Source organism: Arthrobacter sp. TJ-240, from assembly GCF_058269195.1.
In genome coordinates this window covers 1-57,113 of sequence record NZ_JBZCNG010000010.1, presented here as the reverse complement: position 1 = coordinate 57,113, position 57,113 = coordinate 1, and the positions used below count along the sequence as shown (strand labels likewise).

The following is a 57,113-nucleotide window of genomic DNA, read 5'->3' as shown; positions in this document are numbered from 1 at the left end:
GCGCTCTCTCCGGGAGAGAGCGCGTTCGCGGCAGCCATCATGCGCTCGTGCAGGGTCCCCATGGTGGCGCGGACCTCCTCGTCCGTCGCGGCGGTGGGCCAAATCTCGACGGCCCGCCGGTCCGTGGCACTCGGGCGGCGTTCGGCGTGGCCGCTCTTGGTCAGACGGTCGACGAGGACCGTCGTCGCCGCCGTCGAGATGCCGAGCTCGCGCGCGAGTACCGCCGCGGTCAGCGGCGTGCCGGTCTGCCCGGCGCGGAGCAGGAGGCGCAGCGCCGTCATGTCCGACCGCCCGAGATGCATGGAGTCCCTGCTCCGGCCGCGCATGGCGATCTCGGCGGTCCGGTACCGCCGCACGGCGTCGATCAGGTCCTCGAGGCGCTCCGGACCGGGACCGGAGGTCTGCCGGTCCGCTGTCGGAACCGCGGCGGGAGGGACGGGAGGATCGGGCGGCACAGGAATCAGCGTAGTCGAGGGCGGCCACCGGCGTCCCGGGTATGGGGCGGTATCGCAGCGGACGCCGGATGGGGTACCGTCCCGCTGCCGCGCATCAGGGCCGGGAGGCCGACGCCGAGCACTCCGGGCACAGCCCGTGGATCTCGACCGTGTGTGCGGTGTCGGTGAAGCCGTGGTCGGCGGCGACGCGCGCGGCCCACTGCTCGACAGCGGGAGCCTCGATCTCCACGGCCCGGCCGCAGTTCCTGCACAGCAGGTGATGGTGGTGGTGCTCCACGGCGCAGCGACGGTAGACCGCCTCGTTGTCGCCGCTGCGCAGCACGTCCACGAGGCCGTCGTCGGCCATGGACTGCAGGATCCTGTACGTCGTCGCGAGCGAGACCGACTCCCCGCGGTCGTGGAGCACCCGGTGGAGCTCCTGGGTGCTGACGAAATCGTCGAGGTCGTCGAGGGCGGCACTGACCGCACGGCGCTGGCGCGTGACGCGCTGCGCGCCTCCCGTTCCTACCGTGGGCCCTGCCTCGGATGTCGCCTCAGGCGTCATGTTCCAACCTTCCCGAGGGCACCGGACGTGCCCTGGACCAGAGTCAAGATTATCAGCGTGGCCGCGGGTAGTCTGGGCGCATGCTGCTGACCAAGTTCTCGCACTCCTGCGTGCGTCTCGAGCAGGACGGCGCCGTGCTCGTCATCGATCCGGGCTCCTTCTCGGAGGTCGAGGAGGCCCTCGAGGACGCTGCCGCGATCCTCGTCACCCACGAGCACCCCGATCACATCGACCTGGAACGGGTGGTCGCCGTGCTCGCGGCGAACCGTTCCATGCAGCTCTGGGCTCCACCCGGTGCCGCCGATGCCGTCACGCAGGGCCTGGGCGATGCCGCGGGTGACCGGGTCCACGCCGTGGCCGGTGGCGAGGACTTCTCCACCGCGGGCTTCGACGTCCGGACGTTCGGCGGCCAGCACGCGCTGATCCATCCCCTCATCCCCATGATCGCCAACTTGGGGTTCCTCGTCCGGGGGGTCGGGGGAGCAGGGGGCCCCGTCTACCACCCGGGCGACTCCTTCGTCGTCCCCGACGGCATCGACGTCCGGACGCTGCTCGTCCCCGTCCACGCGCCCTGGTCGAAGCTCGCCGAGGTGGTGGACTTCGTGGCCTCCGTGCGTGCGCCGCGCGCGTTCCAGATCCACGACGCATTGTTGAACGAGACCGGGCTCGGCATGGTCGAGGGCCACGTCACCCGGCTCGGTGCGCGCTACGGGACCGTGTTCCGCCATCTGGAGGTCCGCGAGGGCGTCGAGGTCTGACGGGCGCCACCCGGGCGCCCCGGGTCCTTGGTGCGCGGACCGGCGTGTGGTGGACTGGCCTGCATCAGGGCCGGCCGCGGTGATCACCGCGGTCCGGCCGCCCGTCCCGACAGGAGATCTCGATGAAGACTCTGATGGATGTGCAGGAACTGCAGGACCGGATGACCTCCGGCCTGCAGACCATCCTGCTCGACGTGCGCTGGTCCCTGGGCGACCCCCACGGCCACGAGCACTACCGCGCCGCCCACATACCCGGTGCCGTGTATGTGGACATGGAGACCCAGCTCTGTTCCCCCGGCGGTCCGGGCATCGGCCGTCACCCGCTGCCCACGGCCGAGGCGCTGCAGGAGGCCGCCCGCCAGTGGGGCCTGAACGACGGCGACGTCGTGGTCGCCTACGACGACTCGGGGAACCTCGCGGCCGCCCGCCTCTGGTGGCTCCTGCGTGACGCCGGCGTCACGCAGGTCAGCCTGCTCGACGGCGGCCTGACCGCGTGGCGCGCCGCAGGGTTCGACGTCGAGGGCGGGGAGGAGCGCCACTGCGTCGGCACCGTGCACCTCACCCCGGGTCACATGCCGGTCGTCTCGGTCCCGGACCTCCTCGACGCCTCGGTGGTCGACGTCCTGATCGACGCCCGTGCAGGTGAGCGTTTCCGCGGCGAGCAGGAGCCGGTGGATCCGCAGGCCGGCCATATCCCCGGCGCGGTCAGTGCGCCGACGGCGGACAACCTCGCGGCGGACCGGCGCTTCCGCACCGCGGACGAACTCCGGCGCCGCTTCGGGGCCCTCGGCGCCGACCGCGGGCGCGTCGCGGTCTACTGCGGCTCCGGCATCACGGCAGCCCACGAGATCGCCGCCCTGGACATCGCGGGCATCGACGCCTCACTGTTCCCGGGTTCGTGGTCGCAGTGGTCCACGACGCCGGGCCTCCCGGTCGCGACGGGCGCCTGACCCGGCGCGCAGGGGCGGTTCGACGGCGGGCCCGTCACTGGTCCGCCCCGGGTTGCTCGGGTAGCGTCGGGGCATGACCCCAGGACGCCCCGTGCCACCGCCCCTGCGCGGCCGCGTGACACTGCCCGACGCGTCGTCGCACACCGGCGTCCGACCAGCCGCAACCCCAGGAGGCACGATGCCCACGCTGTTCACGAGGATCATCGACGGCGAGATCCCTGGCCGGTTCGTCTGGCAGGACGAGGACGTCGTCGCGTTCCTGACCATCGCCCCGATCACGCCGGGGCACACGCTCGTGGTGCCGCGCCGGGAGATCGGGCACTGGCTCGACGCCGACCCTGACACCCTGGCCACGGTGATGGCGGTGGCGCAGACCGTCGGCCGGGCGCAGGAGAAGGCATTCGGGGCGAAACGCGTGGGGGTCCTGCTCGAGGGCTACGAGGTACCCCACCTCCACGTCCACGTGTGGCCCACGCAGTCGCCGCAGGACTTCGACCTCCGGCGCGTCGACCACGACCCCGACCCGGGAGCGATGGACCGCGCCGCCGACGCCCTGCGCACCGCCCTCCGGGACGCGGGGCACGGCGCCCACGTCCCGGGGTAGACGGGCCGACGGCGGTCCGGCCACCCCTACCGCGTCGCTGCCAGTGCCTCGTTGAGTGCGGTCCGCACGCGCTTCTCGGACACCGAGTACGCCGTCCCGAGGTCCTGCGCGAAGAGGCTGACGCGCAGCTCCTCGATCATCCAGCGCACGCGCCGGAGGGCGGCCGGGCGGTGACGCCCCGCGGCGAGGGACGCCACGGCGTCGTCGTACTCGTCCTCCAGCCGCTGGATCACCGCGGTGGCGAGACCGTCGCGCTGCACGTTCGTGGGCAGCTTCTCCAGCCGGACCTCGATGGCCTTCAGATACCGGGGCAGGTGCGCCAGCTGCGCGTAGCCCGTCGCCGCCACGAACCCGGGGTACACGAGGTGCTCGAGCTGGCTCCGGACGTCGTTCAGGGCCGTGATGAGCGCGAGGCTCGTGGTGCCCTTGAGCTGCTTCTGGATCCGGCGGTTGCTGGACAGCACGCGCTCCACCGTCGCGGTCACCGTGAAGACGGTGTCGATGAGCTCGGCGCGGACGTCCTCGTACAGCCGGTCGAAGGCCTCCTCGGTCCAGGGCAGCTCCTCGGGCACGAGCTTGTCGATCGCCGCGAGCGAGCAGTCCCGGATCAGCTCCGCGACGCTGCCGTGCGGGTTCTGGCTGAAGGTGAGCTTCTCGGTGTTGCTCAGGTGCTCCAGGACGTACTTCGCCGGGCTCGGGATCCGCAGCGCCAGGAGCCGGATGACACCCGCGCGCATGACCGTGGCCTGCTGGCCGGCGTCGGGGAAGACCTTCAGGCCCACGGAGGTGCCCTCGTCCACCAGGGCGGGGAAGCCCGTGATCCGGTGTCCGGCGACGGTGCGGGACACCTCGCGCTCGACGGCGCCGAAGACCCACGCCTTCTCTCCCGTGCGTTCCGCGACGGCCGGCGCCTCGGCGACGGCGATCCCGCCGCGGGAGGCAGGGGCGGCGCCGGTGCGCCCGCCCGTCCGGGGCGCGTCGGCGGCGGGGGCGCCGCGGCCGGCCCGCCCGGAGGCGGGACGTCCCTCGTCGCGTCCGGCGGGGCCCGTGCCAGCGCCGCGGCCGCCCCGACCGGGTCCTCCCGAGGGCCGTGTGCTGCCGGGCGTGGCGCCGAGGGACTGCGCGATGGCACGGCTGACCGCGGGCGCGAGCGACTCCTTGAGCGCCTCGAGGTCGCGGGACTCGTCGAGCACCCGTCCACCGGCGTCGACGATGCGGAACATCATCAGCAGGTGCTGCGGGACGGCCGACCAGTTCCACGAGCCCGGCGGGATGACGTGTCCGCGCAGGCGGCGCAGCGCGAGTTCGAGGGACGCCTCGAGATCGTCCTCGGCGGGGTCGAAGTCGCCGGCGAGCGCGGCGACGGCGGCCCGGGCGACGTCGGGGGCGGGCACAAAGTTCTTCCGCACCTGCTTGGGCAGGGACTTGATGAGCGCGGTGACGAGTTCCACGCGCTGGCCGGGGATCTGCCAGCGGAACGGCTTCGGCTCGAGCTGGTTGAGGAACAGCACCGGGATGGTGACCGTGACGCCGTCGTGCGCCTCGGGGGTCAGGGGCGAGAACTCGTACGTCAGCGGCAGCTCGAAGCCCGCCTGGTGCCAGGTGCTCGGGAACGCCGCCTCGTCGAGTTCCGCCGCGTCCTCACTGAGGAGCTGCTCCGGGTCGAAGTCGAGCAGGTCGGGGTGGTCCTGGCGGGCCTGCTTCCACCAGGAGTCGAAGTGCCGTTCGGAGACGACGTCGGGGCCGATGCGCTGGTCGTAGAACTCGAAGAGCGTCTCGTCGTCGACCCGCAGGTCACGCCGTCGCAGCCGGTTCTCGAGCTCCTCCACCTCGGCGAGGCGGGCCTGGTTGCGGCTGAAGAAGGTGTGGTGCGTCTTCCAGTCGCCCTCCACGAGGGCGTGCCGGATGAACAGTTCGCGGGCCACGTCCCGGTCGATCCGCCCGTAGTTGATGCGGCGCTGGGGCACGATCGGCACACCGTAGAGCGTGACCTTCTCGTAGGCCATGACCGAGCCCATCTTCCTCGACCAGTGCGGCTCGCTGTAGGTGCGCTTCACGAGGTGCGGTGCCACCTGTTCGGCCCACAGGGGGTCGATGCGGGCGACCACCCGGGCCCAGAGCCGAGAGGTCTCCACCAGTTCGGCGGCCATGACCCAGTCGGGCGACTTCTTGAACAGCGCCGACCCCGGGAAGACCGCGAACCGGGTCCCGCGGGCACCGGCGTACTCCCGCTTGCGCTGGTCGTAGAGGCCGATGTTGCTGAGCAGACCGGAGAGCAGGCTGACGTGGATCTGCTCGTGCAGGCCCACGGGGTCCACGGGTCCGGCGGGCAGCGTGATGCCGAGCGGCTTCGCGAGCTGGCGCAGCTGCTGGAAGAGGTCCTGCCACTCCCGGACGCGCAGGTAGTTGATGAACTCGGCCTTGCAGAGCTTCCTGAACTGCGTCGAGGAGAGCTCGTCCTGCTTCTCCTGGAGGTAGCGCCACAGGTTGAGGAAGGCCGTGAAGTCGGAGTTCTCGTCGACGAAGCGCTTGTGCTTCTCCGCCGCCTGCTGCTGCTTCGCCGGCTGGTCGGCCGAGGGCCGCTCGCGGGGGTCCTGGATGGTCAGTGCGGCCGCGAGGACCATGACCTCCTTGACGGCGCCGCGCGAACCGGCCTCGACGATCATGCGTCCCAGCCGGGGGTCCACGGGAAGCTGCGCGAGCTTGCGACCGACGGCGGAGAGCCCGCCGTCGTCCTTCAGCGCGCCGAGCTCACGCAGCAGGGCCACGCCGTCGTTGATGGCCTTGGTCTCGGGAGGTTCCACGAACGGGAACTCCGCGATGTCCTTGGGGCTGCGTGTGACGCCCATGGCCGCCATCTGCAGGATGACCGCGGCGAGGCTCGTGCGGAGGATCTCCGGCTCCGTGAACGGCCGGCGGGACTCGAAATCCTCCTCCGAGTAGAGGCGGATCGCGATGCCGTCGGAGACGCGGCCGCTACGGCCCGACCGCTGGTTCGCAGACGCCTGCGAGACGCGCTCGATCGGCAGGCGCTGCACCTTGGTGCGGTGGGAATAGCGCGAGATGCGTGCCGTCCCCGTGTCGATCACGTACTTGATCCCCGGCACGGTGAGGGACGTCTCGGCGACGTTCGTGGCCAGCACGATGCGGCGGTGGTTGCCCGTGGGGCGGAAGACGCGGTGCTGCTCCTCGAGGGACAGGCGCGCGAACAGCGGGAGCACCTCGGTGCCGCGCAGGCGCGTTGTGGACTGGATCCTCGCCCGGAGCGCGTCCGCGGCGTCGCGGATCTCGCGCTCGCCGGAGAAGAAGACCAGGATGTCACCCGGCGCCTCGAGGGAGAGTTCGTCCACGGCGTCGCAGACGGCATCCAGGGGGTCGCGTTCCTCCTCGAGCTCGCTATCCGCACCGCCGTCGCCGTCGTCGATCCCGCCCGGCAGCTGGTCGAGCGGCCGGTACCGGATCTCCACGGGGTAGGTGCGGCCCGAGACCTCGATGATCGGTGCGGGGGAGGTGTCCGCGACGGCGGCATCGGCGGCGAAGTGCGCGGCGAACCGCTCGGGGTCGATGGTGGCCGAGGTGATGATGACCTTGAGGTCCGGCCGCTCGGGCAGGATCCGCCGGAGGTAGCCGAGGATGAAGTCGATGTTCAGGCTGCGCTCGTGCGCCTCGTCGATGATGATGGTGCTGTACTTGCGCAGCATCCTGTCGTGCTGGATCTCGGCGAGCAGGATGCCGTCGGTCATGAGCTTGATCTTGGTCTTGCGGCCCACCGAGCCGGTGAAGCGGACCTGGTAGCCCACCTCCTCGCCGAGCGGGACCTGCAGTTCCTCGGCGATGCGCTCGGCCACGGTGCGGGCAGCGAGGCGCCGCGGCTGGGTGTGACCGATCAGGCCGCGCTCCGCCAGGCCGAGCTCGAGGCACATCTTGGGGATCTGCGTCGTCTTCCCGGACCCGGTCTCGCCGGCGATGATGGTGACCTGGTTGGCCGCGATCGCGGCCATGATGTCTGCCCGGCGTTCCGAGACTGGAAGGTCCGCGGGGTAGGAGATTGTCAGTGTCATGGTTGCCTGCCAGTCTAGTTGCTCGTGCCGGACCGCAGGCGGGCGTTCACTGAGGGCTGGGCTCCGGCTCGACGGCGTCGTCGGTGCGGGCGGGCACCCCCGCCGATCGGCGCAGGCGGTCGGCCACGACGACGGCGCGCTCGCGCATCTCGGCCGGCTCGAGCACCTCGAAGTCCACGTCCCAGCTCGCCAGATAGGCGAGGGGGAAGTCCAGCGAGTCGAAGCCGGCCCGGAGCAGCGTGGCGTGCTCGCCGTCCGCCTCGAGCGTGCCCGTGTTCGAGGGCACACGCGACTCCAGCTCGTGCAGGGGCGCGTGGAACCTGATGACGGCGTCGTAGGAGTACGGCGAGCGCGTGATGGACTCCTGCACGTAGGCTGCGAGGTCCGTGGCCGGCAGGGGGCGGGGCGTGAAGCGGTCGCGTGCGACGGGGATGCTGTGGCAGCGGTCCACGCGGAAGGTCCGCCAGTCCTCCCGCGACCGGTCGAACGCCACGAGGTACCAGCGCCGTCCCGTGTCCACGAGGCGGTACGGCTCCACGACGCGGCGGGAGGACTCGCCGTCGTGCCGTTCGTAGCGGAAGGCCACGCAGCGGCGCTCGGTGATGGCCGACGAGAAGGCGGTCAGTACCTCGGGGTTCACGGGCGTGCTCGCGGCCGCCATGCGGGTCACCGCGGAACGGAGACCGGAGAAGCGGGGGCGGAGGCGGGCCGGGAGCACCTGCTCCAGTTTCGTGAGGGCACGGACGGACGCCTCGCCGACGCCGGAGACAGGGCTCGCCGTGACCGCCGTGAGGCCGATCGCGACGGCGAGTGCCTCGTCGTCGTCGAGCAGCAGCGGCGGGAGCTGGGCGCCGGCGCCCAGCTGGTAGCCGCCGGCCACGCCGGGCGAGGCATTGATGGGATAGCCCAGCGTGCGCAGCTTGCCGATGTCCCGCCGGACCGTGCGCTCGGTGACATCCATGCGCCGAGCGAGCGCCGGTCCGGTCCACTCACGCCTCAGCTGGAGGAGCGAGAGAAGCTGCAGGAGGCGTGCCGACGTCTCGATCATGGTCCAACGGTACGGCCGACCGCGGACAGGAACGGTCCGTATTGCCACCCGGTCACAGGCGATCCGCGCTGTCGGCCTCCCGGATCCCGTCCGCGGTCAGGTGCGGCCGGTTCCGGGGTCGCGCGGCGCCCGGTCGTGGCTCACCTTCGACAGCGTGAAGATCCCGTAGCGCATCGCACCGGTGCGGTAGGCCAGGATCATGCGCGGGAGGATCAGGAAGGAGATGCGGCTGCGTGCGACGCGACGGGCCTCGCGGTCGACGAGCACGGCCTTCACGAGCCGAGCGGCGCAGATCGTCCAGGTGCGTGCGACGCGGCGGCTGACGTCCTCATAGGCCGTGACCGTGAAGCCGGCCGCCACTGCCATCGCCTCGTAGTCCTCGCGCGTGCCCATCGACGGCAGCCGCCCATCCCGGCAGATCGGCTCGAGCAGGTGGCGTACCTTCCACGCGCGGGCCTCGGTCTCGGCGAGCCAGGCGCAGATGACGAAGCGGCCGCCGGGGACCAGCACGCGGTGCGCCTCCGCGAAGAACCCGGGCTTGTCGACCATGTGTTCGCTCGACTCGATCGCCCAGGCGGCGTCGGCCGAGGCATCGGGCAGCCCGCTGACGAGCCAATCGCGGACGTGGATGTCGACGCCGGGTACCGCATGCGCGGCGGCGTAGCGGGCCTGTTCGGCTGAGAGGGTGAGACCGGTGACGGCGACCCCGTGTGCGGCCGCGAGCAGCCGTGCGGTGGAGCCGTAGCCGCAGCCGATGTCGACGCACGCCTCGCCCGGGGTGAGGCGCAGCCGTTCGCCGACCGCTCGGCTCAGCGCCTCGACCGCCTGGGTGGACGTCTCGCGACCCGTCGTCCACAGCCCGTGATGGACATGCTCGCCCCACACGCCCCGATAGATCGGGTCGAGGTCGTCGTAGTGGTCCGCGACCGCTGCGGCGTTCTGGGAGATGTCGGGGACGATCACGCCAACACGCTACAACGACGCTCCATGCCCCCGTAAGGGTCCCGCTCGCGAAGAGAAACCCCGGGTCGACCGCGAGAGGGCTCCGGCCTGCCCTGCCGGTCGAGGAGACCTCGCCCTACGCGCGTCCCCTTCCTGCCAGCCAGAGCGCCCAGCAGCAGAACCCCGCCACTCCCACGACCACCACCGGGAGGCTGGAGCCGGCGTCACCCAGCAGCAGTGCGAGCAGGGCCACGGGCTGCGCGAGGAGCTGGATGCGGAGGAAGGACCGCGCGAGCTCTCGCAACGCACCCACACTGATCCACCCGCGGAGGGGGAGGTGGGCGAGCAGGAGGTAGAGCACGAACACTGCGTGGAGCCCGGCGACGAACACCAGGAGCCACGGTGATCCGGCGGGCAGATTCACCGCATACGCGACCACGAGCAGCATCAGGGACAGGAACGCGAGACCGATCGACGGAAGCACCGCCGCACCGACCGCCACCAGGACGGGCACCGCGATCCAGGCGGAGCCCTCCCAGACCACGGTTCCGAGCAGGACGGCCACCAGCGCCGTCGCCCCCCTCACCACGGCCAGCGGGACGAGCCCGCCCCGGTCGGGGACGGCACGGTCCGACGCACCAGGCCGCGCTGCACCAGGCCGCGCTGCAGAACGGTCGGCCGCGCGCGCCGGCAGAGGGAGCTTCATGGGGTCCCGCCGACGGCCGGGGCGACAGGGGTGCCGGAGTCGGGGACGCCGCGGTTCCCGCCCCGCCGTCCGGCCTGCCGGGCCAGCAGCCGGAGACCGGACTCGAGGTCGGGCCCCATCGCGGCGAAGAGGTCCGTACCCCCGGTGGTGGAGGCCGGCATGTCCCGCGCGCGCGGCCCTGGCCCGGACCGCACGTCCGCCGGGGCGCCGACGAACACCGGGATGCCGTCGTCCTGCAGGGCTGCGAGGAGCAGGCGGCGCCGGAGGAGCGTCACCCGCACGGCCTCCGCCTGGGACGCCGTCATCCCTCCCGGCCGCAGCGGGGGCACGCAGTCCACGCCGGCCACGAGGTGGCCCTGCGCATGCCACAGGCGCAGCAGGCGTGCCGGCTCGGCATCGAGGAAGGCGGAGAACACGACGACGACGGTGCCCGGCGGCGGGACCGGATCACGGCGGCGCCGCTTCCGGGGGACCACCGGCGTACCCGCCAGCCGGGTCCGGATCTGCTCCAGGTGCCGGGCCCCGCCCGCGGAGCGCAGGGGGCGGCGGGTGCCGGACAGGTCATGCAGTCCCACCCGGTCCCCGCCGGCCAGGAAGGACGCCGCCACCGTCGCCGCCGCCACCCGCGCCACATGGAGGGACCCCGGACCCGGGCGCCGCGGCCCTGCGGCGAACCAGTCGGCGGTCGACGCCGGAAGGTCGTACGCCTGGTCGACCACGAGGAAGACGGAGGCCTCGGCATCGGCGTAGGACCGCCGCACCATGAGCCGGTCCTGGTCGGTGGAGCGGCGTGCGGTGGCGCGCCAGTCGATCCGCCGCAGCGCATCGCCCGCCTGCAGGGGTGCCACGGACCGCAGTTCCCCGCCCTCGCCCGGTCGCCTCGACACGTGGGTGCCTGCGAGGCCGACGAGGCGGCGGGAGGCAGGCCGCGGGAGAAGAGGACCGATCGGTGGGAGGACGCTGACGCGGACCGGCGGACGGGACACGAAGGGCGAGGAACGCGTGAGGTCCGCGGTGAAGCCGGATGCACCGTAGGACAGCACGTCGCGCTCACCCGAGAACGGTGCCCGGACCAGCAGCGGGCACTCCTCGCCGGCTCTCAGCACGAGCGCATCCGGCGGGCACCCGGGTGCGGCCAGGACGGCCGCGACGAGACCTTCGGAGGACGCGCGGCCGGCCGGCCCCGAGGTGAGCAGCAGTCGCAGCCGGGAACCCTGTCCCTCGGCCCGCCTGTCCGCGGCGATGCCGACGGGTGTCTCCTCCCCGGCGGGCGATGCCGGGCGGCCCGCGAGGGCCAGGAGGGCGAACGGGGCTGCGAGCGCGACGGTGTCCGGCCGGCCTGCGACGAATCCCGCCACCACGCACACCAGCGCCACGATGACCGCCAGGGCCGCACCGGCGGACCGGGTGAGTCCGCCGGCCCTGCTCCCGGCCCCGCCCCTAGCCATGGGGCACGGTCGACGGCGCGGGCACCTCGGCCAGCACGTCGCGCACCACGCGCTCCGCAGCGACCCCCTGCGCCCAGGACGACGGCGTGAGGGTGAGCCGGTGCGCGAGGACCGCCACGGCGCCCTCCTTGATGTCCTCGGGGAGGACGAAGGTGCGCCCGTCGAGGACGGCGAGGGCGCGGCCGAGAAGCACGAGTGCCTGGGACCCGCGCGGCGAGGCGCCCACCTCGACATCGGGGTGGCGGCGCGTCGCCGCGGTGAGGCGCACCGCGTAGTCGATGACGTCGTCGTCCACGCCCACGGACTCCACGGCGGACTGCAGCCGCACCAGCCCGTCGCCCGTGGTCACGTTCGCCACCCGCGTCCCGTCCTGCCGCCGAGCCAGGCGCCGGGCGATGATGTCCTGCTCGCCGCCGGGACCGGGATACCCGAACCGGAGACGGACGAGGAAGCGGTCCAGCTGCGCCTCGGGCAGCGGGTAGGTGCCCTCGAACTCGATCGGGTTCGACGTCGCGAAGACGTGGAACGGCCGCTGCAGCCGCAGGGTGGTGCCCTCCACCGACACCTGCGCCTCCGCCATGGCCTCCAGCAGCGCGGACTGCGTCTTGGGGGAGGTCCTGTTGATCTCGTCGGCAAGGAACAGCCCCGTGAAGATCGGTCCCGGCTTGAACTCGAACTCGCGCGTGGCGGGATTGAAGATGGAGGACCCCGTGACGTCCGAGGGCAGGAGATCGGGCGTGAACTGCAGACGCCGGAAGTCGAGGCCGAGCGCCTGGGCGAGGGTCTTGGCCGCGAGCGTCTTGCCGAGTCCGGGGAGGTCCTCGAAGAGCACGTGGCCGCCGGCGAGGACCGCCGCGAGCGCGAGGCGGAGCGCGCCCTCGGCGCCGACGACGACGGTACCCGTGCGGTGCAGTACCTCCCCGCCCAGCCGGGCGGCGGCCGCGGGAGCGAACGCCCGAGCGGTGTCCGGGACGGTACCCGGGGCGGGAGCGTCGGGATCGATGGTGCTCATGCGGTCTCCTGGGGATGCGGTGCAGGCTGTGCAGGCTGTGCAGGCGGTGCGCCGGGGATGAGGACGAGCGCCGCGAGTTCGTCGACGACGGCGCGGAGCTCGCGGGAGGTGGGCGAGAGGGGGTGGGGCTGCGCGGTGAACGCGCGGAGGGCGTCGCTGCGCGGTGCGTCCGGCCGAGCCGCAGCCACCAGGACCGCGAGCGCGTGCACCTCCAGGACCGCGCGTGCCCCGGGCTCCGCGGACGCCAGCGAGAACTCGAGCGAGTGGAGGTCGGCGAGGCCGTGCACCGGTTCGGGGAGCGGTGGCAGGACGGCACGCGGGACGTCGACCGCCTCGAGGAGCCCGTTGGCGACGCCGGCCGCGACCGCAACCCCGACGAGCATGACGGCATGGCGTGCATCGAGGCCGAAGAACCAGCCCGCCGCGACGGCAAGGACGACCAGTGCGGCGGTGATGACCCACGCCGAGCGCTTCACGGAGCCTCCATCCGGCGGGAGGGCAGGGCGGCCGAGAGTTCCCGGACCGCGGTGAGCGCCTGGTCCCGGTCGTCCTGGCCCAGCGGCGACGCGGTGCCGGTGCCCGCCCGGCCGAACCGGGCGCGCTGGTAGAGGCGCGTCAGCACGGCCAGGGGAGCAGGGGGGAGGTCGAGGGCCGTGGCTGCGGCGGTCGCGAAGTCCGACGTCGTCTGGGCGCGGGTCCTCGCCACGCCCGCCGTCGCGCACAGGCGCTCGAAGTCGAGCCAGCACCGGATGACGACGTCCGAGGTGTCCGCATCCGTGGTCAGGAACGCCTGGGAGGCGTCCGTCCAGGCAGGGAGCGCGTCGGCCGCGAGGGAGGGTGGATCGTGCTGTTGCGGGTCGGTCTGCTCGGACACGCCGTCCTCGGCCTCCCGCTGCGCGCGGAACCGCTGCAGGAAGCGCACCAGCAGGGCGAGCCCCGCCATCACCAGTACCAGCAGTGCCGCGACGGCCCAGTCGCCGGCGATCTCGACGCGCTCGCCGTCGGGCAGGGGTTCCGCGGTGCCGGTGGCGGTCGGTGAGGGCGTGCTCGGCTGTTCCGTCACGGCGGCCGGTGCCTCCACGACGGGGTCCGCCGAGAAGTCGCCGATGAAGCCTGCCGCGAGGACGGCCAGGACCAGCATGATCACGGTCAGGGCGGGGACGACGGGTGCACCGGACGCGCGTCGCGGCCTGAGCTTCGTCGCCACGCGTCCCCTGCCGGTAGGTGCCAGTACGGTCCCCGGGACCGCGTGCTGGAGAGCCTACCAAAAGCAGAACCGCCGCCGGCCTGATGGCCGACGGCGGTGGACTCTGCGTGAGTCGGTGTGCCCTCGATAGGATTCGAACCTACGACCTTCTGCTCCGGAGGCAGACGCTCTATCCCCTGAGCTACGAAGGCAGACACGTGAGTTTCCGTGCCGGTTGGAGACTCGTCGAGCTTAGCAGGTGAGCAGGGTCCGGGAAAACGCGGGGACCCTTCCCGGCCGCGTCAGTAGCCCAGGAAGGCGTCCGTCTTCACCCGGGACACGCCCGCGGAGCGCACCGTGGTGCGGAAGCCGCCGATGAACGCCGGTGATCCCGAGACGAGCACCGTGCGGCTGCCGAGATCCGGCACGGCGGCCAGGAGATCGTCCGCCGAAGGGTCCGCCCCCGCGTACGTCCACGCCCCGGGCAGCGGAGGGACGTCACTCCCGGAAGGCAGGAAGAGCACCACACGGGTGCCGAGCTCTGCCAGCTCGTCGCGGTACGCGATCTCCTGTGCGTCGCGCACCACGTAGACGAGGACGACGTCGCGGGTCTCGCCCCGCGCGGCCAGGTCCCTGAGCTGGCTGATGAACGGGGTCACGCCGATGCCGCCCGCGGCGAGCAGCAGCGGGACGGACGGGTCACGCGGCAGGCAGAAGTCGCCCCCCACGAGGGTGCCGGTGATCCGTGCGTCGCGGGGCAGGTCGAGCAGCGCCTTCTTGAACGAGCTGCCGGATTCGGTGGTGCGCAGCCCGAAGGTGACGTCGTCCTGCTGGGGCGCGGAGGTGATGCTGAAGACCCTCCGGCTGCCGCGGCCGTCCGCGCCGCGGTGCGGCAGGCTCAGCTCCATGTACTGGCCGGCGCGGAACCGCACGGGTTTCGCCGGCGCGAAGACGAGTTCGGTACTGGTCGGCGTGAGCCGCCGCGAGCCCGCGAAGGACAGCCGCACGCCCCGCCGCTGTCCCATGAGGAACGCCACGGCGTTGCCGATGACGAGCGCGAACTCGGGGCCGAGGAACACCGGGCCGACGGAGAGCTGGAGCGCGAACACGACGGCCACGACGGCCGCGAAGAGCCACTGCTGCCGGCGCAGCGGGGGCAGCGTGAGCGGTTCGGTCATCATGAACCCGAGCAGGAACAGGACGGGGTAGGAGGTCAGGACGAGCTGGAGACCGGCCCCGGGCGCCATGCCCCCCTGTACGAGGCCCACCAGGAGGAGCCCGAGCGCCACGACGAGGAAGACCAACCCCATGGACAGCTTCCGCGTGCGGTACAGGAGCAGGGCGGCGCCCACCGCGACGACGGGCAGCATGTACGGGTTGGCGACCCACCAGGCGGCCGCACCGACGCCGAGGAGCGTGGCGACGACGGCGCCGGTCGCCGCCGGGTTGAGGACATGGCGCCCGCGGAAGGCGAGGAGGAACTTCGACGCGCCGGCTGCCGCCCCGGCCACCAGGATGCCCCCGAGCCCGGCGGCGGTGCTCGACGGGAACATGATGAGGAACACGATCAGGCCCGTGATGAGGGAGGACTCGCTGTGCGGTCGGAGCCGCAGGATCAGGGCCATCAGCCGGGTGCCGACGATCGTCCCGCCCACCGCGGCGGCGAGTGTCCCGCCGAGCTCGGCGGGCGTGTAGGCGAGGAGCCCCGCCACCGACAGGACGAACGCCTCGACGGTCAGGACCAGGAGGAGGGTCAGCGTCAGCCGGTACATGGTCGTGCGGCCGAGCAGGCCGTCGAGTACTGCGGTCATGGGAACAGGGCTCCTTGGAGTGCGGCGGACGAGCGGGCGCGACCGTCCGAGTACACGAGGACGTAGTCGAAGTCGAAGGCCGGGGCGAGGTCGGCGGGGTCGGTGACGAACAGGGCCGTGCACAGGCCGTCCGCGGTCATCGCGTCGGAGGCGAGGACCCAGGTGGCGACGACGGTGTCGACGCAGCGGCCCGTCCGGGCGTCGAGGACGTGGTGCAGCCCGTCGCCCCACACGCGGCGGTTGGACGCGGACGCGCACAGGGCGCCCGACCCGAGCCGCACCGTCCCGATGGCCGACGACGGATCGTAGGGGTGCTCCAGGGCGACCGTGATCGTGCCGGCGCCGGTCCGTCGCATGTCGCCGCTCGCATCCACGACCACGTCGTCGTGCCCCTCGGACACGAGGTACTCCAGCATCAGGTCGACGAGCTGTCCCTTGCCCGCGGCGCCGACGTCGAGGAGTGCGGGAGCACTCAGGGCGACGCCGTCCTCCGTCCAGTCCAGGAGGCCCTGCCAGGCGCGGGAGGGCGCCGGTGCCGCGGTGGGCACGAACGAGTACCCGGCGTCGTACCCCAGGGCGGCCAGGCGCTCACCGACCAGCGGCGAGACACCGCCGCCGGTCACGTCGTGGAGGGAGCGCAGCAGCCGGCCGAGCCCGGCGCCGTGGCCCGGCAGCGGCAGGAACCCTCCCGTCGACGCGAGCGCCGTGACACCGGAGTCCTCGCGGAAGCGCGAATAGAGCGCGTCGTACTCCTCGGCGAGGCGCACCAGTGCAGCGCGCTGCCCGGGAAGGAGCACCGCGGCGCTGTCGACGCGCCAGCGGGTGCCGATCGCCTCGAAGGTGAAGGAGTCCGCCACGGGGTGCCCTAGATCTGGGCTTCGCTCTTGATCCTGTCGGTCGCCTCGTTGAAGCCACCGCTGGTGAGGGAGGACCCGGCCACCTTGTCGACCGCGAGGTCGTCGAGCTTCCTGCCCACGATCGCGTCCGAGATGCCGCCCGCGAAGCGCTCCTGGTACATGGTGGTGGTCGGGTTGTCGGGCATGGGCTCCACCTCGACGGCGGTCACGACGTCGGCCTCGAGCGTCATGGTCACGCCCACCTCCTCCGGGCCGGCCGGGGACTGGTAGGAGCCGGTCTCCGTGTAGGTGCCGTCCTCGTATACCTGGCCCGCGGCGTCCGGGCCCGCGGCGTCGCCGGCCTCCGTCGTCGCCGGCACCTCGCCGGCCGGTGCCTCGGTCGCTGCCGGGGTCTCCGCCTGGGACTCCGGGGCGGGAGGCTCGGCCTCGGCGCCGGCGCAGCCCGCTGCCCCGAGGATCGAGGCCGCCGCGAGGGCCGTCAGGACCCGTCGGGGGAGCGGGGACGCTGCCCTGCCGGTCGTCCGAGCGGAGGAAGGGGCGGAGGAAGGGGCGGAGGTCGACGCGAGGAGGGCGTCGGGAAGGCGGACGGTCACTGGGTGCTCCTGGGGTTCGGCGGGACGGGACCGGGCGGGACGCCCCGATACCGGTGCGAAGGTTGAAGCTCGAACTGACGTGCCTGTTCCGTCCAACGTTCCACTCCGTCATTCGTTTCCCCCGGGACATCGGACTGTCGTGTGGATCACAAAGTACCCGCAGCAGTCCTCGCCGTCGCGTCGGCTGCGTCACGCGAATCGGGGCGCCGAGGTGCGCGCCGCTATGCTGGTCTGGTGACTCCCGAAGAACTCTCTGCCGCTATTTCCGCCTGCCTGAGGGCCGCCGTCGAGGACGGTGACCTCCAGCTCGACCTCCCCTCGGAGGTGCGCGTGGAGCGACCGAAGAACCGGGACCACGGGGACTGGGCCACGAACATCGCCCTGCAGCTCGGCAAGAAGGCCGGCATGAACCCGCGCGAGTTCGCCCAGCTGCTCAGCGAGCGCCTCGCGGGCATCGACGGCGTCAAGAGCGTGGACATCGCCGGTCCCGGCTTCCTCAACATCACGCTCGACGCCGGAGCTGCGGGCGAACTGGCGCGCACCATCGTGGACGCCGGCCGAGCCTACGGCACCAATGAGGCGCTCGCCGGCCACACCATCAACATGGAGTTCGTCTCCGCCAATCCGACGGGCCCGCTGCACCTGGCGCACACGCGCTGGGCGGCCCTCGGCGATTCCATCGCCCGCGTCCTGCGTGCCAGCGGCGCGCAGGTGACCACCGAGTACTACATCAACGACGCCGGTACGCAGATGAACAACTTCGCGGACTCCGTCCTCGCGACCATCAAGGGACGCCCGACGCCCGAGGGCGGCTACCCCGGCGAGTACATCGCCGAGCTCGGCCGCGCAGTGCTCGCCGCCCGCCCCGACGTCGCGGACCTCGAGGACGCCGCAGCCCTCCCGATCGTGCGCGCCCTCGCCTACGAGGCGCAGATGGCCGACATCAAGGAGACGCTGGCGGACTTCGGCGTCCACTTCGATGTGTTCTTCTCCGAGTCGGCCCTGCACGACGGCGGTGCGGTCGAGCAGGCGGTCGACCGCCTGCGCGAGCAGGGCCACGTCTTCGACGAGGACGGGGCCGTCTGGCTGCGCACCACCGACTTCGGCGACGACAAGGACCGCGTCCTGATCCGGGCCAACGGGGAACCCACCTACTTCGCCTCCGACGCCGCCTACTACCTCTCGAAGAAGGACCGCGGCTTCTCCGAGAAGATCTACCTGCTCGGCGCGGACCACCACGGCTACATCGGCCGCCTCAAGGCCATCGCGGCCTGCGCCGGCGACGACATGGAGCAGAACATCCAGGTCCTCATCGGGCAGATGGTGTCCGTCAACGGTGCCCGACTGTCCAAGCGCGCCGGCAACATCATCGAACTGCGCGACCTGCTGGACTGGCTCGGCAGGGATGCGCTGCGGTACTCGCTGGGACGCTCGCCGGCGGACTCGGCCATGTCCATCGACCCCGAGCTGCTGCGTAAGAACACCAACGAGAATCCCGTGTTCTACGTCCAGTACGCCCACGCCAGGACCCACGCCGTCGGCCGCAACGCCGTGTCGGCCGGGGTGGACACCAGCACCTTCGACGCCACCTCGCTCGCGCACCCCACCGAAGGCGAGCTGCTGGCCGCCCTCGGCCAGTTCCCCGGCGTCGTCGCGCAGTCCGCGACCTTCCGCGAACCGCACCGCGTGGCCCGCCATCTCGAGGTCATCGCCGGCACCTACCACCGGTGGTACGACGCCTGCCGTGTCGCGCCGCTCGGCGACGCGCCGGTCGAGGACGTGCACCGCTCACGCCTCTGGCTGAACAACGCCACGCAGCAGGTCCTCGCCAACGGACTCGACCTCCTCGGCGTCTCCGCGCCGGAGAGGATGTAGCGGTGACGGGGACGGGATCCGCCGAAGCATCGCCGCTCGCGCCCGAGTGGCTGTCCGTGCCCGCCGAGCCTGCCCGGCTGGACGCGAAACTGTGGGCCGAGGACGTCGGGCGGGGCGCCGACGGCGTCCTGCGCGTCGACGGCGTGTCCGTGACCGACCTCGCCGAGCAGTACGGCACCCCGCTGTTCGTCATGTCGGAGCAGGACTTCCGCACGCGTGCAGCGACGTTCCGCGATGCGTTCGACGAGGCCTTCGCGGACCTGTGCGGGGGAGTGGACGTGTTCTACGCGGGCAAGTCCTTCCTCTGCACCGAGGTGGCCCACTGGGTCCGGGAGGAGGGCCTCGGGCTCGACACCTGCTCGGGCGGCGAGCTCGCCGTCGCGCTCCGCGCCGGGCTGCCCGGCGCGAAGCTCGGACTGCACGGAAACAACAAGTCCGCTGCCGAGATCACCCGGGCCATCGACGCCGGCCTCGGCCGGATCGTCGTCGACAGCATCCAGGAGGTCGCGCTCGTCGGCGACCTCGCCGTGCAGCGCGGCCGCACCGCCAACGTCATGCTCCGCCTCACCCCGGGCGTCCACGCGCACACGCACGAGTTCATCGCCACGGCACACGAAGACCAGAAGTTCGGCCTCTCCCTGACCACCGACCAGGGCCCGGGCCAGGACGGCGGCCAGGAGGGCGACGCCTCGCCGGCCGCCCGCGCCGTCGCGGACGCCCTCGCGCACCCCGGCATCAACCTCCTCGGTGTGCACTGCCACATCGGGTCGCAGATCTTCGAGCCGGAGGGCTTCGAGCTCGCGGCGCAGCGCCTGCTCGGCTTCCTCGCGGGCGTCCGCGACCGGCACGGCGTCGAACTGCCGGAGCTCGATCTCGGCGGCGGCTACGGCATCGCCTACACGGAGGCGGACGAGCCGCGCCCCGCGGCGGAGATCGCGCAGGCCATGGCCGCTGTCGTCGGGACGACCTGCCGGGAGCTGGGGCTGTCCGTACCCCGCATCTCGATCGAGCCGGGCCGGGCGATCGTGGGCCCGAGCACCTTCACCCTCTACACCGCCGGGACCACCAAGACCGTGCGCGTGGATGCCGCGGCCAACGGCTCCGAGGTGGTGCAGGACACCTCCGTTACGCATCCGCGGCGCTATGTGTCGGTGGATGGCGGCATGAGCGACAACCCCCGCCCGGTGCTCTACGGCGCGGATTACTCGGCCGTCCTGGCCTCCCGGACGCCCGAGGCGGCACCCGTGCTCTCGCGCGTGGTTGGCAAACACTGCGAGAGCGGTGACATCGTGGTGCGGGACGTCTACCTCCCCGAGGACACCGGGGCCGGTGACCTCCTCGCCGTCCCGGGCACCGGGGCCTACTGCTGGGTGCTCTCGAGCAACTACAACTACCTGACGCGTCCGCCCGTCGTGGCGGTCGTCGACGGCGTCGCGCGCCTGATCGTGCGCGGCGAGACCGAGGAGGACCTGTTCCGCAGGGACGTCCAGCGCGAGCCCGCCTCGCCAGGCAACGCAGCGCCCGCCACGGATCCAGGAGCCCGCACAGCATGAACTCACCAGAACCCTCCGCGCGACCCCTGCGCGTAGCCCTGCTCGGCTGCGGAAACGTCGGCTCCCAGGTGGCCCGCATCCTGCTCGAGGACGCGGAGAACCTCGGCCGCCGTGCCGGCGCACCGCTCCAGCTCACCGGCGTCGCCGTGCGCAGCCTGGACGCACGACGCGACGTCGACCTGCCGGCGGGGCTCCTCACCACGGACGCCGAGACGCTCGTCGAGGACGCCGACATCGTGATCGAGCTCATGGGAGGGATCGAGCCGGCGAAGTCCCTCATCCTCCGCGCGATCGGTCACGGCGCCACCGTGGTCAGCGGCAACAAGGCGCTCTTCGCGCTGGACGGCCCCGAGCTCTACGAGCAGGCCGACGCCGCGCGCGTGCAGCTGTCCTACGAGGCCGCGGTGGCCGGGGCCATCCCGATCCTCCGACCCATCCGCGACAGCCTCTCCGGGGACCGGATCACGCGCGTGCTCGGGATCGTCAACGGCACCACCAACTACATCCTCGACCAGATGGACTCCACGGGTGCCTCCTTCGCGGACGCGCTGAAGGCCGCGCAGGACCTCGGCTACGCGGAAGCGGACCCGACGGCCGACGTCGAGGGCCACGACGCCGCCGCGAAGGCCGCCATCCTCGCCTCCCTGTCCTTCCACACGCGGTTCGCCCTCCACTCCGTGTACTGCGAGGGCATCACGTCCGTCACCGCCGACGACATCGCGGCCGCCGCCGACGACGGCTACGTCATCAAGCTGCTGGCCATCGCGGAGATGCTCACCGACGAGGCCGGCGAGGCGGGCATCGGCGTCCGCGTGCACCCCACGCTGCTGCCGCGCTCCCACCCGCTGGCCGCGGTCCACGGCGCGTTCAACGCCGTGTTCATCGAGGCGGAGAACGCCGGCGAGCTGATGTTCTACGGCCAGGGTGCAGGGGGCACGCCGACGGCGTCCGCCGTGCTCGGCGACGTGATCAGCGCGGCCCGGCGCATGGTGCTCGGAGGCCCGGGCCGCACCGAGACCACCACGGGCCACGTACCCGCGCTGAGCATCGACACCGTCCGCACGAGTTACTGCATCCGCCTGGAGGTCGCCGACCAGCCCGGCGTCCTCGCGCGCATCGCGCAGATCTTCGCCGAGAACGGCGTCTCCATCGAGACCATGCGCCAGCGCATCCACCAGGGCGGGCACGACGGCGGTACCACCGCCGAACTGCGGATCGTCACCCACCGGGCGCCGGAGGCCTCCCTCGCGGCGACCGTCAAGCAGGTCGCCGCGCTCGAGGTCATCACCGCCGTCTCGTCCGTGCTCCGAGTAGAGGGAATCTGAATGGCCCACCAGTGGCGCGGAGTCATCCGCGAATACGCCGACCGCCTGCCCGTCACCGACGCCACCGAGGTCATCACCCTCGGTGAGGGGGGAACACCCCTCGTGCACGCCAGGCACCTGTCCGAGCTGACGGGATCCGCCGTCTACCTCAAGGTCGAGGGCATGAATCCCACGGGCTCCTTCAAGGACCGGGGCATGACGATGGCGATGACCGCCGCGGTCGCCGCCGGGGCGAAGGCCGTGGTCTGCGCATCGACGGGCAACACCTCCGCGTCCGCCGCGGCCTACGCCACCCAGGCGGGCATCACCTGCGCCGTGCTGGTGCCCGACGGCAAGATCTCCATGGGCAAGCTCAGCCAGGCCATCGCCCACGGTGCGCAGCTCCTCCAGGTCAACGGGAACTTCGACAACTGCCTCGATGTGGCACGGAAGCTCGCCGAGGCGTACCCCGTCTTCCTCGTGAACTCGGTCAACCCCGCCCGGCTCGAGGGCCAGAAGACCGCGGCGTTCGAGGTGGTCGACACCCTCGGCGACGCCCCGGACTACCACCTCATGCCGGTCGGCAACGCCGGGAACATCAGCGCGTACTGGAAGGGCTACAAGGAGTACGCGGCACCCTACGCCTCGATGCACGCCGGCGAGCTCCCCGCCGTCGCCACGCGCACGCCCGTCATGTGGGGCTTCCAGGCCGAGGGCGCAGCCCCGCTCGTCAAGGGTCATCCCGTCACCGAGCCGGACACCATCGCGACCGCGATCCGCATCGGCAACCCCGCGTCCTGGGATCTCGCCGTCGCCGCGCGCGACGAGTCCGGCGGGCTCATCGAGGCCGTGACGGACGAGGAGATCCTCGACGCCCACCGCTGGCTGTCCTCCAGGGAGGGCGTCTTCGTGGAGCCCGCCTCCGCGGCCGGTGTCGCGGGGCTCATCAAGAAGCACGCGGAGGGCCTCGTGCCCGCCGGCAAGACGATCGTCATCACGGTCACGGGCCACGGCCTGAAGGACCCGCAGTGGGCGCTGCGCATGGCGGACGGATCGGACGTCGAGCCCACCAAGGTGGACTTCGACGTCGTCAGCGTGGCCGCCGCCCTCGGGCTCGAGGACTGACATGGCCGGTCTGCACGCCGCACCGGCGCCCGCGGAGGCGCTGGACCTCCCCGCCGTCGAGGCCGGACAGGACGTCCAGGTGCGGGTTCCCGCGACGAGCGCGAACCTCGGCCCCGGCTTCGACTCCCTCGGCCTCGCACTGACGCTGCAGGACACCGTGCGCGTGCGCACGACGACGTCGGGCACCACGGTCGTGCGGGCCTCCGGTGAGGGGGTGGAGGATCTGCCGACCGACGAGCGGCACCTGGTCGCGAAGTCGCTGATCAGCACGCTCCACCACGCCGGACGGCGGGCAGCCGGGCTCGAGCTCGATACCACGAACGTCATCCCGCACGGCCGCGGGATGGGTTCGTCCGCCGCCGCGATCGTGGCCGGGGTCCTCGCCGGCAACGCGCTGCTGCCCGCGGCGGAGCAGCTCGATGCGGCGCACCTGCTGCAGTGGGCGGCGTCCATCGAGGGCCACCCCGACAATGTGGCACCGGCGCTCCAGGGCTCGCTCGCGATCTCCTGGGAGAGCGGCCACGCCTTCCACAGCACGCGCGTGGAGGTGCACCCGGACGTCGTCCCCGTCCTGGCCGTCCCGGACCTCGCCCTCTCCACGGACAGCGCCCGCGCGCTCCTGCCCGCATCGGTGTCCCACCGGAGCGCCGCCGCGAACGCGGGCCGCGCCGCGCTCCTCGTGCATGCGCTCGGGTCCGACCCGTCCCTGCTGTTCGCCGCCACGCAGGACGCGCTGCACCAGGACTACCGCGCACAGGCCATGCTGCCGAGTGCCACGCTGCTGCGCTCGCTCCGGTCCGCCGGCTTCGCGAGCACCATCTCGGGGGCGGGCCCCAGCGTCCTGACCCTCGCCGTCGGGGAGGCCGGGGCCCTTGCTGCGGAGGAAGCGCTCCGCGACCTGCTCGGACAGGGCGACACGCCGGGGATGTGGCGCATCGCCAGGCTCGCCGTGCAGCGGGAAGGTGCTAAAGTGGGAGTGCACCAAGGGTAGGAACCGCCGGGCGTATCACGCGCCCATCGGAACCAGTGTGTTCCAGCAGGCAGCGCGTGCTGGTGAACTGGCCGTCTCTCTGGACCGCCGCGAATCTGCAGGTCCACAGCAGTAGAACATCCTCCGGTGTAGCCTCCGACCTTATCTTTGTGCGTGCGGACCCACCTCCCGCACAACGACATCCTCAGGCTTCCAGCACACCCAGTCTGTGCCGGATCGTATCCGAACCGACTGAACCCCGCCTGCTTCCCATGCGGCACGGGGCAAACCACCGCGGACCACCGATCAGGTGGCCGCCCGACGAGGGGGAAGGATCCTTCGTGACTGAAACCACTGACCTGTTACCAGGTGTGGCCACCCAAGACGCTGAAGCAACCGGCGCAACAACTTCCAAGAGCAGCGGCCTCGCAGGCCTGAAGCTCGCCCAGCTCCAGGCCCTTGCCGGCCAGCTCGGTATCACCGGCGGATCGAGGATGCGCAAGAGCGACCTCGTGTCCGCGATCTCGGACCACCAGCGCGGTTCCGCCGTCGCCGATCGCCAGAAGGCCCCGAGCGTCCGCAGCGAGCGCAGCGCCGACGCCGGGACCCCCGCCGTCGCCGGGACCCCCGCCGCGTCCGACGACCGGCCGCAGGACGACCAGCCCGCGCCGGCCGAGCGCCAGCCGCGGACCCGCAACCGCAACCGCCGCGCAGGCAGCGACGGCGTCGTCTCCGCCCCCGGCCAGGACGACGCCGTCCAGGGCGAGCAGGTCGAGGCCCCGTCCCGCGACGCCGCCGACGACACCTCCGCGGACGAGCAGCAGGACCGCGGCGACCGCGACAACGGCGGACGCAGCCAGCGCAACCGCCGCAACCGCCGCGGCGAGGACCGCTCCGACGCGCAGCAGGTACAGGCCGACGTGAACGGCTCGCAGGGCGAGGCGCAGAACGGCGGCCAGGGCGAGTCCCAGGCCGACGCGCAGTCCGGTCAGCAGGGCGAGGGCCGCAACGACCGCAACGAGCGCCGCACCCGGTCCCGCAACGGACGCGACGACGATCGCTCGAACGGCTCGAACGGCTCGAACGGCTCGAACGGCTCGAATGGGAACAGCGCGAGCAGCGACACCCAGTTCGACAGCGGCCGCAACGGCAGCGAGCGCAGCGACAACCGTGGCAACGGCGGCAACGGGGCGAACGGTGCCAATGATGACGACGGTCGCGGACGCAACCGCCGCAACCGCGCGAACCGCAACGGCGGCGCCGGGGGCAACGGTCCCGAGGACCGCAGCAGCCGGTTCCGCGACCGCAACGACCGGAACGACCGCAACGACCGCAACGAGCGCCGCCGCGGACGCAACCAGCCGGACGTCGACGACGTCGAGGTCACCGAGGACGACGTCCTGCTGCCGGTCGCGGGCATCCTGGACGTCCTCGAGAACTACGCGTTCGTCCGCACCTCCGGCTACCTGCCGGGCCCGAACGACGTGTACGTCTCGCTCGCCCAGGTGAAGAAGCACAACCTGCGCAAGGGCGACGCGGTCGTCGGCGCCATCCGCGCTCCCCGCGAGGGCGAGACCCAGGCCAGTGCCCGCCAGAAGTTCAACGCCCTGGTGCGCGTCACCTCGGTCAACGGCAAGCCCGCCGAGGACCTCAAGGACCGCGTGGAGTTCGCGAAGCTCGTCCCGCTCTACCCCTCCGACCGCCTGCGCCTCGAGACGGACCCGAAGAAGATCGGCCCCCGGGTCATCGACCTGGTGGCCCCGATCGGCAAGGGCCAGCGCGGCCTGATCGTCTCGCCGCCGAAGGCCGGCAAGACGCTCATCCTGCAGGCGATCGCGAACGCCATCACGATCAACAATCCTGAGGTCCACCTCATGATGGTCCTGGTCGACGAGCGTCCCGAAGAAGTCACCGACATGCAGCGGACCGTCAAGGGTGAGGTCATCGCTTCGACCTTCGACCGTCCCGCCGACGACCACACCACGGTCGCCGAGCTCTCCATCGAGCGTGCCAAGCGCCTCGTGGAGATGGGCATGGACGTCGTCGTGCTCCTGGACTCGATGACCCGCCTCGGACGCGCCTACAACCTCGCCGCCCCGGCGTCGGGCCGTATCCTCTCCGGTGGTGTCGACTCGGCAGCGCTCTACCCGCCGAAGCGCTTCTTCGGTGCCGCACGCAACATCGAGAACGGTGGCTCGCTCACCATCCTCGCCACGGCGCTCGTGGAGACCGGTTCCAAGATGGACGAGGTCATCTTCGAGGAGTTCAAGGGGACCGGCAACATGGAGCTGCGCCTCTCGCGCAGCCTCGCCGACAAGCGCATCTTCCCCGCCGTGGACGTCAACGCGTCCGGTACGAGGCGCGAGGAGAACCTGCTCTCGCCCGACGAGGTCAAGATCATGTGGAAGCTGCGCCGCGTGCTGTCGGGTCTGGAGACCCAGCAGGCACTCGAGCTGCTCACCAACAAAATCCGGGAGACGCAGTCCAACGTCGAGTTCCTAATGCAGGTCCAGAAGACCACGCTGGGCTCCAAGGACTCCGACTAGCAACGGCAGCCGTTCGGGACGGGCCGGCCACGTGGCCGGCCCGTCCCGGGCGGCTCCGTCCGTTAACGGGGCGGTCGTCCATGCCCTCTCGACCTTCGTAGACTGGCTGCACAAGCCGAAAGAGGTACACCCGATGTTTGAGTCCATCCAGGGACTGCTCGACGAACACTCCGAGCTGCAGGACCAGCTCGCCGATCCCGCGGTCCACGCTGATCAGGCCCTTGCGCGCAGGCTCGGCCGCCGGTACGCGGAGCTCGGGCGCATCGTCGATGCCCACAACCGCTGGAGCGCGCTCGACGACGATCTCCAGGCGGCCCGCGAGATGGCCTCCGAGGACCCCGAGTTCGCGGCGGAGGTGCCCGTCCTGGAGGAGCAGCTCGCCACGGCGCAGGAGCGGCTCCGCCGGCTGCTGATCCCGCGGGACCCCAACGACAGCCGCAACGTGATCATCGAGGTCAAGGGCGGCGAGGGCGGCGACGAGGCCGCACTGTTCGCCGGCGACCTGCTGCGCATGTATGCGCGCTACGCCGAGTCCCGGGGCTGGAAGACCGAGCTCATCTCGGCCAACGAGTCCGACCTCGGCGGCTACAAGGACGTGCAGATGGCCATCAAGGGGTCCTCGAACGATCCCGCCGAAGGCGTCTACGCCCGGCTCAAGTTCGAGGGCGGCGTGCACCGCGTGCAGCGCGTCCCCGTCACCGAGTCGCAGGGCCGCATCCACACCTCCGCCGCGGGCGTCCTCGTGCTGCCCGAGGTCGACGAGCCGGAGGAGGTCGAGATCAGCCAGAACGACCTCAAGATCGACGTGTACCGGTCCTCGGGCCCCGGCGGGCAGTCGGTCAACACCACCGACTCCGCCGTCCGCATCACGCACCTCCCCACCGGCATCGTGGTGGCGATGCAGAACGAGAAGTCGCAGCTGCAGAACCGCGAGGCCGCCATGCGCGTGCTCCGCTCGCGCATCCTCGCCCACGAGCAGGAGAAGATCGACGCCGCGAACTCCGACATCCGGAAATCGCAGATCCGCACCATGGACCGCTCCGAGCGCATCCGGACCTACAACTACCCGGAGAACCGGATCGCGGACCACCGCACGGGCTACAAGGCGTACAACCTCGACGCCGTGATGAACGGCGACCTGGAACCCGTGGTGCAGTCCGCCATCGAGATGGACGAGCAGGCACGCCTGGACGCCATCGGCGCGGACGAGTAGACGTGGAGGAAGCCCTGCGGGCCGCCGAACGGCAGCTCCGGGACGCCGGCGTGCCCAGCCCCCGCGTCGACGCCGAACTCCTGGCCGCGCACCTGCTGGGCGTGTCGCGCGGCCGGCTGCGCGCCCTGGCCCTCACCGGTGCGGCGGTCCCCGAGGGGTACACGGCCCTCGTGGACGAACGTGCCCGCCGCGTCCCGCTGCAGCACCTCACCGGCAGGGCGTCCTTCCGCCGCATCGAGCTGTCCGTCGGGCCCGGGGTATTCGTCCCGCGGCCCGAGACGGAGACGGTGGCGCAGCTCGTGATCGACCGTGCCTCCGGTCTCGACGCGCCGAGGATCGTGGACCTCGGCACCGGCAGCGGGGCGATCGCCGCGGCCGTCGCGGACGAGGTACCCGGGGCGGACGTGTTCGCCGTCGAACTCAGCGACCTGGCCCTCGCCTGGGCCGGACCCAACCTCGAGCCCTTCGGCGTCCACCTCGTCCAGGGCGACCTCGCGACCGCCCTGCCCGAGCACGACGGCTCGTTCGACGTCGTGGTGTCCAATCCGCCCTACATCCCGGCCGACGCCGTACCGCTGGAACCGGAGGTGGCCGAGCACGATCCGAGCATGGCACTGTACGGCGGGGGAGCGGACGGCATGGACCTGCCGCGTGCCGCCGCCCGCACGGCGGCGCGCCTGCTCAGGCCCGGCGGCTACTTCGTGATGGAGCACGCGGAAGTGCAGGCGCCCTGGATCGCCGCGTTCCTCGGGCGGATCGGCGGCTGGAGCGCGGTGACCACCCACCAGGACCTCGGCGGCAGGGACCGTGCGACCAGCGCGGTGCGTGCGGCCGGGGGACCGACGACGACGGAAGAGGCACCATGACGGAGCGCAGCACGCAGACCGGACCCGCGGCGGGCACGGACAGGGGCACGGACAGGGGCACGTCCACGGACACCGTCGCCGTCGCCGCCGTGACGTACGACCGGCACGAGGAGCTGGCGCAGCTCCTGCGCTCCCTCGCGGCCCAGACCGCGCCGATCGCGCGCGTGGCCCTCGTGGACTCGGGGACGAAGCCCGCCACCGACGTCGTGGACGCGGCCACCGCGGCGGGAGGCGCGATCCACTACCTGCGCTCGGAGGCCAATCTCGGCGGGGCGGGCGGCTTCGCCTTCGCCATCCTCGCGGCTCTCGCGAGCGGCGCCCGCTGGATCTGGCTCATGGACGACGACGGCCATCCCGAGGACGAACACTGCCTGGCCGAACTGCTCCGCGCGGCCCACGAGCACGACCTCGACGTCGTGAGCCCGCTCGTCGCCGCGACGGATGATCCCACACGGCTGTCCTTCAACTTCCGCATCAACGGGCTGCTCACCAACGACCGCGCGACCCTCGAACCGCTCGGCTACCTGCCCGGCATGGTGCACTTCTTCAACGGTGCCCTCATCCGCGCCGAGGTGTTCTCGAAGATCGGGCTGCCGGACATGAAGTACTTCATCCGCGGCGACGAGGTGGACTTCCTGGCGCGTGTGCGAAAGGCCGGCCTCAAGTACGGCACGGTGGCGACCGTCGCCGTCCGGCACCCGGCCACCTGGTCCGAGATGAAGCCGATCTTCGGCGGGTTCATCACGCCGGTCATCCCCGAGGGCGAGTTCAAGCGGTTCTCCTACTTCCGCAACCGCGCGTACAACGCGCGCAAGTACCGCAACCTGCGCTGGTTCGGAGCCGACGTCATCGGCTTCCCCTACTACTTCCTCACCCGGCGCGACCTCCGGGGGCTGCGCGCCTGGTTCGCGGCCTACTCCGCAGGGCTGCGGGGCACCGGCTTCGGGCCTCCGCCGTCGTGATCCGGCACGGCGCTCCCGAACAGGTGTGCCGTCCGGCGCCGATGTGCGCAGGCGCGCCCGGCAGTGGAAAGATGAACCGGTGACCACCAGCTACGACTGCTCCGACCCCGCCCAGCGCCGTGAGGGCCTCGCCGCAGCCCAGCGCGCCGTCTCGCTCAAGCAGTGCGTCGTCCTGCCGACGGACACCGTCTACGGGATCGGCGCTGACGCCTTCTCACCCCAGGCCGTCGCGACGCTGCTCGCCTCCAAGGGTCGGGGCCGGAACATGCCGCCGCCCGTGCTCATCCCGCGGATCCAGACCCTCGACGGGCTCGCCACCGATGTGCACCCGGACGCCCGCGCCCTCGCCGAAGCCTTCTGGCCCGGCGGCCTCACGCTCATCTGCCATGCGCAGCCCTCCCTGACCTGGGATCTCGGCGACACCCTGGGGACCGTCGCGCTGCGCATGCCCGACGACGACATCGCGCTCGAGCTGCTCACCCTGACGGGGCCGCTCGCGGTGTCGTCGGCCAACCGGACGGGGCATCCCGCGGCGACCACCGCGGCCGACGCCGCCGGTCAGCTCGCCGAATCGGTGGCGGTGTACCTGGACGCGGGCCCGCGGACCGCGGCCGACGGGACCGGCTCCACCATCGTCGACGCGACGGGGGAGACCCTCAGGGTGGTCCGCCAGGGCACCATCCCGCTCGAACGACTGCGCGAGGTGGTCCCGGGCGTCGTCGGCCCGGACGGCGCGGACGGCGTGGACGGCGCATCCGCCGATCACGACGCCGGAGCGCCCTCGGCCTGATCGCCGTCAGGCAGGGGCGGAGCCGCCGCGTGCCTGCGCCAGGACCTCCCGTACCCTGGGCGCGGGTACGAGCTCCTGCTCCACGGCCCAGCCGGGCACCTGGTCCTGGCCGAACCACATGAGCTCCACGCGGCGCACGTGGCCGTCGAGGCGTCCGCGGAGGACCGAGGACACTGCGTAGCCTCCTGCGACGGCGGCGCGGCAGAGCGCCGCCGGCAGCACGCGCGGCCGTCCGCCCGCCGCCTCGAGGACGGTGCGGACGGTGAGGCCCTCCCACGGCTGGAGGACGATGCCCGGCACCGCGCCACGGTGCAGTCCCACGGCGAGGACGAGCCCCGACAGGGCGTCCACGGAGGTGATCGGCGACCGCGCCGTGCCGGGGGAGGCCACCGATGCGAGCGGGGAGTGCGCGAGCCGAACGAGGGCCGCGGTCGTCGGGCGGGCCGGGCCCTGCACCGAGGTGGCGCGGACCGTCACCACGGACAGCCAGGGCGCGCCGTCCGCCGCGAGTGCCAGTGCCTGCTCGCCGAGCGCCTTGCTGCGCGAGTAGGCGGAGAACGGGCGCACGGTCCCCGACTCGTCGAGCCTGTCCGTCCTGCCCTGCACCGCCGCGCTGCTGAGGTGGACGAGGCGGCGCGCTCCCGCCGCCGCCGCGGCGCGGGCCAGGACGGCGGGGAGCAGGGCGTTGGCGCCGAGCAGATCCGACCCCTCGGGCGCGGAGGGCGCGGCGAGCCCGGCGGCGTTGACGACGACGTCGTGCCCCTGCATCGCGGCCACCAGGGCGGAGACGTCAGTGCCGACTGCCGCCTCCAGGAGCGCGGCAGGCGTCTGCGCGGTTGCCGCCAGACGCGGGGCGGGGAGCGCCCGGGCGTCGATGCCCGCGGCCCCCAGCGCGCGCAGCACCGAGGAGCCGACGAATCCCGAACCGCCGACCACGAGCCAGGTCATCGCGTCCCGCCGGTGTGCGCACGTGCCAGCGGCGGCTCGGGCTGCCACGCGGGATCGCGCAGGATCGCACGCGCCGCGCGCCAGCCCCGCCAGAGGGCGGGCGCGCCGGACAGGGACCGTTCGACGGCGACGAGGCGCACCAGCTCCTTCCCGGCCGAGAGGAGCGTCCCGAAGCCGAAGCCCACGGGACTGAACCGGCCGTGCAGCCGCAGGTAGCGGGCGAGGTGCCCCCGGTTCCGCATGCCGCAGAAGCGCGAGAGGTCGCTGGAGTCGTTGAGGTGCCGCACGCCCAGGTCCACCTGCCGCTGGGCGCGGGTCTTCCGGAGCACGAAGGCGTCGACGTACGCCACGGGGTACCGCCGGGAGATCAGCCAGCCGTAGGTGAGGTCGTCGCCGTTGAGGAAGAACCGGGCGTCGGGCAGCCCGATCTCGCGGACCACGTCCGCGGCCACGAGCATGCCCTCGAAGCAGCCCACGTTGGTGTGGAAGACCCGGGACCGCGCGAAGACGTCCCCGCGCACCGGCAGATGCACGCCGAGGGACTCGTTGAGGATGTGCTGCCAGAAGAACGGTTCGCCCGCGTGGTCGTACCGGCGCCCGTGGATACACGAGTAGCGGTCCATCCAGGGGCGGAAGGAGGCGAGGGCGTCGGGCAGCACCACGACGTCGTCATCCATCAGCCACAGCCACTCGGCGCCCTCCCCGAGGGCGCGCGACACGCCGGCCGCGAACCCACCGGACCCGCCCACGTTCGCCGGGAGGCGGTGCACGAGGACCGGCACGCGCGGCTCGAGGGCCGCCAGGAGGTCCCGGGTGCCGTCGGTGCTCGCATTGTCGACGACGATCACGCCCGACGGCGCCGGATCCATGGCGTCGATCGACACGAGGAGGTCCCGCAGGTGGTCGGCCCGGTTGAAGGTGGTGATGACGATGAACACGCGCGGCCTGCCGGCGTCGGGGACGTGCAACGTGGTCCTTCCGGGCCGCGCCAGCGCGGTGCGCAACGGGCCTGGCACGGGCGGGACGGCTAGTATTCTCGGGTAACAGCAGTCTATTACACCGTGTTCCAGCACCCGCCGGACCAGCCCCGCCGGACCGGGCACCGGCCGCGCCGGTGCTACCGGAGCATCCCGGCAGCGGCAGACGGATCCGGTGCTGAACACGGTGGCTGCCTGACACCGTTAGGAATCATGGGACTCAACGAAGGCCGCCCGCCGGGCTCCACCGCCGCGGCTCCATCCGGCGACAAGCCTGCGATCTGGCTGTGGTCGCAGTACCTGCTCGACGCCGTCGCCTGGATCGTCGCCATCCTCCTCGCGCTGATCCTGCGCTACGAGCTCCTCGTGAAGGAGGTCAACGTCCCGGGCATCGCCGTGTTCTGCGCCGTGGCCGTCATCGCCCAGCTGGTGGTCGGACTCAGCTTCGCCCTGTACCGCGGCAGGTACAGCTTCGGCAGCTTCCACGAGGCCAAGCTGTTGGTCATCGTGGCCGTGCTCGTCGCCGTCATCCTCGTGCTCACCGGCGTGGCCTTCTTCAGCGTCATCGAGGTGCCGCGCAGTATCGGGATCATCGCGTTCCCCTTCGCGTGCATGTTCCTCGCCGCGACGCGCTACCTGAAGCGCATGTACGTGGAGAGCAAGGCCAAGCCGGGGGAGGACGCCCAGCGGACCCTCATCTACGGCGCCGGCTTCCTCGGCAACTCGCTGGTGATGCGCATGATGCAGGACCCGGAGTCCCCCTACTTCCCGGTGGGGCTCATCGACGACGATCCTGCCAAGAAACACCTCCGGCTGTCCGCCGTCCCCGTCCTCGGGCGGATCGACGACCTCCGGGACATCGCCGCCAGGACGCAGGCGCAGGTCCTCGTCATCGCGTTCGCCGAGGTCGAGGCCGCGCAGGTGCGCCGGGTCTCCGACCTCGTGGCCGGCCTCGGCATCAAGGTGCTCGTCCTCCCGCCGCTGCGCGACATGCTCGGCGCCGCGGGAGCCGCCATCGCCGACTTCCGCGAGGTCGCGGTCGAGGACCTCATCGGCCGGCGGCCCGTGGACATCCACCCCGACGAGGTGGCCGGCTACGTCACCGGCAAGCGCGTGCTCGTGACCGGCGCAGGCGGGTCGATCGGCTCGGAGCTCTGCCGCCAGCTCGCCACCTTCGCGCCGGCGGAACTCATCATGCTGGACCGGGACGAGACCGGGCTGCAGTCCACGCAGATCTCCCTCACCGGGCGCGGGCTGCTCACCGGCCGCGACACCGTCCTCGCCGACATCCGCGATGCCGACGCCCTGCTCGACATCTTCGAGGACCGCAGGCCGCAGGTCGTGTTCCACGCGGCGGCGCTCAAGCACGTCTCGCTGCTCGAGCAGTACCCGGAGGAGGCGTGGAAGACCAACGTCCAGGGGTCCCTCAACGTCCTGCGGGCGTCGGGCGCGGTCGGCGTCACCAACTTCGTCAACATCTCGACGGACAAGGCGGCGGACCCCACGAGCGTCCTCGGCCACTCCAAGCGCGTCGCGGAGAGGCTCACCTCCTGGCACGCGGAGCGCACCGGGCAGAAGTACGTCTCGGTGCGGTTCGGCAACGTGATCGGCAGCCGCGGCTCCATGCTGCCGCTGTTCACCGAGCAGATCCGCAATGGCGGCCCCATCACCGTCACCGATCCCGAGGTCACGCGCTTCTTCATGACCATCCCCGAGGCCTGCCAGCTCGTGGTGCAGGCCGGCGCCATCGGCAGGGGAGGGGAGGTGCTCATCCTCGACATGGGCGAGCCGGTGCGCATCCTCGACGTCGCCCAGCGCATGATCGCGATGTCCGGCAAGGACATCGACATCGTCTTCACCGGTCTCCGGCCGGGCGAGAAGATGCACGAGGACCTCATGGGCGAGGGCGAGAACGACTCCCGGCCGCTGCACCCCAAGATCTCGCACACGTCCGTGGCGCCCCTCGACCCCCAGCAGCTCAGCCTCCAGGCGTGGAAGGCCGAGGGCGGCTTCGGGCCGGGCAGGCGCGGGATCGGCACCGGTCCGGGTGCGGCCGGCAAGGTCACCGCGGGCACGGCGGACCCGCCGACGGCCACCGTCCCGGCGGTCGGGTCGCACGTCGGACGCTCCGCATGAATCCGCTCCTCGCCCTCGTCGCGCTCGTGGCCCTCGGGCTGTCACTCGCTCTGCCCGTCGTCGTGAAGCCCCTGCTGAAGCGCCTCGGTGTCATCGACATCCCCAACGACCGCTCCTCCCACACCACCACCGTCATCCGCGGGATGGGTGTGGCCGTCGCGGCGGCGATCCTCGCCGCGCTGGCTCTCTCCCTCGCCACGGGCCTCGTCGCGGTGGACCGGTCGCTGATCCTGATCATCCTGGTCATGATCGCGGCCGCGTCGGCCCTCGGCTGGACCGAGGACTTCCGGGGCCTGTCGATCCGCGTCCGCGCATCCGCGCAGCTCCTCGTCGGAGCCGTCGGGACCATCGCCCTCGCGACCACCATCGACGACAGCAGCTACTGGTGGGTGCCCGTCGGCGCGGTCGCCGTCGCCACCTACATCAACGCCGCCAACTTCATGGACGGCATCAACGGCATCTCCGGCATGCACGGTGTGGTGGTGGGCCTGTTCTACTCCGGTGCGGGAGTCCTCAGCGACCAGCTCTGGCTGACGGTCGCGGGCCTCGCGGTCGCCGCGGCCTTCGCGGGCTTCCTGCCGTGGAACCTGGGCCGCGGCTTCGTGTTCCTCGGTGATGTGGGCAGCTACCTGCTGGGGGCCTCCATCGCGGCGATCGCCGTCACCGGCCTGCTGGCCGGGGTGTACCTGGAGTACCTGCTCTCGCCCGTGCTGATCTACCTCGCGGACACCTTCACCACCTTCGTGCGGCGCGCCCGGCGCGGGGAGCCCGTCTACACCGCTCACCGGCAGCATGTGTACCAGCGCCTCACGGACACCGGGCTCAGCCACGTCCAGGTGTCGCTGTTCGTCAGCGTCCTGTCGGCGCTCACCGGTGTCGCGGGTTTCGTGGCCGCCACCGCCCCCGCCCCGCTCGCCGTGTCGGCCTCTCTGTTCGCCGCCGCGGTCGTCGCCCTGTACCTGTACTCGCCGCGGATCTTCCGCGCGCTCGCGCGCCGCCGCGTCCCGGCGGAGGCGTGAGGGCTCAGGCGGCCGCCACGGTCATGCGGTAGAATTTCAGGCGCCGGGCACGCCGACGCCTCCGTCGCGCCGCCCCGGTTCCACGCCTCACGACGCCGTCGGCAGAGGACCAGCAGTGCGCCGGACGGCGCAGTCGACAGAGCGGACAGCGCGTGCCACGACCGGAGCATCCGGCCACCGGAACCCACACGAACCTCGTCCCCGCATCGGGCGCCACCGCGTCCCCCTGGCTGGGCATCCTGGGCAGGAGCGCCGCAGCGTCCGGCGTCGTGGCGGTCGTCCTCGCCGTCGCGGCCCTCCTCGCCACCTCGCCCGCGGCAGGACTGAGCGTGCTGTTCGGGGCCGCCCTCGTCATCGCCTTCTTCGGGATCAGCCTCCTGATCGGACACTTCGCGGGGCGGAGCAACCCCTCCGGGGCGCTCGGGCTGTTCATCGTCACGTACGCCATCAAGGTGGTCGGATTCGCCGCCGTCCTGTTCCTCCTCGGCACGCCCGGCTGGCTGGACCGCACATGGTTCTTCACCGGGTCCCTCGCGACCGTCCTGGCGTGGCAGGCCGCCGAGGTGTTCGCGTTCTCGCGGCTCCGCACGCCCCTCTACGACGACGAGTACGACGACGCCGCTCCCGCAGGCACTGCACCGCCGTCGGCCGCTCCTCCAGCCGGTCCCGGCAAGGGTTCCTCCGCCGATCCGACGGGCGGACGCTGACATGGCGGAGCGTCCGGCAGCCGGGCCGGGAGCAGGCGGTGACCCCGCGGCGGAGAACGAGGAGGCCCGTCTCGCGAACGGCGGTTACAACGCCGGCATAGCAGTCCTCAGCTACATGATTGGCGGGATCGCGGTGTGGAGTTTGATAGGCTGGGGGCTGGATAATCTCCTCGACACGCGCTGGTTGGTGCTGGCGGGAGCGTTCTTAGGTGCAGCAGGGGGTTTCTACCTCTCCCACATGCACAACCTCACCCGGAACCACACCCGAGTCCGCAGCGCGGATCCCGGGCGACGTCCGGTGCCGAGGACGGACCCGAGTGACTCCCCACAACTCAACGAGTCGGACCAGTAACGCTGCGACCGAACAGATCTTGCCCAACGATGGACACTGCAGAGAGGAAACGCGTTGATCGCGCTTGCGCTCCCGGCCGCAACTACCGAAGAGGGATTCGTAGCCCCGACTATCGAGGACACCCACCCCCGGGACATCCTGCCCTGGGGTGACGCCTACGGAGTCTGGTTCGACCCCGGCTTCGGCAAGCAGATGCTCATGGTCATCCTGTCCGTGGTCCTCATCGCCGCCTTCTTCCTCGTCGCCTCGCGGCGCCGCCAGCTGGTCCCCGGCAAGATGCAGTTCCTCGGCGAGTCCGCGTACGGGTTCGTCCGCAACTCCATCGGCAAGGACATCATCGGCGGGCGCGACTTCCTGAAGTACGTGCCCTGGCTCTTCACCGCCTTCTTCTTCGTGCTGGTGAACAACATCTTCGGTGCCATCCCGTTCCTGCAGCTGCCGAGCTTCTCGCACCCGGGCAGCGCCTACGCCATCGCGGCGATCTTCTACCTCCTCTGGGTCGGCATCGGCCTCAAGAAGCACGGCCTGCGCTACTTCAAGCTGGCCGTCGTCCCGTCGGGCGTCCCCTGGTACATCCTGCCGATCGTCGTGCCGATCGAGATCATCTCGAACTTCATCGTCCGTCCCGTGACCCACTCGCTGCGACTCTTCGCGACGATGCTCGCCGGCCACCTCATCGTGACCCTCGCCGGCTCCGCCATCGAGTACATGGTCTCCACCGGCAACATCCTCCTGCAGGGCACCAGCGTGCTGGTCCTCGCCGGCGCCGTGGCGATGTACATGCTCGAGGTGCTGATCATGGTCCTCCAGGCCTACGTCTTCACGCTGCTCGCCGCGATCTACATCGAAGGCGCGCTGCACGCCGACGCCCACTGATTCACACACGTCTTCCCCGTCGGGGATGATCCCAAACAACCTGTCGCATCCGAGCGGCATCTTGAAAGGAACACAATGGAAGTACAGGGTAGCCTCAACCTCGTTGGATACGGTCTCTCCGCAATCGGCGGTGGTATCGGTGTGGGTCTCGTCTTCGCGGCCTACATCAATGGCGTCGCTCGCCAGCCTGAGGCACAGCGTGTCCTCCAGCCCATCGCCTTCCTCGGTCTGGCACTGACCGAAGCCCTCGCGATCCTGGGCCTCGTCTTCGCCTTCGTCATCGGCGCCTGACACAGCCGCCCTGACCGACCGAAGACCAGTTGAAGAAAGACGGGTGAAAAATGCTTAACGCAGCAATCATGGCGGCGGAGGAGGGCTCCAGCCCCCTCGCGCCGAACTGGTGGGAGTTCCTCGTAACGCTGGTCGGCTTCGCCGTGCTGATGTTCATCGTCATCAAGTTCGTCATGCCGGCGTTCGAGAAGACCTTCGCCGAGCGCACCGCCGCGATCGAAGGTGGCATCGCCAAGGCGGAGGCCGCCCAGGCGGAGGCCAACGCGGCACTGAACGAGTACAAGCAGCAGCTTGTTGATGCTCGCACCGAGGCGAACCGCATCCGTGAGGAAGCACGTGCCGAAGGCGCGCAGATCCTCGCGGACCTCAAGGAGAAGGCCGCCGCCGAGTCGGCGCGCATCTCCGAGCAGGCGCACGTCCAGATCGAGGCCGAGCGCCAGGCCGCAGTGGTCTCGCTCCGCGCCGAGGTCGGGACCCTCGCCACGGATCTCGCCAGCCGTATCGTCGGGGAGTCCCTCGCCGACGACGCCCGCTCGTCGCGCGTCGTCGACCGCTTCCTCGCGGACCTCGAGACCTCCTCGCACGGCGTTTCGGATCGTGCAGGTGCGGCGAAGTAATGGCAGGTGTATCGAGCGTCTCCCTGGCCACCGTCCGTGAAGGTCTGGAGTCCCGGCTGCCGGGTACCACCCTGGCCCTCGCGGAGGACCTGTTCGGCGTCCTGGCGATCCTGGACAGCAACGCCGGTCTCCGGCGTGCGCTGACCGATCCGTCACGCACCGGCCGGGACAAGGGCGTGCTGGTGGACCAGCTCATCGCCGGCCGGGTGTCGCCGGAGGCCGCGAGCGTGGTCAAGGATCTCGTCAACGAACGCTGGGCCAACGCCCGCGACATCGGTGACGCCCTGGAGACTCTCGCCGCGACCGTCGTCATCGCCGTGGCCGAGCAGGGCCGCGGAGCGGAGGGCCTGGACCAGCTCGAGAACGAGCTGTTCTCCTTCATCCAGGTGGTCGCCTCGAACCACGCCCTGCAGCGGGCGCTGTCGGAGGCGCAGGCCACGCCGGAGTCGAAGGTCGCCCTCGGCCTGAAGCTCGTACCCCAGGCGGGTGCGGCCGGCAGGCTCCTCATCGCGCAGGCCGTCCGCGCCCCGCGCGGACTCAAGCCCGCAGCCCTCGTGCAGCGGTTCCTCGAACTCGTCGCCGCACGCCAGCAGCGCTGGATCGCCAACGTCAGCGTCACCCGTCCGCTGACGGCAAGCCAGCTCGCTCGCCTGGAGTCGGGCCTGAACGCCATGTACGGCCGTGAGCTCAAGGTCAACGTGAAAGTCGACCCTTCACTCATCGGCGGAGTCCGTGTCAGCGTTGGAGACGAGATGGTCGACTCGACCGTCATCACGCGTCTGTCCGAACTCCGCCGCACGTTGGCGGGATAGGCGTCCGCGCCTGTCCCACCGGAGTTCCACCCACAGAATCACACCCAGGTCGCCACGCACCCCATGGGGACCAACAACACAGGAGAGCAGGGACTGAGATGGCCGAATTGACCATCAACGCCGAAGACGTACGCAGTGCGTTGAACGACTTTGCGGCGTCCTACGAGCCCGGGAACGCGGAGCGCGTCGAAGTCGGCCGCGTCTCCACCGCCAGCGACGGTATTGCCCGTGTGGAGGGTCTTCCCTCCGTCATGGCCAACGAGCTGCTGCGGTTCGAGGACGGCACGCTCGGACTCGCCCAGAACCTCGACACGCGTGAGATCGGTGTCGTCGTCCTCGGTGACTACACCGGGATCGAAGAAGGCCAGGAAGTGCACCGCACGGGCGAGATCCTCTCGGTCCCCGTCGGCGACGCCTTCCTCGGCCGCGTGGTCGACCCCCTGGGCCAGCCCATCGACGACCTCGGCGAGATCGTCGCCGAAGGCCGCCGTGCGCTCGAGACGCAGGCCCCCGGCGTCACGCAGCGCAAGTCGGTGCACGAGCCGATGCAGACCGGTCTCAAGGCCATCGACGCGATGATCCCCATCGGCCGCGGCCAGCGCCAGCTGATCATCGGCGACCGGCAGACCGGCAAGACCGCCATCGCCGTGGACACCATCATCAACCAGCGGGAGAACTGGGCGTCGGGTGACGTGACCAAGCAGGTCCGCTGCATCTACGTGGCGATCGGCCAGAAGGCGTCGACCATCGCCGCCGTGCGCCAGACCCTCGAGGACAAGGGTGCGCTGGAGTACACGACCATCGTCGCGTCTCCCGCCTCCGACCCCGCCGGCTTCAAGTACCTCGCCCCCTACGCCGGTTCGGCCATCGGCCAGCACTGGATGTACGGCGGCAAGCACGTCCTCATCGTGTTCGACGACCTGTCGAAGCAGGCCGAGGCCTACCGTGCGGTGTCGCTGCTGCTCCGCCGCCCGCCGGGACGCGAGGCCTACCCCGGCGACGTGTTCTACCTGCACTCCCGCCTGCTGGAGCGTTGCGCCAAGCTCTCCGACGAGCTCGGTGCCGGTTCGATGACGGGCCTGCCCCTCATCGAGACGAAGGCGAACGACGTCTCGGCGTACATCCCGACGAACGTCATCTCCATCACCGACGGCCAGATCTTCCTGCAGTCGGACCTCTTCAACGCCAACCAGCGTCCCGCCGTGGACGTCGGCGTGTCGGTCTCCCGCGTGGGTGGCGCCGCCCAGGTGAAGTCGATGAAGAAGGTCTCGGGCACCTTGAAGCTCGATCTCGCCCAGTACCGCGACATGCAGGCGTTCGCGATGTTCGCCTCCGACCTGGATGCGGCCTCACGCCAGCAGCTGACCCGTGGTGCGCGCCTGATGGAACTGCTCAAGCAGGGCCAGTACTCCCCGATGCCGGTGGAGCAGCAGGTCGTGTCCATCTGGGCCGGGACCAACGGCTACCTGGACGACGTGCCGGTGGAGGACATCCGCCGCTTCGAGTCCGAGTTCCTGGAGCACCTCGGCCACAAGTCGCAGATCCTCAACACCCTCGCCCAGACGGGCAAGCTCGAGGACTCGACGGCGGAAGAGCTGAAGACCCAGATCACGGACTTCAAGCAGGGCTTCTTCGGGGTCGGCGCCGACGGTTTCGGCGCGGGCCACGAGGAGCACCAGGCCATCGACGCCGAGTCGGTCGAGCACGAAAAGATCGTTCGACAGAAGCGCTAGAGGACCTGTTGCCGGGAGGGGCCATGCCCCTCCCGGCCGGCAGGACCCTGGCCTGATCGCCCCCCGACGCGGGGGCGGAGGAAAGGACAAGAATGGGAGCCCAGATCCGGGTCTACCGCCAGAAGATCGCCTCGACCACGTCGACGCGGAAGATCTTCAAGGCGATGGAGCTGATCGCGACGTCGCGCATCGGCAAGGCACGTACGCGTGTCGCTGCGGCCCAGCCGTACGCCAACGCGATCACCCGGGCCGTCTCGGCCGTGTCGTCGCAGTCGGAGATCGACCACCCGCTCACCACGGAGCACAGCGAGGTGCGGCGTGCCGCCGTGCTGGTGATGACCTCAGACCGCGGCCTCGCAGGCTCGTACTCGGCCAGTGCCCTCAAGAAGGCCGAGGGTCTCTTCGAGGCCCTCCGCTCCGAGGGCAAGGAGATCCAGTCGTTCCTGGTCGGCCGCAAGGGGCAGTCGTACTTCGACTTCCGCCAGCGCGACTACGAGAAGGTCTGGACGGGCAACACGGATGCTCCCGAGTTCGAGACCGCGCGTGAGGTAGGCGAGGCCCTGCTGGAGACATTCCTCAAGGACTACGAGGACGGCGGCGTGGACGAGATCCACATCGTCTACACGAAGTTCCGCTCGATGGTTGTGCAGGAGCCGGCCGTCCTCCGGCTGCTCCCGCTGGAGGTCGTCGACGAGCAGGTACCCCAGGACGGCGAACTGCTGCCCCTGTACGAGTACGAGCCGGAGCCCGAGCAGGTCCTCGACGCGCTGCTCCCCAGGTACATCGAGTCGCGCATCTTCGCGGCGATGCTGCAGGCGTCGGCCAGCGAGCTCGCAGCGCGCCAGCGGGCCATGAAGTCCGCCGGTGACAACGCGACGGAGCTCATCAAGAAGTACACGCGTCTGCGCAACACCGCCCGCCAGGCGGAGATCACCCAGGAGCTCTCGGAGATCGTGGCCGGCGCGGACGCGCTGAACGCGTCCTGACGCCCCACCCGCCCGGGTCCTCGCGGATTCCGGGCAGCTAGACTTAGTTCCACGCCATCTACGTAAATGAAGTGAGAGAGATGACTGCCCAGACTGTTGAGCACGGTACGGACTCAGTTGCCCCCGGCGCCACCGGCCGTATTGCACGTGTCATCGGCCCGGTTGTCGACGTCGAGTTCCCGGCCGACGCAATCCCCGCCATGTACAGCGCGCTGACCACCGAGATCACCCTCAACGGTGTGACGCGCCTGATCACCTTCGAGACCTCGCAGCACCTCGGCGACAACCTCGTCCGCGCGATCTCCCTGCAGGCGACCGACGGACTCGTCCGCGGCACCGTCGTACAGGACACCGGATCCCCGATCACCGTTCCCGTCGGCGACGGCGTGAAGGGCCACATCTTCAACGTCCTCGGCAAGCCCCTCGACGTCGAGGAGTCCGCACTCGAGATCACCGAGCGCTGGCCGATCCACCGCGCGGCTCCGAGCTTCGCCTCGCTCGAGGGCTCCACGGAGATGCTCGAGACCGGCATCAAGGTCATCGACCTGCTGACCCCCTACATCAAGGGTGGGAAGATCGGCCTGTTCGGCGGCGCCGGCGTGGGCAAGACCGTCCTCATCCAGGAGATGATCACCCGAGTCGCCCGTAACTTCGGTGGCACCTCCGTGTTCGCCGGTGTCGGCGAGCGTACCCGTGAGGGCAACGACCTCTGGGTCGAGATGGAGGAGGCGGGCGTCCTGAAGGACACCGCCCTCGTGTTCGGCCAGATGGACGAGCCGCCGGGAACGCGCCTGCGCGTGGCGCTCTCGGCCCTGACCATGGCGGAGTACTTCCGCGATGTGCAGAACCAGGACGTACTGCTGTTCATCGACAACATCTTCCGGTTCACCCAGGCCGGCTCGGAGGTGTCGACCCTCCTGGGCCGCATGCCGTCCGCCGTGGGCTACCAGCCGAACCTGGCCGACGAGATGGGCCTCCTGCAGGAGCGCATCACCTCGACGAAGGGCCACTCGATCACCTCGATGCAGGCCATCTACGTCCCCGCCGACGACTACACCGACCCGGCTCCGGCGACCACGTTCGCGCACCTCGACGCGACCACCGAGCTCTCCCGCGAGATCGCGTCCCGTGGCCTCTACCCGGCTGTGGACCCGCTCGCGTCGACCTCGCGCATCCTGGATCCGCAGTACATCGGGCACGACCACTACAACACGGCCGTGCGCGTCAAGCAGATCCTGCAGAAGAACAAGGAACTGCAGGACATCATCGCGATCCTCGGCATCGACGAGCTCAGCGAGGAGGACAAGGTCGTGGTCGCCCGCGCGCGCCGCATCCAGCAGTTCCTCTCGCAGAACACCTACACCGCCAAGCAGTTCACCGGCGTCGAGGGCTCGACCGTCTCCATCCGGGACACCATCGAGGGCTTCGCGGCGATCTGCAACGGCGACCTCGACCACATCGCGGAGCAGGCGTTCTTCAACGTCGGCGGCCTCGACGACGTCGAGCGCCAGTGGGCCAAGATCCAAGAGCAGACCGGTAAGTAACGCCGATGGCATCGAACGGTGAACTCGAGGTCGAAATCGTCGCGGCCGACCACTTCGTGTGGTCGGGCGCGGCGCGCACCGTCAACGCACGCACCAGCAACGGGCAGATCGGGATCCTTCCCGGCCACGCCCCCATCCTGGCGATCCTCGAAGCCGGTGAGCTCTCGGTGGAACCCGTCAACGGTGAGCGCCTGGTGGTCGGTGTGGACGGTGGGTTCTTCTCGGTCGACTCAAACCGCGTGGTGATCGTGGCGGACAACGCCAGGGTCGGCGGTTCGGTGACTCCGGAATCCGTCTAGGGTTCCCGGCGTGGAGGCTCTCGGTGTGACGTTCATCTGCCTTGCGGTCGTGTTCGGCCTGCTCGTGCTCGTGATCGCCGCGTTCCTCCTCCGCCGCTACCAGCTGGGCCGCGCGCTCGGCACCTTCGACGCCTCCATCCGCTTCCCTCCCCGGGGATGGCGGGTGGGGGTTTGTCGTTACACGGACAAGAACCTCGAATGGCTCAGCCTCATCTCGCTGAGCCCCATCCCGAAGTTCCGCTTCCTCCGCAGCTCCCTCGAGGTGGTGGGGTGGCGTGCCGCCACCGAGGCGGAGCGGGCCAGCATCCAGCCGGGCGCGATCATCGTCCACCTGACGCACGACGGCGAGGCCTTCGACATCGCCATGAGATACGACGTCTACGCCGGTCTCTCCTCCTGGATCGAGGCCGGCCCGGTCATCGGCATCGGCACCTGGCGCTGACCCCGCACGGCTGACCTGTCGATGCTCAGTCGAGCTCGAGCGGCAGGACCCAGCGCCCTGCGCGGAGGACGCCCCTCAGTGCGAGGTCGGGGGACACCACGACGGCGTCGGCCCGCAGCCCGCTGCGCAGGCTCCCCACCTCGTCGGCCAGGCCCAGCACGCCTGCCGGGACGCTCGTCGCGGAACGCACCGCGTCGGCCACGCCGACCCCCGCGCCCACGGCGCAGCGCACGACGTCCAGCAGGCTCCCCGCTCCGCCGGCCAGCCCGCCCGTCGAGGTCAGCACCGCGGCATCACCCACGACGGTCACCTCCCCGTGTCCCAGCTGGTACGTCCCCGACGTGCGGCCCGCGGCGGCGGTCGAGTCGCTGACGAGGCAGATGTTCTCCGCCCCCGCGATGGTGAATGCCATCCGCACGGTCTCCGGGTGCAGGTGCACGTTGTCCGCGATGAGCTCGACCGCGATCTCGCCGGCGCGGGCGCGCTGCAGGAGCAGGGGCACCGGGCCGGGGGAGCGGTGGTGGATCGCGGGCATCGCATTGAACAGGTGCGTGGCCATCGGTCTTCCGCTGAACCCCTCGAAGCCCGTGGAGGCGAGCTCCTCGTTGATGAGGTCCAGAGCCCCACCGGTCTCCTCGGTGGAGCTGTCCGTGTGGCCGATCGACGGGATGACCCCGTGCATCACGAGTTCGTAGACCAGGACGTCGCTGCCCGGTAGTTCAGGCGCGTACGTCATGGACGTGAGGTGTCCCTGGCCCGCAGCAACGAGCCGGGCCACGTCCTCCTGCGTCGGCAGGAGCAGGAAGGCGGGGTCGTGCGCTCCGTTGCGCTCCTTGGACAGGAAGGGTCCCTCTGCGTGGATCCCGGCCACGAGTCCCGCGTCCGCCGCCGCGGCGAGGCGGCCGAAGGCGGACTCGAGCTCCTCGAGAGGTGCTGAGCACGTGCTGGCGAGCAGCGTCGTCGTGCCGCTGCGGTGGAGGTGCGCCGCCGCCGCTTCGATGTCGGCGTCGGACCCGGATGTGAAGTCGCCTCCGTCCGCCCCGTGGCAGTGGAGGTCGATGAGCCCGGGGAGGATGAGGAAGCCCTCGGGCAGCGGCTCCGCGGAGGGGTCGCCCTCGCGCGCGCCCACCGAGACGATCCGTGTGCCGTCCCAGCGGAGCACGCCGTCATCGATGATCCCGCCTTCGGTCACCAGGCGTCCGGAAAGGGCAGTGGGCGTTCCGCTGGAGTGGGCCATGCTCCGATTCTAGGCCGTCGCCCTGTGCGGGCCCCGGCGGACCGGACGGCGGGCTAGAAGAGGCGGGAGGCGCTGTCGTCCACGCCGCGCATCGCGTCGTAGTCCAGCGTCAGGCAGTCGATGCCCCGGTCGGTGGCGAGGACGCGGGCCTGCGGCTTGATCTGCTGCGCGGCGAACACGCCGCGCACGGGCGCCATGATCGGGTCGCGGTTGAGCAGTTCGAGGTAGCGCGTGAGCTGCTCGACGCCGTCGATGTCCCCGCGCCGCTTCAGCTCGATGGCCACCGTGCGCCCCTGGGCGTCGCGCGCGAGGATGTCCACGGGACCGATCGCCGTCATGTACTCGCGGCGGATGAGCGTCGATCCGGCACCGAGGAGCTCGATCTGCTCGGCGAGGAGCCGCTGCAGATCGGCCTCCACACCGTCCTTCACGAGGCCCGGGTCGACGCCGAGGTCGTGGGCGGACTCGTGCAGGTGCTCGCGGATGTTGATCACCAGCCGGTCGTCGCTCTTGGCATGCTGCACCGTCCACACCTCGGTGATGCCCTCGGCACGGTCGGCGTCGTCGGGCTCGCTCACGCGCAGGGTCGCGGGAGGGCTCATCCAGTTCAGCGGCTTGTAGGAGCCGCCGTCGGAGTGCACCAGCACGGAGCCGTCCGCCTTCACCATGAGCAGACGGGTGGCCAGCGGGAGATGTGCCCTGAGCCGGCCGATGTAATCGACGGAGCAGCGGGCTATGACGAGACGCACGTCGAAGATTCTACCGGGTGCAGGACCGCCGGCTGCCCGGTGCGCGGCCGTGCCGCAGCATCGGGCACACTGATGGGGTGCCCCGTTCCAATCGTCCCAGCCGCCCCCGCGGGTCCTCGCGGCCCAAGTGGTCCGCGCCGCCGGAGCCGGATCTCGAGCGCACGCGGCTCGGTTCGCCGCTGCGGGAGTCGGCGCCCGACGGTGAGTGGTCGGTGCGCCGGATCACCGAGCGGAATGCGGCCAAGACCTACACCTGCCCGGGGTGCAACTCCTTCATCCTGCCCGGGATCGCCCACCTCGTGGTGTGGCGGGAGGACTCGCTGTTCGGTGCCGAGACGGCTCTCGCGGACCGCAGGCACTGGCACGTGCGGTGCTGGCAGACGCGGAGCTTCCGCTACTGACGCGCGCCCTGGCGGGACGGCGACGGTGGCGCGCCCGTCCTAGACTGGGAGGATGCCCAGCGACCCGTACACCTTCACGCCGAACGACGAGGCCATCGAGATCCGCGCGGCGACGGTGCTCCCCGCCGACCGGCGCGACATCGAGCTGCGCACCGCCGACGGCCTGACGCTCGTGGGCGAGTTTGCCGCCCCCGCCGGCGGCCGTGCGCCGCGGGCCACGCTCGTGACCCTCCACCCCCTGCCGACGCACGGCGGCTTCATGGACTCGCACGTGTACCGGAAGGCGTCCTTCCGGCTGCCCGCCCTGGCCGACATCGCCGTCCTGCGGTTCAACACGCGCGGCACGTGCTCGTCGCGCGGCTGCAGCGAGGGCGCGTTCGATGGCGGCGACGGCGAACGGCTGGACCTCCAGGCCGCCGTCGAGTGGGCCGTGGCGCAGGGGCTCGAGCACATCTGGCTCGTGGGCTGGTCCTTCGGGACCGAGCTGTGCCTCAAGTACGGTGCCCAGGACCCGGTGGCGGAGCTGATCGAGGGGGCCATCCTGCTGTCTCCGCCGCTCCACCGCGCCGTCGACGCCGACCTCGACGCGTGGGGGGCCAGCGGGCTCCCTCTGAAGGTGCTCGTCCCCGAATTCGACGACTACCTGGTCCCCGAGGACGCCGAGCGCCGGTTCGCCCGCGTCCCCCAGGCGGACGTGACGGGCGTGGACGGCGCGAAGCACCTGTGGGTGGGGGAGAAGTACGCGGCGCGCGCGCTCAACGAGATCGTCGGCGTCGTGCGTCCGGACCTCGACCTCCCCCTGCCGGCGCGGTGGACGGGACCGGCCGCCGTCGCACCCTCGGCGCCGACGGGCGCCTGACGGCTACTGGCTGTCCTGCCGTGCGATGAACACTTCCTTGAGGAGCAGCATCACGGCCGCCGCCGTCGGGATGGCGATGAGTGCGCCGAGGACGCCGAGGAGGCTGCCGCCGGCGATGACGGCGATGACGGCGACCGCCCCGGGCACCGCGACGGCGCGCTGCATGATGCGCGGGGAGATGAAGTACGCCTCGAACTGCAGGTACGCCACGTAGGGGATGGCGAACAGGAGGGCGGTGTGCCAGCCGACCGTCAGGGCGATGAGGCTGACGATCACCGCGGCGATGGCGCCGCCCACCAGTGGGATGAACGCCAGCAGCGCGACGACGAACGCCAGCAGCACGGAGAACGGGACATCGGCGATCGACATCACGATGAAGGCGAACGTGCCGTTCAGCAGTGCCACGCAGGCCTGACCGATCACGTACATGCCGACGCTGCGCGTGATCTCCTCGGAGAGGACCTCCACGCGGGGTCTGCGCGAGCGGGGCGCGAGCCGGTACGCCCACTTCTTGATGGACGGCAGGGACGCCAGGAAGTAGAGCGCGAGGACCAGGATCACCAGGGAGCCGAACAGGCCGTTGATGATCACCGTGCCCACACCGAGGACGCCGCCGAAGATCCCGCCGACGGCCTCGCTGTTGGCGAAGAACTTGTCGATCTCCGAGACCACGCGGTCCCGGACCTGGAACTGCTGGTCGAGCCGTGTGAAGAACTCCGAGTTCAGGAAGTCGTCGGCGTACCCCGGGGCGCGCTCCACGATCTGGGAGGTCTGGCTCACGATCGTCGGGATGAGCAGCGCGAAGAACCCGGCCACGATGCCCACGAGGACGGACAGGGCCACCGCGATGCCCGCCGGGCGCGGCACGCCCTTCGTCTCGAGCCACCGGACGATCGGGTCGAGCCCGAGGGCGATGAAGAGGGCCGCCCCGATCCACACGAGGAGCTGACCCACGTTGGTGATGATGAAGAACGCCAGCAGCGCGAGCCCCACGCCGACGCTCATCATGAAGCCGAAGTGGATGGGGTGCGCCCTCATGCTGCGGCGATCGGGGCTGCTGAACTTGAGGCGCTCGTCGGCGAGCGACACGTCGGGATCGACGACGACGCCCACGGGTTCGCGTTCGGGCGGGAACTCGAAGCGGGGCCGCGGCTGCGCCGTCGGCAGGGACTTCCGGGCGAGCGAGAAGAGGGAGCGCATGGTCGACGGCGGCGGCGGCGTACCGTTACCCGGTGCAGCTGCGGGCTGCGTGTCCTCGCCGGTCCCGGGCGGCTCGGGCCGCGGGAGCGGCTGGTCGAGCGGGACTTCCTGGTGGTCTGTCAACGAGAAGCTCAGCTTTCGAAAGTGCGGTGCGTGTCCGGCGGGTGGGTCGACTAGCGAAACCCTAACAGCCGGGCACCGCCGAGGACGGTCTTGACGGGCCGCGCGGAACGGGGCCGCGGAGGAACTTCGTTACCATTGGGTGACTATTCCTGATGGCCCGTCGCCGCATGCGCCGGGCCATCGGAGCGGAAGGGGCCGGGAGGTCCGCAGCAACGGACGACGATAGGCAACCAGTGCGCGGAAAGACAGCAGTACCGATCATCGTGGCAGGGCTCCTGCTGATGCTCCTCGGCATCGGCCAGCGGACCCTCTGGGCGCCCGCGGAGACGGTCACCGCGAGCGTCGCACAGGGTGCCGATGCGGCACCCGTCACCGTGATCGAGCCCGGAGCCCGCGGCGACGCCGACGGGTCGGTCGAGGTCACCGTCGAGGCGGACGGTCCCTTCACCCTGGCGATCGGTCGCGCGTCCGACGTCGAGGCCTGGGTGGGCGATGCCGCGCACCTCGCCGTCACGGGCGTGACCGACGAGACGCTGTCCTCCGAGTACACCGACGGTGAGGACTCCGTCCCCGATCCGAGCGGCAGCGACCTCTGGATCAGCGAGGAGCCCGGCGACGGGTCGCTGAGCTACCGGTGGAGCGAGCCCGTGGAAGGCGACTGGTCCATCCTGCTCGCCGCCGACGGGAAGACGCCCGCACCCACGCAGGTCTCCATCACGCGCCCCAACGACCAGGCCACGCCGTTCGCGCTGCCGCTGATCATCGGCGGAGCGCTCGTCGTCGTGCTCGGCATCGCGCTCCTCTTCGTCCCGCCGCGCAACCGGCGGGGCGCACAGGCCACCGAGGCGGCCGAGGGCACCCGGGCGTATGCCCGCCGGCACGCCCAGGACGGCCGGTCGGTCGGGGCCTCATCGATCGCCGCGCCCGCCCTGGTCCTCACGGGCCTCGTGGCCGGCGGATCCCTGCTGGGGATCGCTCCCGGCATGGCGACCACGACGCCGTCCCCTACAGCCACCGCGACCCCGGGCGCCTCGTCGTCCGCCGCTCCCGGCGCGCCGTCCGCGGGCAGCGAGGCCAGCGGCCCGCCCGTCGTCCTCGCCGCCCAGCTCGAGCGGATCCTCGCGGCCGTCGCCTCGACCGTCGCCGACGCCGACGCCGCCTCCGATGCCCGGCGGCTGGCCCCGCGCGTCGACGGCGCCGCGCTCGACCTGCGGACCGGTTCCTACGCCGTCCGCGCGAAGGACGGACAGGCCGCCGCCCCCGTGCCGGTCGCCGCGGAGCCCGTGCTGCTGGACATGATCCCCACCGACGCCGAGTGGCCCCGTACGGTCGTGGCCCTCACCCAGAGTGACGACAACCCGGTGCCGCAGGCCCTCCTGCTGGTGCAGGAAACCCCGCGCGAGAACTACAAGCTGACCTCCGCGGTCCAGATGCTGCCCGGCAGCACCTTCCCCTCCCCGCCGGCACCCGGCGCATCGGCTCCCGTCCCGCTCGACGACGCCGGGAAGCTCGCCAAGGCACCCCAGGACGCCGTCGCGTCGATCGCCGACTTCCTCACCAAGCCGGCCGGCGCCAACGCCGCGACCTTCGAGGAGAACTCCTTCTCCGAGGCCATCACCGAGTTCCAGGCCGGCGTCGTCGCCGACCCGGGCAACAAGGCGGCCACCATCACCTTCACCCACCAGGCCCAGGGCGAGCGCACGCAGGCCCTGCCGACGGGCGACGGCGGCGCGATGGTGTTCGGCTACCTCACCCACACCTACTCGAGCGTCCCGAAGGGCCGTGGAGACACCATCGACCTGAAGGGCACGGTGTACGAGTCGCTGACCGGCAGCGACACCAGCGACAAGGGCATAGACGTCAACTACGGCGAAGCCGTGATGCTGTACGTCCCCCCGGCCGGCAGCGACGATAGGATCCGGGTGACCGGCGCAGCGCAGCAGCTGCTGTCGGCGAAACTCCGCTGACCCGGAATCCACGAGCATCCCTCCCAGGCAGCCAGAGAAAGGCAGAGCATTGTCCACACCACCACAGCGGGGCGGAATGCCGCCGTCCACCATGAACCTGCGGGGAGCGGTGGACCTGTCCGCGCTCAAGGCGCGTGCCGACGCCGCCGCCCGTCCCGCCGCGACACGCCAGCCCTCGGCAGGGCCGAGCCCGTACGTCGTCGAGGTGACCGAGCAGACGTTCCCGCAGCTTGTGCAGCTCTCGACCCAGGTGCCCGTGGTCGTGAACCTCCGTGCCACGTGGAGCGAGCAGTCGAACCAGGTGACCGCCGTCCTCGAGGCGGCCGCGGTGGAGTTCGACGGCCGCATCCTGCTCGCCAACGTGGATCTGGAGGCCCAGCCGCAGATCGCCCTGGCGTTCCAGGCCCAGGGCGCACCGACCGTCGTCGCCGTGGTCAAGGGCCAGCCGGTGCCGCTGTTCGAGGGTGCCGTGCCCGATCCCCAGATCCGCGCGTACCTCGACGAACTGCTGAAGGTCGCGGAGGCCAACGGCGTGACGGGTACGCTCAACGACGGCGCCGGGCCCGGCCCGGCAGCGCCCGAGGAACCGCCGCTGCCGCCCCTGCATCAGGAGGCGTTCGACGCCATCGAGGCCGGCGACTACCCGGCCGCTGCCGCCGCCTACCGCCGCGCGCTGGCGGAGCAGCCCGCCGACGCCGACGCGAAGGCCGGACTCGCGCAGGTGGAACTCATGCAGCGCGTGCAGGACGCGGACGCCGCCGCCGTGCGGCAGCGCGGCGCCGACGAGCCGGACGCCGTCGACGCACAGCTCGCCGTGGCCGACCTCGACCTCACGGGCGGCCATGTCGAGGACGCCTTCAACCGCGTCGTCGCCCTCATCGGACGGACCGCGGGCGAGGACAGGGAAGCAGCGCGCAAGCGCCTTCTGGAACTGTTCGACGTCGTCGGCGTCACCGATCCGCGCGTCGCGAAGGCCCGGAGCGCCCTCGCACGCGCCCTCTTCTAGCAGGACCCCGCCGCCGGTCGCGGCGCTCCTCCCCGCACGCACTCCGTTCGACCACCAGAGGATGGCATGACTCCCGCAGTTCCCGTCGGCACGCCCGGCCTGTTCGACCCGATCACGCTCCGTTCGCTGGACCTGCCCCACCGGGGCTGGGTCGCGGCCATGTGCCAGTACTCGTGCGATCCCGCCACGGCTCCCGGCGTGCCCACGGACTGGCATCTCGTGCACCTGGGTCAGTTCGCCACAGGGGGCGCGGCGCTGATCATCACGGAGGCCGCCGCAGTGAGCCCCGAGGGCATGATCAGCCCCCGCGACGCCGGCATCTACACGCAGGAGCAGGCCGACGCCTGGCGCCGCATCAACGACTTCGTCCACGAGCACAGCGCGGTCGGGACGAAGACCGCGGTGCAGCTGGCGCACGCCGGGCGGAAGGCCTCCACGTACTGGCCCTTCAGCGGGAAGCACGACTCCGTCCCGGAGTCAGAGGGCGGCTGGCAGACCGTCGGGCCCACCGACCAGGCCTTCGGCCGGTACGCTGCGCCCCGTGCCATGACCGAGGAGGACATTTGGAAGGTCATCCGCGACTTCGGTGCGGCCGCCGCCCTCGCTGTCGACGCCGGCTTCGACACCATGGAGATCCACGGTGCCCACGGGTACCTGCTGCACCAGTTCCTCTCCCCGCTGGTCAACACCCGCACGGACGGGTGGGGCGGCTCCGAGGAAGCCCGCTTCCGGCTGACGCTCGAGGTGATCCGCGAGGTCCGGCGCGTCATCCCCGGCACCATGCCGCTGCTGCTGCGCATCTCCGCGTCCGACTGGACCGAGGGCGGGATCGACGGTGCCGTGTCGGCGCGGCTCGCCAAGCGTGCCGCCGAGGAGGGCGTCGACTTCGTGGACGTGTCGTCCGGCGGAGCCGTCCCTGCAGCGTCCATCCCCGTGGGCCCCGGCTACCAGGTGGCGCTCGCCGAGGAGGTCCGGACCTCCGGCGTGCCGACCGGCGCCGTCGGCCTCATCAGCGGCCCGCGCCAGGCCGACGACGTCATCCGCGAGGAGCGGGCCGACGTCGTCCTCATCGCCCGCGCCGCCCTGCGCGACCCGCACTGGTGGATGCGCGCCGCGGACGAGCTCGGTCACGACCTCGTCCCCGCGCCCCAGTACGAGCGGGCAGGAGGCTTCTGACCTGCTGCTTCTCCTCCTTTGGGATGACGAGGAGCGAGAGCGCGCGTTGCTAGCGTGACAGCATGAGTTCCCTCGTGCCACCGCCGACCGATGAGAACGATCCGCAGGCCCGGGCCGGCACGGCCGCACTGAGCATCCGTGGTCTCGCCAAGCGCTTCGGAGAGAAGATCGCCGTGAACGGGGTGACCCTCGAGGTTCCGCCGGGCTCCTTCTACGGGCTCGTGGGACCGAACGGCGCCGGCAAGACCACCACCCTCTCCATGGCCACGGGCCTGCTCCGGCCCGACTACGGCCAGGCGCTGGTGCACGGCGTCGATGTCTGGGCGCAGCCGCTCGAGGCGAAGAAGCTCATGGGCATCCTGCCCGACGGCGTCAGGCTGTTCGACCGGCTCACGGGCGAGCAGCTCGTCACCTATGCGGGACTGCTGCGCGGCATGGACCGCGAGACCGTGCTGGAGCGCACCGGTGACCTGCTGCGCGCCCTCGACCTCACGAACGACGCCGGGACGCTCGTGGTGGACTACTCGGCGGGCATGACGAAGAAGATCGCGCTCGCCTCGGCCCTGATCCACGCACCGAAGCTCCTCGTCCTCGACGAACCGTTCGAGTCCGTCGACCCCGTCTCGGCCGCGAACATCCGCGACATCCTGGCAGGCTATGTGCGCTCCGGCGGCTCGGTCATCGTGTCCAGCCACGTGATGGACCTCGTGCAGCGCATGTGCGACCACGTCGCCGTCATCGCGGCGGGCACCGTCCTCGCCGCGGGAACGGTGGACGAGGTCCGGGGCGACGCGACCCTCGAGGACCGCTTCGTCGAGCTCGTCGGTGGCCGCAGCACATCGGAAGGGCTGTCGTGGTTGCGGACCTCCTGAGACTCAAGCTCCTCCTGCTGCGGAACTCGCTCAAGCGCAGCACGGGGCAGCTCGTCGGTGTGATCCTCGGCGGACTGTACGGGCTGGGACTCCTGGTCCTGCTCATGATCGGCCTGGTGCTGCTCGGCACCGCGGAGCTCGAGGTCATCAGGACCGTCCTCGTGATCGGCGGCTCGGCGGCCGTGCTCGGCTGGATCCTCATCCCCATCGCGGCGACCGGCATCGACATGACGCTCGACCCCGCGCGGTTCGTGACCTTCGCGATCCCGATGCGCCAACTGCTCGCCGGTCTCGTGCTGGGCGGCCTCGCGGGCATCCCGGGGCTGGTCACGCTGATCGCAACGCTGACGCAGGTGGTCACCTGGATCCGCTACCCGGCGGCCGCCCTGACAGCCCTCGTCTGCGGTCTGATCGCCGTCCTGCTGTGCGTCGTGGCCTCGCGGCTCGTGACGACGGCTGTGTCCTCGATGACGGGCTCGCGACGCTTCAAGGACGTCAAGGGCATCGTCGCCTTCATCCCCCTGATCTTCCTCGGCCCGATCATCGGGGGAGTGACGGCAGGGTTCCAGAGCTCGCCCGGCTTTGCACTGACCCTCGCCGATTTTCTCGCCTGGACGCCGCTCGGCGCGCTGTGGGCGGCACCGGCGGATGTGGCCGCGGGCAGCATCGGTCCTGCGATCCTGAAGTTCCTGATCGGAACGGCCACGCTGATGCTGTTCCTCGTGCTGTGGAGCCGCAGCCTCACCCACGCCCTGGTCACGCCTCCCTACAACGCCGTCACGAAGCGGGCCGGCGGAAACCTCGGCTGGTTCGCCCGATTCCCGGCGACGCCCGCGGGGGCCATCGCGGCGAGGTCCCTGACCTACTGGCTCCGCGACCCGCGGTATTCCGCGTCCCTTGTGGTGATCCCGTTCGTCGCGGTGCTGCTGTACTTCACGGGCGGAGGATCGGGCACGGCCTTCGCCTTCCTCGGTCCCCTCACCGCGTTCCTGCTCGCGTGGTCCATCTCGGCCGACATCTCCTACGACAACACCGCCTTCAGCCTGCACGTCTCCACCGGCGTCCGCGGATACAACGACCGTCTCGGCCGGGCCATCGCACTGATGGTCTTCTCGCTGCCGGCCACCCTCGTGTTCACCGTGGTGCCGTTGCTCGTCACGGGCCGGACCGAGGATCTGCCGGTGATGCTGGGTCTGTCGCTCGGCCTGCTGCTGACCGGCGCGGGCCTGTCGAGCGTCGTGTCGGCGCGCTACACCTACAACGTCCCACTGCCCGGCGAGAGCGCCTTCAAGACGCCGCCGGGAACGAACTTCACCATGTTCGCCGTCCAGTTCATCGGATGGTTCGTGATGCTGCTGCTGGCGTTGCCCGAGATCGTCCTCGCGATCCTCTACTTCGTGACCGGTGACGCGATGTTCGGCTGGCTGACCGTCGTGGTCGGGCTGATGCTTGGCAGTGTGCTGTTCGTGGTCGGCATCAGGACGGGCGGCCGGTGGTACGACCGCAGGGCTCCTGAGCTGCTCCTGGCGGTCTCCGCCAACCGCTGACCCCTGAACGTCGGGCCCGAGCCAGCCCTGGTGCGCCCATGAAGATCGTGCACCTGTCCATACCCGCGCTGCACCTGATGGCCGGCAGGGCGCTGGCGGCGGGTGGGCATCAGGTGCAGCTCCTCCCAGGTTCCGGGTCGTCCGGTCGGATTCGCCTGTGCACAACCTGTAGCACCCGGGGCTCATGGGGCTATGCTGAGGGCCATTCCGGTCGCCGGACGCCTGTGATGGGGGAGTTGCATGGTTCTTGTGCGTGCAGATGGTCATGGTCGCCGTCGTCGAGGGGTAGCGCCTCTCCTGGCCGGTGCGGCGGTCGCGGTGCTGTTCCTGGCCGGATGTCAGGCAGATCCGGATCCCTCCGCCCAGCCGAGCCCTGACTCTTCGTCGTCCTCCTCCGCGGCGCCTTCAGTCTCTGCCACACCGTCGGCGTCCGCTTCCTCGAGCCCTGAGCCGTCGCCTGCATCGTCGGTCGGTCCGGCGGCGAACATCCCGGTGCCCGTGAAACCCGCGCTGGCGGACGAGAACTCGGCCGAGGGGCTCGAAGCGTTCACGAAGTACTGGTTCGAGCTGTTGAGCTACTCATACCTGACGAATGACTGGAGTGTGTTCGACAATGAGACAGATCCGGGCTGTCGTACATGTTCAAGCATCAAAAGTGCAGTTGATGAACTTTATGGCCAAGGGCGTTGGTTGCGCGGAGCGGACGTTCAAATAGTTTCATTCGACACGGCCTTCGATGTCACGATAACTGGATCAGTCACCGCCTATGTCGAAAATCAACAATCCCAAATTGAATACTTTGAAACAGATGGGACAATCCTCCGGACGGTTCCTAAACAAGATTCACCGGCCTTCGATGTCATCAACGCTCTCTACGAAGACGGCGGTTGGTTAATCCTCGACTACGGAGCGCCAGAAGGTTCATCATGAGAATGTCCGTACGGCTGAGTGCAGGGACGGTGGTGGTCGCTCTTACCGTCGCTGTGGTGACAGTGTCAGGAGCAACGGCTGCAGAAAGTCCGTCGTTACCGGTAGTCGAAACCTCGGGCAACAATTTCGTAGGCACGAGCCATTCGAAGAAGGAAAACCCTGGTTCACCGCCAGCGAGTACCTCTGACAGCCCTTCTCGATCTGAGTCGGCTGCGTTGCCCATGGACGACGGCATCGAATACACCTACGTCCGTGCCTGCACAGCCGGGGTCGGTGAGGCCCTCGAACCAGCGACCTGCCCGAGGATGAACGCACAGTGCGCTGTCCGGGAGGGTGGCGTATTGGTGAACTGGCTCGAGGTGAACAACAACACGCAGCCGGCAACACGGACGCCGACAGGTCGGACCTCGTGCATGTACCCTGGCGAGCCGCCGCAACCGCCGGTGGAGGGCGCGGCAGTGCCGGAGGAAGCGCCCATCGTCATCAGTCTCGAGGAGTTCCAGAAGCAACCGGTGCTGGCGGCGACGATCCTGTCACAGCCCTCGAACTTCGGGTTACGCAACGCCCACTCGAACATCTATGCGCAGGCTCAGGAGCAGGAATTCACCTTCGACTTCCAGGACGCCTCGATCGTGCTCAAGGCCCGGCCGGTGTCCTACCGATGGAACTACGGTGACGGCTCCAGCATGACGACCATCACGCCGGGCGGCCCTGTCATCGAAAACGCTTTCAACACGCCCACGACTACGAGCCATCAGTACGCTCAGACCGGGGACTACCAGGTCACAGTGACCACGTTCTTCGCCGGGGACTATTCGGTGGACGGCGGACCGTTCCAGCCGGTCGCCGGGGAAGCTGCGGTCGTGTCCGCGCCGCATCTCATGAGTATCTGGCGAACGCAGTCCCACCAAGTGAGTCAGGACTGCTTGGAGAACCCGACCGGCATCGGCTGCCAACCACCCACGCGCTGATCACTCGTAAGTATCGACTGGTTCCTACAGCCGGGTCCCACCCCTCGGCGAGTCCTACCGTGCCGCCAAGTCCTTGCCTCCTGCGCTCCGGAGGGTGGTGGCTCAGAAGGGTGGTGGCTCAGAAGGGTGGTGGGTCGGGGGTGGTGGTGTAGGTGCG

General features: G+C 70.8%; 54 protein-coding genes and 1 tRNA gene (1 of these 55 running past the window's edge). 35 read left to right on the top strand and 20 right to left on the bottom strand.

Annotation, left to right across the window (positions count from 1 at the left end; translation table 11 throughout):
* Window positions 1-455 carry the 5' portion of a MarR family winged helix-turn-helix transcriptional regulator gene (locus tag AC4D2C_RS18370; protein WP_490916252.1) on the bottom strand. Its footprint begins 112 nt before the window's first position, so only the first 455 of its 567 coding nucleotides appear in the window; it begins with the start codon at window positions 453-455; its stop codon lies beyond the left edge, outside the window.
* A 94-nt stretch (window positions 456-549) separates the two neighbouring features.
* Window positions 550-999, bottom strand: coding sequence for a Fur family transcriptional regulator (locus tag AC4D2C_RS18365; RefSeq protein WP_490916251.1), 450 nt, complete (start codon window positions 997-999; stop codon window positions 550-552).
* A gap of 80 nt (window positions 1,000-1,079) precedes the next feature.
* On the opposite strand from AC4D2C_RS18365, the gene AC4D2C_RS18360 reads away from it, so the two are divergent.
* The 3 genes from AC4D2C_RS18360 (at window position 1,080) to AC4D2C_RS18350 (ending at window position 3,311) form a co-directional block, all read left to right on the top strand.
* Window positions 1,080-1,757, top strand: coding sequence for an MBL fold metallo-hydrolase (locus AC4D2C_RS18360; RefSeq protein WP_490916249.1), 678 nt, complete (start codon window positions 1,080-1,082; stop codon window positions 1,755-1,757).
* A gap of 122 nt (window positions 1,758-1,879) precedes the next feature.
* Window positions 1,880-2,707 carry a sulfurtransferase gene (locus AC4D2C_RS18355; protein ID WP_490916248.1) on the top strand — a complete coding sequence of 276 codons (828 nt, stop codon included), beginning with the start codon at window positions 1,880-1,882 and terminating at the stop codon, window positions 2,705-2,707.
* Window positions 2,708-2,885: 178 nt separating this feature from the next.
* Window positions 2,886-3,311 carry an HIT family protein gene (locus AC4D2C_RS18350; protein ID WP_490907836.1) on the top strand — a complete coding sequence of 142 codons (426 nt, stop codon included), beginning with the start codon at window positions 2,886-2,888 and terminating at the stop codon, window positions 3,309-3,311.
* Window positions 3,312-3,337: 26 nt separating this feature from the next.
* Here AC4D2C_RS18350 and hrpA read toward each other — a convergent pair whose 3' ends face one another.
* The 12 genes from hrpA to AC4D2C_RS18290 all read right to left on the bottom strand — a co-directional run bounded on the left by hrpA (window position 3,338) and on the right by AC4D2C_RS18290 (window position 16,975).
* On the bottom strand, window positions 3,338-7,372 hold the full coding sequence (hrpA, locus tag AC4D2C_RS18345; RefSeq protein ID WP_490916247.1) for an ATP-dependent RNA helicase HrpA: 4,035 nt from the start codon (window positions 7,370-7,372) through the stop codon (window positions 3,338-3,340).
* Window positions 7,373-7,418: 46 nt separating this feature from the next.
* Window positions 7,419-8,420, bottom strand: a complete 1,002-nt coding sequence (locus AC4D2C_RS18340; protein WP_490916246.1) for a helix-turn-helix transcriptional regulator — start codon at window positions 8,418-8,420, stop codon at window positions 7,419-7,421.
* 96 nt (window positions 8,421-8,516) lie between these two features.
* A complete protein-coding gene (locus AC4D2C_RS18335; protein WP_490916245.1) occupies window positions 8,517-9,383 on the bottom strand; it encodes a class I SAM-dependent methyltransferase in 867 nt (288 codons plus the stop codon).
* A gap of 115 nt (window positions 9,384-9,498) precedes the next feature.
* Complete coding sequence (locus tag AC4D2C_RS18330; protein WP_490916244.1) at window positions 9,499-10,068, bottom strand: hypothetical protein; 570 nt, start codon at window positions 10,066-10,068, stop codon at window positions 9,499-9,501.
* The gene (locus AC4D2C_RS18325; protein WP_490916243.1) at window positions 10,065-11,516 is read right to left on the bottom strand and encodes a DUF58 domain-containing protein; all 1,452 of its coding nucleotides are present in this window, start codon (window positions 11,514-11,516) and stop codon (window positions 10,065-10,067) included. Before AC4D2C_RS18325 ends, AC4D2C_RS18330 begins: the two co-directional genes overlap by 4 nt.
* Entirely contained in the window at window positions 11,509-12,528 is a 1,020-nt protein-coding gene (locus AC4D2C_RS18320; RefSeq protein ID WP_490916242.1) for an AAA family ATPase, read from the bottom strand. The genes AC4D2C_RS18325 and AC4D2C_RS18320 overlap by 8 nt, the downstream gene beginning before the upstream one ends.
* Window positions 12,525-13,004: a hypothetical protein gene (locus AC4D2C_RS18315; protein WP_490916241.1), complete on the bottom strand. Its 480-nt coding sequence runs from the start codon at window positions 13,002-13,004 to the stop codon at window positions 12,525-12,527. The genes AC4D2C_RS18320 and AC4D2C_RS18315 overlap by 4 nt, the downstream gene beginning before the upstream one ends.
* Window positions 13,001-13,735 carry a DUF4129 domain-containing protein gene (locus AC4D2C_RS18310; protein ID WP_490916240.1) on the bottom strand — a complete coding sequence of 245 codons (735 nt, stop codon included), beginning with the start codon at window positions 13,733-13,735 and terminating at the stop codon, window positions 13,001-13,003. The genes AC4D2C_RS18315 and AC4D2C_RS18310 overlap by 4 nt, the downstream gene beginning before the upstream one ends.
* A 118-nt stretch (window positions 13,736-13,853) precedes the next feature.
* A tRNA-Arg gene (locus tag AC4D2C_RS18305) sits at window positions 13,854-13,926 on the bottom strand.
* Window positions 13,927-14,016: 90 nt separating this feature from the next.
* Window positions 14,017-15,525: an FAD-dependent oxidoreductase gene (locus AC4D2C_RS18300; RefSeq protein ID WP_490916239.1), complete on the bottom strand. Its 1,509-nt coding sequence runs from the start codon at window positions 15,523-15,525 to the stop codon at window positions 14,017-14,019.
* Window positions 15,522-16,382 carry an FAD:protein FMN transferase gene (locus tag AC4D2C_RS18295; protein WP_490916238.1) on the bottom strand — a complete coding sequence of 287 codons (861 nt, stop codon included), beginning with the start codon at window positions 16,380-16,382 and terminating at the stop codon, window positions 15,522-15,524. The genes AC4D2C_RS18300 and AC4D2C_RS18295 overlap by 4 nt, the downstream gene beginning before the upstream one ends.
* A gap of 8 nt (window positions 16,383-16,390) precedes the next feature.
* Complete coding sequence (locus tag AC4D2C_RS18290) at window positions 16,391-16,975, bottom strand: FMN-binding protein (RefSeq protein ID WP_490916237.1); 585 nt, start codon at window positions 16,973-16,975, stop codon at window positions 16,391-16,393.
* Between the two features lie 234 nt (window positions 16,976-17,209).
* Between AC4D2C_RS18290 and argS the strand changes: the two genes are divergently transcribed.
* The 10 genes from argS to AC4D2C_RS18240 all read left to right on the top strand — a co-directional run bounded on the left by argS (window position 17,210) and on the right by AC4D2C_RS18240 (window position 30,179).
* Window positions 17,210-18,850, top strand: coding sequence for an arginine--tRNA ligase (gene argS / locus AC4D2C_RS18285; RefSeq protein ID WP_490907549.1), 1,641 nt, complete (start codon window positions 17,210-17,212; stop codon window positions 18,848-18,850).
* Window positions 18,851-18,852: 2 nt separating this feature from the next.
* Window positions 18,853-20,403, top strand: coding sequence for a diaminopimelate decarboxylase (lysA, locus tag AC4D2C_RS18280; RefSeq protein ID WP_490916236.1), 1,551 nt, complete (start codon window positions 18,853-18,855; stop codon window positions 20,401-20,403).
* Window positions 20,400-21,728: a homoserine dehydrogenase gene (locus AC4D2C_RS18275; protein ID WP_490907547.1), complete on the top strand. Its 1,329-nt coding sequence runs from the start codon at window positions 20,400-20,402 to the stop codon at window positions 21,726-21,728. The genes lysA and AC4D2C_RS18275 overlap by 4 nt, the downstream gene beginning before the upstream one ends.
* Window positions 21,729-22,832 (top strand): threonine synthase, encoded by a 1,104-nt coding sequence (gene thrC, locus AC4D2C_RS18270; RefSeq protein ID WP_490916235.1) that lies wholly within the window; start codon window positions 21,729-21,731, stop codon window positions 22,830-22,832.
* Window position 22,833: 1 nt separating this feature from the next.
* Window positions 22,834-23,823, top strand: coding sequence for a homoserine kinase (gene thrB, locus AC4D2C_RS18265; protein WP_490916233.1), 990 nt, complete (start codon window positions 22,834-22,836; stop codon window positions 23,821-23,823).
* A 320-nt stretch (window positions 23,824-24,143) separates the two neighbouring features.
* Window positions 24,144-26,348, top strand: a complete 2,205-nt coding sequence (gene rho, locus AC4D2C_RS18260) for a transcription termination factor Rho (protein ID WP_490916232.1) — start codon at window positions 24,144-24,146, stop codon at window positions 26,346-26,348.
* 133 nt (window positions 26,349-26,481) lie between these two features.
* Window positions 26,482-27,561 carry a peptide chain release factor 1 gene (prfA, locus tag AC4D2C_RS18255; RefSeq protein ID WP_104049675.1) on the top strand — a complete coding sequence of 360 codons (1,080 nt, stop codon included), beginning with the start codon at window positions 26,482-26,484 and terminating at the stop codon, window positions 27,559-27,561.
* A 2-nt stretch (window positions 27,562-27,563) separates the two neighbouring features.
* A complete protein-coding gene (gene prmC / locus AC4D2C_RS18250) occupies window positions 27,564-28,427 on the top strand; it encodes a peptide chain release factor N(5)-glutamine methyltransferase (protein WP_490916231.1) in 864 nt (287 codons plus the stop codon).
* Window positions 28,424-29,389 (top strand): glycosyltransferase, encoded by a 966-nt coding sequence (locus tag AC4D2C_RS18245; protein WP_490916230.1) that lies wholly within the window; start codon window positions 28,424-28,426, stop codon window positions 29,387-29,389. Before prmC ends, AC4D2C_RS18245 begins: the two co-directional genes overlap by 4 nt.
* Window positions 29,390-29,468: 79 nt before the next feature.
* Window positions 29,469-30,179, top strand: coding sequence for an L-threonylcarbamoyladenylate synthase (locus tag AC4D2C_RS18240; RefSeq protein WP_490916229.1), 711 nt, complete (start codon window positions 29,469-29,471; stop codon window positions 30,177-30,179).
* 6 nt (window positions 30,180-30,185) lie between these two features.
* Here AC4D2C_RS18240 and AC4D2C_RS18235 read toward each other — a convergent pair whose 3' ends face one another.
* Together AC4D2C_RS18235 and AC4D2C_RS18230 are read right to left on the bottom strand one after the other, a co-directional pair.
* Window positions 30,186-31,127, bottom strand: coding sequence for an NAD-dependent epimerase/dehydratase family protein (locus AC4D2C_RS18235; protein WP_490916228.1), 942 nt, complete (start codon window positions 31,125-31,127; stop codon window positions 30,186-30,188).
* Entirely contained in the window at window positions 31,124-32,095 is a 972-nt protein-coding gene (locus tag AC4D2C_RS18230) for a glycosyltransferase (protein ID WP_490916227.1), read from the bottom strand. Before AC4D2C_RS18230 ends, AC4D2C_RS18235 begins: the two co-directional genes overlap by 4 nt.
* 222 nt (window positions 32,096-32,317) lie before the next feature.
* Between AC4D2C_RS18230 and AC4D2C_RS18225 the strand changes: the two genes are divergently transcribed.
* The 13 genes from AC4D2C_RS18225 to AC4D2C_RS18165 all read left to right on the top strand — a co-directional run bounded on the left by AC4D2C_RS18225 (window position 32,318) and on the right by AC4D2C_RS18165 (window position 43,918).
* A complete protein-coding gene (locus tag AC4D2C_RS18225; RefSeq protein WP_490916226.1) occupies window positions 32,318-34,240 on the top strand; it encodes a polysaccharide biosynthesis protein in 1,923 nt (640 codons plus the stop codon).
* Window positions 34,237-35,259, top strand: coding sequence for an MraY family glycosyltransferase (locus tag AC4D2C_RS18220; protein ID WP_490916224.1), 1,023 nt, complete (start codon window positions 34,237-34,239; stop codon window positions 35,257-35,259). The genes AC4D2C_RS18225 and AC4D2C_RS18220 overlap by 4 nt, the downstream gene beginning before the upstream one ends.
* Window positions 35,260-35,411: 152 nt before the next feature.
* Complete coding sequence (locus AC4D2C_RS18215; RefSeq protein WP_490916223.1) at window positions 35,412-35,966, top strand: Cg1360 family ATP-synthase-associated protein; 555 nt, start codon at window positions 35,412-35,414, stop codon at window positions 35,964-35,966.
* A gap of 1 nt (window position 35,967) precedes the next feature.
* On the top strand, window positions 35,968-36,318 hold the full coding sequence (locus AC4D2C_RS18210; protein ID WP_490916222.1) for an AtpZ/AtpI family protein: 351 nt from the start codon (window positions 35,968-35,970) through the stop codon (window positions 36,316-36,318).
* Between the two features lie 54 nt (window positions 36,319-36,372).
* On the top strand, window positions 36,373-37,194 hold the full coding sequence (atpB, locus tag AC4D2C_RS18205; RefSeq protein ID WP_490907534.1) for a F0F1 ATP synthase subunit A: 822 nt from the start codon (window positions 36,373-36,375) through the stop codon (window positions 37,192-37,194).
* 75 nt (window positions 37,195-37,269) lie between these two features.
* A complete protein-coding gene (locus AC4D2C_RS18200; protein WP_019481292.1) occupies window positions 37,270-37,485 on the top strand; it encodes an ATP synthase F0 subunit C in 216 nt (71 codons plus the stop codon).
* Between the two features lie 50 nt (window positions 37,486-37,535).
* Window positions 37,536-38,102, top strand: coding sequence for a F0F1 ATP synthase subunit B (locus tag AC4D2C_RS18195; RefSeq protein ID WP_490907533.1), 567 nt, complete (start codon window positions 37,536-37,538; stop codon window positions 38,100-38,102).
* Window positions 38,102-38,914 carry a F0F1 ATP synthase subunit delta gene (locus AC4D2C_RS18190; RefSeq protein ID WP_490916221.1) on the top strand — a complete coding sequence of 271 codons (813 nt, stop codon included), beginning with the start codon at window positions 38,102-38,104 and terminating at the stop codon, window positions 38,912-38,914. The genes AC4D2C_RS18195 and AC4D2C_RS18190 overlap by 1 nt, the downstream gene beginning before the upstream one ends.
* 98 nt (window positions 38,915-39,012) lie before the next feature.
* A complete protein-coding gene (atpA, locus tag AC4D2C_RS18185; RefSeq protein WP_490907531.1) occupies window positions 39,013-40,647 on the top strand; it encodes a F0F1 ATP synthase subunit alpha in 1,635 nt (544 codons plus the stop codon).
* 92 nt (window positions 40,648-40,739) lie between these two features.
* Window positions 40,740-41,633, top strand: a complete 894-nt coding sequence (locus AC4D2C_RS18180) for a F0F1 ATP synthase subunit gamma (RefSeq protein WP_490907530.1) — start codon at window positions 40,740-40,742, stop codon at window positions 41,631-41,633.
* Between the two features lie 80 nt (window positions 41,634-41,713).
* On the top strand, window positions 41,714-43,177 hold the full coding sequence (gene atpD / locus AC4D2C_RS18175; RefSeq protein ID WP_490916220.1) for a F0F1 ATP synthase subunit beta: 1,464 nt from the start codon (window positions 41,714-41,716) through the stop codon (window positions 43,175-43,177).
* Between the two features lie 5 nt (window positions 43,178-43,182).
* Window positions 43,183-43,476 (top strand): F0F1 ATP synthase subunit epsilon, encoded by a 294-nt coding sequence (locus tag AC4D2C_RS18170; RefSeq protein ID WP_104049690.1) that lies wholly within the window; start codon window positions 43,183-43,185, stop codon window positions 43,474-43,476.
* A gap of 10 nt (window positions 43,477-43,486) precedes the next feature.
* On the top strand, window positions 43,487-43,918 hold the full coding sequence (locus AC4D2C_RS18165) for a DUF2550 domain-containing protein (RefSeq protein ID WP_490916219.1): 432 nt from the start codon (window positions 43,487-43,489) through the stop codon (window positions 43,916-43,918).
* A gap of 25 nt (window positions 43,919-43,943) precedes the next feature.
* Here AC4D2C_RS18165 and AC4D2C_RS18160 read toward each other — a convergent pair whose 3' ends face one another.
* Both AC4D2C_RS18160 and nucS read right to left on the bottom strand, forming a co-directional pair.
* A complete protein-coding gene (locus AC4D2C_RS18160; RefSeq protein WP_490916218.1) occupies window positions 43,944-45,155 on the bottom strand; it encodes an N-acetylglucosamine-6-phosphate deacetylase in 1,212 nt (403 codons plus the stop codon).
* A 53-nt stretch (window positions 45,156-45,208) separates the two neighbouring features.
* On the bottom strand, window positions 45,209-45,904 hold the full coding sequence (gene nucS / locus AC4D2C_RS18155; protein ID WP_490907526.1) for an endonuclease NucS: 696 nt from the start codon (window positions 45,902-45,904) through the stop codon (window positions 45,209-45,211).
* A gap of 77 nt (window positions 45,905-45,981) precedes the next feature.
* Here nucS and AC4D2C_RS18150 point away from each other — a divergent pair, with 77 nt between their 5' ends.
* Window positions 45,982-46,305 carry an Rv1322 family protein gene (locus AC4D2C_RS18150; protein WP_490916217.1) on the top strand — a complete coding sequence of 108 codons (324 nt, stop codon included), beginning with the start codon at window positions 45,982-45,984 and terminating at the stop codon, window positions 46,303-46,305.
* Between the two features lie 52 nt (window positions 46,306-46,357).
* Window positions 46,358-47,164: an alpha/beta hydrolase gene (locus tag AC4D2C_RS18145; RefSeq protein ID WP_490916216.1), complete on the top strand. Its 807-nt coding sequence runs from the start codon at window positions 46,358-46,360 to the stop codon at window positions 47,162-47,164.
* A 3-nt stretch (window positions 47,165-47,167) separates the two neighbouring features.
* Here AC4D2C_RS18145 and AC4D2C_RS18140 read toward each other — a convergent pair whose 3' ends face one another.
* Window positions 47,168-48,487 (bottom strand): AI-2E family transporter, encoded by a 1,320-nt coding sequence (locus tag AC4D2C_RS18140; RefSeq protein ID WP_490916215.1) that lies wholly within the window; start codon window positions 48,485-48,487, stop codon window positions 47,168-47,170.
* 233 nt (window positions 48,488-48,720) lie between these two features.
* On the opposite strand from AC4D2C_RS18140, the gene AC4D2C_RS18135 reads away from it, so the two are divergent.
* From AC4D2C_RS18135 to AC4D2C_RS18115, 5 genes are all read left to right on the top strand, one after another.
* A complete protein-coding gene (locus AC4D2C_RS18135; protein WP_490916214.1) occupies window positions 48,721-50,454 on the top strand; it encodes a DUF8094 domain-containing protein in 1,734 nt (577 codons plus the stop codon).
* 49 nt (window positions 50,455-50,503) lie between these two features.
* On the top strand, window positions 50,504-51,460 hold the full coding sequence (locus tag AC4D2C_RS18130) for a co-chaperone YbbN (RefSeq protein ID WP_490916213.1): 957 nt from the start codon (window positions 50,504-50,506) through the stop codon (window positions 51,458-51,460).
* Between the two features lie 66 nt (window positions 51,461-51,526).
* Window positions 51,527-52,636, top strand: a complete 1,110-nt coding sequence (locus tag AC4D2C_RS18125) for an NADH:flavin oxidoreductase/NADH oxidase (RefSeq protein WP_490916212.1) — start codon at window positions 51,527-51,529, stop codon at window positions 52,634-52,636.
* A gap of 62 nt (window positions 52,637-52,698) precedes the next feature.
* Window positions 52,699-53,508: an ABC transporter ATP-binding protein gene (locus AC4D2C_RS18120; RefSeq protein WP_490916211.1), complete on the top strand. Its 810-nt coding sequence runs from the start codon at window positions 52,699-52,701 to the stop codon at window positions 53,506-53,508.
* Entirely contained in the window at window positions 53,490-55,055 is a 1,566-nt protein-coding gene (locus AC4D2C_RS18115) for a transporter (RefSeq protein ID WP_490916210.1), read from the top strand. Before AC4D2C_RS18120 ends, AC4D2C_RS18115 begins: the two co-directional genes overlap by 19 nt.
* A gap of 338 nt (window positions 55,056-55,393) precedes the next feature.
* Here the strand turns inward: AC4D2C_RS18115 and AC4D2C_RS18110 are convergent, their stop codons facing one another.
* The gene (locus tag AC4D2C_RS18110) at window positions 55,394-55,606 is read right to left on the bottom strand and encodes a hypothetical protein (RefSeq protein WP_490916290.1); all 213 of its coding nucleotides are present in this window, start codon (window positions 55,604-55,606) and stop codon (window positions 55,394-55,396) included.
* Here AC4D2C_RS18110 and AC4D2C_RS18105 point away from each other — a divergent pair.
* Window positions 55,548-55,985 carry a DUF6318 family protein gene (locus AC4D2C_RS18105; RefSeq protein WP_490916289.1) on the top strand — a complete coding sequence of 146 codons (438 nt, stop codon included), beginning with the start codon at window positions 55,548-55,550 and terminating at the stop codon, window positions 55,983-55,985. The genes AC4D2C_RS18110 and AC4D2C_RS18105 overlap by 59 nt on opposite strands.
* A gap of 221 nt (window positions 55,986-56,206) precedes the next feature.
* Window positions 56,207-56,956, top strand: coding sequence for a PKD domain-containing protein (locus AC4D2C_RS18100; RefSeq protein WP_490916209.1), 750 nt, complete (start codon window positions 56,207-56,209; stop codon window positions 56,954-56,956).
* Window positions 56,957-57,113 lie beyond the last annotated feature (157 nt).

Excerpts from the sequence above, each read along its gene's own strand:
- AC4D2C_RS18365 (WP_490916251.1), bottom strand. The coding sequence starts at position 999 with ATGACGCCTGAGGCGACATCCGAGGCAGGGCCCACGGTAGGAACGGGA.
- AC4D2C_RS18360 (WP_490916249.1), top strand. The coding sequence starts at position 1,080 with ATGCTGCTGACCAAGTTCTCGCACTCCTGCGTGCGTCTCGAGCAGGAC.
- AC4D2C_RS18355 (WP_490916248.1), top strand. The coding sequence starts at position 1,880 with ATGAAGACTCTGATGGATGTGCAGGAACTGCAGGACCGGATGACCTCC.
- AC4D2C_RS18350 (WP_490907836.1), top strand. The coding sequence starts at position 2,886 with ATGCCCACGCTGTTCACGAGGATCATCGACGGCGAGATCCCTGGCCGG.
- hrpA (WP_490916247.1), bottom strand. The coding sequence starts at position 7,372 with ATGACACTGACAATCTCCTACCCCGCGGACCTTCCAGTCTCGGAACGC.
- AC4D2C_RS18340 (WP_490916246.1), bottom strand. The coding sequence starts at position 8,420 with ATGATCGAGACGTCGGCACGCCTCCTGCAGCTTCTCTCGCTCCTCCAG.
- AC4D2C_RS18330 (WP_490916244.1), bottom strand. The coding sequence starts at position 10,068 with ATGAAGCTCCCTCTGCCGGCGCGCGCGGCCGACCGTTCTGCAGCGCGG.
- AC4D2C_RS18325 (WP_490916243.1), bottom strand. The coding sequence starts at position 11,516 with ATGGCTAGGGGCGGGGCCGGGAGCAGGGCCGGCGGACTCACCCGGTCC.
- AC4D2C_RS18320 (WP_490916242.1), bottom strand. The coding sequence starts at position 12,528 with ATGAGCACCATCGATCCCGACGCTCCCGCCCCGGGTACCGTCCCGGAC.
- AC4D2C_RS18300 (WP_490916239.1), bottom strand. The coding sequence starts at position 15,525 with ATGACCGCAGTACTCGACGGCCTGCTCGGCCGCACGACCATGTACCGG.
- AC4D2C_RS18275 (WP_490907547.1), top strand. The coding sequence starts at position 20,400 with ATGAACTCACCAGAACCCTCCGCGCGACCCCTGCGCGTAGCCCTGCTC.
- thrC (WP_490916235.1), top strand. The coding sequence starts at position 21,729 with ATGGCCCACCAGTGGCGCGGAGTCATCCGCGAATACGCCGACCGCCTG.
- thrB (WP_490916233.1), top strand. The coding sequence starts at position 22,834 with ATGGCCGGTCTGCACGCCGCACCGGCGCCCGCGGAGGCGCTGGACCTC.
- prfA (WP_104049675.1), top strand. The coding sequence starts at position 26,482 with ATGTTTGAGTCCATCCAGGGACTGCTCGACGAACACTCCGAGCTGCAG.
- AC4D2C_RS18245 (WP_490916230.1), top strand. The coding sequence starts at position 28,424 with ATGACGGAGCGCAGCACGCAGACCGGACCCGCGGCGGGCACGGACAGG.
- AC4D2C_RS18235 (WP_490916228.1), bottom strand. The coding sequence starts at position 31,127 with ATGACCTGGCTCGTGGTCGGCGGTTCGGGATTCGTCGGCTCCTCGGTG.
- AC4D2C_RS18225 (WP_490916226.1), top strand. The coding sequence starts at position 32,318 with ATGGGACTCAACGAAGGCCGCCCGCCGGGCTCCACCGCCGCGGCTCCA.
- AC4D2C_RS18220 (WP_490916224.1), top strand. The coding sequence starts at position 34,237 with ATGAATCCGCTCCTCGCCCTCGTCGCGCTCGTGGCCCTCGGGCTGTCA.
- AC4D2C_RS18210 (WP_490916222.1), top strand. The coding sequence starts at position 35,968 with ATGGCGGAGCGTCCGGCAGCCGGGCCGGGAGCAGGCGGTGACCCCGCG.
- AC4D2C_RS18200 (WP_019481292.1), top strand. The coding sequence starts at position 37,270 with ATGGAAGTACAGGGTAGCCTCAACCTCGTTGGATACGGTCTCTCCGCA.
- AC4D2C_RS18195 (WP_490907533.1), top strand. The coding sequence starts at position 37,536 with ATGCTTAACGCAGCAATCATGGCGGCGGAGGAGGGCTCCAGCCCCCTC.
- AC4D2C_RS18190 (WP_490916221.1), top strand. The coding sequence starts at position 38,102 with ATGGCAGGTGTATCGAGCGTCTCCCTGGCCACCGTCCGTGAAGGTCTG.
- atpA (WP_490907531.1), top strand. The coding sequence starts at position 39,013 with ATGGCCGAATTGACCATCAACGCCGAAGACGTACGCAGTGCGTTGAAC.
- AC4D2C_RS18180 (WP_490907530.1), top strand. The coding sequence starts at position 40,740 with ATGGGAGCCCAGATCCGGGTCTACCGCCAGAAGATCGCCTCGACCACG.
- atpD (WP_490916220.1), top strand. The coding sequence starts at position 41,714 with ATGACTGCCCAGACTGTTGAGCACGGTACGGACTCAGTTGCCCCCGGC.
- AC4D2C_RS18170 (WP_104049690.1), top strand. The coding sequence starts at position 43,183 with ATGGCATCGAACGGTGAACTCGAGGTCGAAATCGTCGCGGCCGACCAC.
- AC4D2C_RS18160 (WP_490916218.1), bottom strand. The coding sequence starts at position 45,155 with ATGGCCCACTCCAGCGGAACGCCCACTGCCCTTTCCGGACGCCTGGTG.
- AC4D2C_RS18145 (WP_490916216.1), top strand. The coding sequence starts at position 46,358 with ATGCCCAGCGACCCGTACACCTTCACGCCGAACGACGAGGCCATCGAG.
- AC4D2C_RS18125 (WP_490916212.1), top strand. The coding sequence starts at position 51,527 with ATGACTCCCGCAGTTCCCGTCGGCACGCCCGGCCTGTTCGACCCGATC.
- AC4D2C_RS18120 (WP_490916211.1), top strand. The coding sequence starts at position 52,699 with ATGAGTTCCCTCGTGCCACCGCCGACCGATGAGAACGATCCGCAGGCC.
- AC4D2C_RS18100 (WP_490916209.1), top strand. The coding sequence starts at position 56,207 with ATGGACGACGGCATCGAATACACCTACGTCCGTGCCTGCACAGCCGGG.